The organism is Brevundimonas sp., assembly GCF_035561115.1.
Taxonomy (GTDB): Bacteria; Pseudomonadota; Alphaproteobacteria; order Caulobacterales; family Caulobacteraceae; genus Brevundimonas.
In genome coordinates this window covers 1-54,250 of the sequence record NZ_DATMYH010000050.1, presented here as the reverse complement: position 1 = coordinate 54,250, position 54,250 = coordinate 1, and the positions used below count along the sequence as shown (strand labels likewise).

Sequence of the window (54,250 nt, the reverse complement as noted above, 5' to 3'; positions counted from 1 at the left end):
GTGTCGGACAGGGGCGGGACGTTGACGACGCGGGCGAAGTTCGCGGTGGCGAGCGGGGACGCGCGGGTCGTCCCGGCCTGAGGTCAGGCGGCCGGCAGATAATCGTTGGCCTCGACCAGCCGGAAGCCTGGCGTGGTCTGGACGAACTGCCTCAGCCAGTAGCTGTGGCCTGATCCATAGACGACCACGATCCGGTCGCCCGGCTTCGCGGCCTGCATCAGGCGCGCGAAGATCAGGGCGTTGCGGGTGTACCAGCGGCCGTTGAGGACCGCGCCGGGCTGGGCGTCGCCCGCCCCGAAGGCGAGCATGGCGGTGTAGAAGGTCTGGTCCGAGGCCGCGCGCTCGGGGGTGTTCATCCACCGCAGCAGATCGGCGACCGTGTCCGTCCGCTGGCGGGTCTCCATGTCGGCGATCATCGCTCCGACCTGGGCGTGCATGGCGCCGAGGACATCCATGCGACCGTTGGCCTCGGCCCAGGCCTGTACGTCCTCGAAGGGGAAGTAGGAGGGCTGGTCGTCGCGATCCTGTTCGTCGATGGCGTAGACCCTCTCCAGCCCAAGGCGATGGGCGAGGCGATAGCCGACCTGGACCCGCTCGTCGGGGTCGGTCAGCAGGTCGGCGGGGGTGAAGGCCGGATAGCGGTGGTCCAGCATGGTCGACTGGTCGCGCGCCACCCGCTCGACCGCGATCGCCGTCGGCCGGAAGCGCGCCAGCGCCTCGGCGACGGCCTCGAGTTCGGCCTGCTTCCCCGGCGTGGTCACCGGATCGACCCGGGCGTTGTGCAGGTCCTGGCCCGGATTGCCCATGTGATAGGTCCCCAGCACCATGACCTCGACCGGGGCGGCGTCAGGGGTCTGCGCCATCGCGGCGGCCGGCAGGACGAGGGCCACGAGGGCGGCGAGAAGTCTCAGCATGGACGGGCTCCGAGGGTTTGGAGGCCAGAGGCTCCGAGCCGCCCGTTTGGATGCAGCCGCCCGCGATTAATTTCCGGCGGGCGCGCCGCGGCGGCAGGCGGCGAAGCACCAGATGGCGTAGCCCAGGGTCAGGACCATCGCCACGGCGACCGGGACCATGGAGACGGTGTCGGCGAACGGCAGGGGGGCGAAGGCCCAGAAGCCGGCGTAGGCGAGACCGGCGAGGGTCATGGACCAGCCCGCGACCCGAAGCGCGGCCTGGGACCGGGTCTCGGCCCCGGCGGATTTGCGCGGCCGGCCGAGTTGTTTGGGCATGAAATTGGCCCAGGCGGCCAGGCCGAGGCCGATCAGGGCCTGGACCGCGCGCCGGACGATGTCGTCGGCCACCATTCCCTCCGCCGCGGCGAAGCGCAGGCCGGCGGCGACGGCGAGAAAGACGGCGGCCAGGCCGAGGGCGAAGCCGAGGGGTTTGACGATCATCGGGTGGGTTCCTTGCGGGGCGCGGAGACGGGGTCCGCCTCCGCGCTGTTGTGCAGGGAGCCGAAGCCGAAGGTCCGGGCGAAGCCCAGCAGGGCGTCCTCCAGCACCGACAGCTTGAGCCGGTAGGTGATGGTCGTGCCCTGCTTGTATGCGTCCACCAGATCGGCCTCGCGGAGGACGTTGAAGTGGGCGGACATGGTCGGCTTCGACACGGGGAAATGCTCGCTGAGCTCGCCGGCCGTCATGGGCCGTCCGCGCAGAAGCTCAAGCACCCGACGGCGGGTTGGATCGGAAAGGGCCTTGAACACACTGCTCATAGATTGATGATTAGCTAATTATCGAACTAAAGTCAAGGGGCGCGTTGGCTGTGACGCGCGGAACGCTGTTCAGCCCGCCAGCCGGACCTCAGGCGCGTCGGCGACATCGGGCGAGTCGGGGACGTATTCGAGGATGTCGGCCGGAGCGCAGTCCAGATAGCGGCACAGCGCGTCCAGGGTGGCGAACCGCAAACCCCTCACCTTGCCGGACTTGAGCAGCGACAGATTGGTTTCGGAAATGCCGATGGCGCGCGCAAGCACGTTCGAGCGGACCTTGCGGCGCGCCATCATCACGTCGAGCCTGAGCACGATCGGCATCAGACGAACCTCGAAGCGTCGTCGTGGACCTCGGCGGCCCATGCCATGACCCGCGCCATGACGAACAGGACGAGACCCAGCCCCAGCGCCTGAAGGCTGTCCAACCGCAACCAGCCTCGGTCATCAAAGCCCGCCGCCGTGACGAGAAGGTGACCCAGCGTCGGGGCCACGGCGTAGGCGACCAGCCAGATCGCCATGAAGGTCAGGCAGCGTGCATTCTCGGCCGCCAGCACCACGCCCGCGCGATACAGGGCGAACAGCCGGCGCAGTTGCCACAGGATCGCCAACGCAGGCGTCAGCATGAGCGTCGCGGATCCGGCCAGGGCGAGCTTGCGCGTGAACGGCATGACCCCCAGCGTCGTCCAGCCCTGGATCAGCCGAGGCGTGCCCGGCTCGATGAAGATCTGCAGCCCGCCGGGCCGGACCTGCACCCGGGGCCCCTCGTAGAACAACACCGTCAGGACCGCGCCCAGAAGGATCACTGCACCGACCGCCAGGGCGGCGGTGAACAGCCACTGCAGGAGCCGGCTGACACCCGCAATGCGGTCGAGCGCCGCCGGGCGCGACGGAACGGGCGGGGGAAGCGTGGCTATCAGGGCCATAGAAGCCTTCCAGAATCATGATTGACAGCAATATTTTTATGTATTTCGATATGTGTTGTCAAAGCGGGAGGGAGAACCATAGTGCGAAACCTGAGCCATCTGGCGATAGCGGCCGTCTTGCTGGCGCTCGGAGCCTGCGCGACGCCGGCGACCCGCCACCCTCTGACCGTGGCTGACCTCGGCGCGCCTGCGTCGACCGGCCGGATGGAAGCCAGCTTGTCCCAACCGGGCGTGGTCGGCTTCGAACGCGTGCGTTTCGCGCAATGGACCGGAGGTCGGGGCGGCTTCATCGATCGGGACGATCCGCGCACCGCCTCGGTTCCGCAAGGGTTCGAGATCGCCGTCATCTACGCCTATGTCCTCGATCATCCGACGCGCGGCCGCTATCTGATCGACGCCGGGGTGTCGCGCGATCTGGAGGCGCGACTGGGCCCGCTGATGCGCAAGGGTCTGGCGGACATGTCCGTCCGGATCGACCGGGGGCTGGCCGAGTGGCTGACCGGTCGCCCGGCGCCGCAGGCCGTGTTTCTGACCCATCTGCATTTCGACCATGTCGGCGGCGTGCTCGATCTCGACCCCGCGGTCCCGATCTATCTCGGACCGGGTGACGCGCGCGAGACCCATCGGCTGAACGGACTGCTGGGCCATCCGATCGACGCCATTCTGACGGGGCGCGCGCCGCTGCGGGAGTGGGCCTTCGCGCCCGATCCGGACGGGCGATTCGCCGGCGTGCTGGACGTTTTCGGCGACGGCTCGGTCTGGGCCCTGCACACGCCCGGTCATTCGCCCGGTTCGACCGCCTATCTGATCAACACCCTCGACGGGCCCAAACTGATCGTCGGCGATGCGGTCCATACCCGGCTGGGCTGGGACGACGCGATGCCCCAGCCGGTTCCCGACAGGGCGAAGGCCGACGCCGAGCGGTCCGCAGACCGGCTGCGCCGCTTCGCCGCCGAACATCCGGCGATCGAAGTGTTCCTCGGCCACCAGTCCCGGGAAGGCCAGCCCGGCCGGGGGAACGAAGGACTACCCTGACCCGGCCGGGCGCGGGGGCGTATCCCGCCTGACCGTCAGAGGTCCGGCCGCTCCGCCAGCAGGGCGACGAGGCGGTCCGGCTTGCCGTCGAACAGCCGGTCCAGCAGATCCTGGACCTCGCCCTCGACCCAAGTCTGGCGGTCGATGACTGCGTGATAGCGCTGGCGGCCGTCGTCCTTCTGCGAACGCACCGCGCCCTTCTGCATCAGGCGATGCAGAAGGGTCTTGATGGTGGCGTCCGCCCAGGGCTGGCCAGCCTTCACCTCCTCGATCAGGGAGGCGAAGGACAACGGCCCTCGGGCCCAGAGCGCGGCGAGAACCGCGCTTTCCGCTTCGGTGACGTGCAGGCGCACCGCCCTCAGGACCCCAGGACGGTTCGATCGATGCGCGCCTCGATGATCCAGTGACAGATCACGCCAACCACGCCCGCCAGCAGTCCCAGAAGGAACAGCAGGGCCGCCTCGGCGAAGCCTGGCGCCAGCACCGCCATGGGGACCGGTTCTCCGGCATTGGCCATGCCGATGAAGCCCATCAGCAGCACGAACATCGCGCCCATCAGCCCCAGCAGCGGACCACCCAGCCTCAAGGCCGAGACATAGGCCGACCCGCCCGACAGCCGCCGCCCCGAAGCCAGCTTGAGCACTGTCACGATGACGGCGGCCAAGGCGCCGACGACAAGCAAAAGCATGATCAGTTTCACGCTGGGCGAGGCGTCGCCGAACACATTGCCCGGCGTTATGCCGGGCCCCGCCGCGAAAGCGACGCCGGGGGCCGCAAGCGCCGCCATAAGGACCGCCAAACCGGCGCGGGAAACTCGGGGATCAGACATGGACGAACTCCTTGGTGGAAAAGGGGAAGACGCGGACAGTCAAGTTTCCCGAACACGACTACAAATGTAATCCATAACGTTTACGTATGTAAACCCTTATGTCAGGCTCGCGGATCGACGGCTGCAGCCAAGGAAATCACCATGGAAGACTTTGGAGCGGCGAAACCCGCACGAGCCGGGCGGACCCGACGGCGGCGCATACGCGCCGAGAAGATCGAGACCGTGCTGATCGTGGCGCTGGCCGGGCTGGTGGTGATCAAGGGCGCGCCCGCCGTCGGCATGATCGCGCTTTGCATCGCCGAGATGATGATGGCGCTGATGAGGGCGTGAGGCCGGCGTCAATCAGGCCGGGACGGGTATCGTCTGGCTCAACCGCCCGCCGACGCGGATCGGTTCGACGCGCGTGGCCAGACCCGTCCGGTCGTCGGTCTCGACATAGACGCCGCAGATGGTGGCCGGGCCATGCGCCGGGACATAGCGGCCGCCCGACAGCCGGGTGGTGAAGCGCCGCAGGGGCTCTTCCTTCTCGTTGCCGATGACGCTGTCGTAGTCGCAGCAGCCGCCGGCGTCGGTCTGATAGGCCGTGCCGGACGGCAGGATCTGGCAGTCGGCGGTGGGGACGTGGGTATGGGTGCCCACCACCAGCGAGGCGCGGCCGTCGCAGAAGTGACCCATGGCCATCTTCTCGGAGGTCGCCTCGCAATGCATGTCGACGATGATGGCGTCGGCGGCCATGCCGAGAGGACAGGCGGCCAGCTCCTTCTCGACGGCGCTGAACGGGCAGTCCATCGGATCCATGTGGATCCGGCCCAGGACGTTCATGACCAGCACGGTCTTGCCGCTGTGGGTTTCGAACAGATTGGCCCCGGCGCCCGGGGCGTCCATCAGGCGCGGATAGTTGAGCGGCCGGATCAGGCGCGGCTCTCGCACGATATAGGTCAGGGCCTCGCGCTGGTCCCAGCTGTGATTGCCCAGCGTCAGACAGTCCGCGCCGGCCATGAACAGCTCACGCGCGGTGTTCTCGGTGATGCCGAAACCGCCGGCGGCGTTTTCCGCATTCACCACCACGAAATCGAGCTTCAGGTCGCGCTTCAGGCCGGGCAGGTGGTCGCTCAGGCCGTCGCGTCCGGACTTGCCGACGACATCACCGAAAAAAGCCAGTCTCATGCGAAGGCTCTATAGCCCGTCTCGGTCAGAACGCCATGCAGGCGGATGTCGTGCGCCTCGACCGGCAGCCGGTCGACCTCCTGCCCCGCGTAGGCGAAGCCGATCCGCACCGCATCCGGCAGGGCCGCGAAGGTGCGATCGTAGTAGCCGCCCCCCTGCCCGAGCCGCCCGCCATGGGGGTCGAAAGCCAGCAGCGGGGTCAGGATCAGCTCAGGCTCGACGACCTCGGCCAAGGGGAAGGGCGCAGGCACGCCGGCTTCGTCGAGTTCCAGCGGCTCACCCGGGGACCAGCGGCGGAAGATCATGGGCGCGTCCCGTTCGATGACCACCGGCAGGCACAGTTCCCGGCCCGCGCGGTCGAGCGCCAGAGACAGGGCGTCGACGTCCAGTTCCGAGCCGATGGCGCGATAGACGGCGACGATCCGCCCGGGCGGCAGGGCGCCGGCCTGTTCGGCGGCGCGGCCGGCGGCGCCCGCGTCCAGCCCCGCCAGACGCTTGCGCGTGGCCCGCATCGCGGCGCGAAGCTGATGCTTGTCGGTCATGGGAGAAACCCGCCCGGCCGCGTCGAACACGCCCGGCAGCCGTAGCGCGCGGACTCGTCGCGCTCAAGCAGGACCCTCCGGTCAAGCCGGAGGGTGACGACACCCGCGACCGCGCTCAAGCAGCGAGGCCCCCGCGGGGCGAGCGACAGGGCAAAAAGAGAGAAGGGTGGCGGCGCCGCAAGAACCGTGAAGGACGTTTAAATCCTCTCGACCTGGGTAGCCAGGTGGGCGCCGTGTGCCCAGGCCCACGAGCCTGGTCAGGGACAGCTCCCTTCGAGTGAATTAAGGTCGCAAGGAAATGTTGCCTTCGACGAGGGCCGCAGCAAGACCCGCCGTCGGGCAAGATAGTCCTTCCGGCCGGGCGGAACAATGGCCGCGCGCCTCAGTCCCTCGTGAAACGCGACGGCGCCGGCTCATCGATCCAATGCATCTCGAGCGCTTCGCCTGCCAGCCGCAGGCGCAGGCGGTCGTCATAACCTTCGGCCATGAACAGTCCCTCGGCGGTCATCGGGACCAGCGCGACCTTCTGGCCGTTGGCGCGGCGCCAAAACAGCTTTCCGTCCTCGAACAGGATGACCCGACCGCCGTAGGTTCCCGCCAGTGCGCGCAGACGGGCTGGCGCAATCGTCGCCGGATGCAGCCGGCTCTCGATTCCGGTTTCGGCCCATGCCCAATCAGCACGGTCGGCCGGATCGGCCCCGGCGCGGGCCAGAAGCGACTTCACCGCCAGCAATGCGGCCGTGTCCAGCGCGATCGCCGGATCGACGGCGACATCGGGACTGACGCCGACGGCCTCCCAGTTCGCGCCGGACACCGGGTGCACGGGCCGCCCGTAGGAGACGCTGAGCATGAAGGCGGGGGCCACGGGAAAGAAGGTGTTGTTGTTCGCCGCGCCCCCGGTGGTCGCACCGACCAGCGTTCCCAGCCGGAACTGCTGGACGTCATAGGCGAACGCCTCGGCCGCGGAACCGACCTGCCGGCTGATCAGGACATAGAGCGGCTTTCCGCGCAGCCGGCCCGCCGGAAGGTTGTCGAGCGTGCGCGACTGGATCGGATCCTTGCCCGCCTCCAGGAAGGTGATGTCGAGCTGGTCCGGCTCCATGAAATGGCTGAGCAGATAGCGCACCGCGGCATGATCCCCGCCCCCGTTGCCGCGCAGATCGATGACCAGGGCGTCGCCGTCGCGCATGAAGCGCATGGCGTCGTCATAGGCCTGCCCCGTGCGATCAGCGACCCAGTGGAAGCCACTGATGCGCAGGTAGCGAACATTGCCCGGCAGGATGCGCATCTCGGTCAGGCCGTTGTTGCTGCGCCGGGCGGCGGCGGCCCAGATGGCCTGGAGCGCCGGATTATCGTCGGCCTCCGCGTCCGAACCGGCGGCCGCCGCATACTGATCGGGCGCATGGTTCAGGTACATGTGCCCGTCGCCACTCGATTCCCGAAGATCGGCGGTCACGCGCTCCGCGAAGACGCCCGGGTCAGCGGTGTCGTAGCGTCCGCTGGCCAGCCCCTCGTTGAGCCGGTCCCGGATGGCCGGAACGCGATCCGGAAAGACGTATCGGCTCTCCACCGTCTGAATGATGGCGGCGATCGCGGCGGCCCGCTGTTCGACGCCCAACGGCGCCGCCGCTTCCGCGCGGGCGACCGCCGTCGGCGCGGCGCGCTGGGCCAGAGCCGGCGTTCCGGCAAGGCAGGCCAGAAGGCAGGCGGAAGCGATGAGGCGGGGGCGGTTCATCAATGGACTCCGGATTTGGGGGAAAGAGCCGCCGCAAGACGGTCGGCAAGCGGACGGCGCTCAAGGGCTTCGAGCGCCCGGATCAGGATATCGGCCAGCGACTGGCCGATATCCTCGTCCAGTGAGCGGGAGGCGGCCTCAGTGGCGGCCCAGCATCGTTCCAGCAGTGGCAGATGCTCCATCGCGAACGGCGTGAGAGTCACAATGCGTTCCCGGGCATCCGCGCCGGGCTCGAGCGAGACCCACTGGCGCGCCGCCATCTGGGTGATGGTCTGGCTGACCGCGGAATGGGTGACGCCCGTATGACCGGACAGGGCCCGGAGGGTCGCCGGACCGTGATTGAGCAGGGCGCGCAGGATGGGCGTGAAGCGGGGCCGGTAGTCCAGGCCGGCGTCGACATAGGCCTGCTCGACCGCCCCATCCAGATGGTCGACGAGACGACGGAGCAGGACGCCGTGGGTGCGGAGTGAAAAGGCCATAGGGGTAATGTATAAGCGCTAATACATTCCGCCAAATGACAAATCCGACAGGCTTCCGGCACAGAAGTGTCGGCGTCAGAGCCCTTGGGCGATCTTTTCCAGCCGGGCGGCGACGGCGTTGAGCGCCTCGGCTACGCCGTCGGTGGTCGCGGCCGCGGACGATGCAGGAACGACTCCGCCGCCGGCGCGCGCCTCATGCAGTTCGTCGGCCAGCATCAGACCGGCCATCAGGAACAGGCGGATGTCGCCGACATGACCCACTTCGCCCGCCACCTGACGCACATGACCGTCGAACTGGCTGGCCAAGGTGCGAACCCGCTCCTCCTGGCCGTCCGCGCAGCCGACGGCGTAGGGGCGCCCGTTGATCTCGACGGTCACCGTCGCCATCAGCGGCTCTCCTGTTCGGCCAGGCTGTCGCGGATGGCGTCGGCGGCGCGAGACAGGGCCTCGGCGGCGTCCCGGCCCGCGGCTTCCAGCTCGTGGATGCGCAGCCGGTCGGTCTCGGTCGAGGGTTCGGGCGCGAACAGATCATCATCGGGCACGCGACTGGACCCGGCCGCACGGCCCTTGAGATCCAGCAACCGGCGTTCCAGCAGCGCCAGAGCGCGGTCGACACGGTCCTTGGCGGCCGAAGCAGCATCCATTCGGGTCACATCCTCCAGAATCCGTATAGAACCCGCGCGCACGCCGGGGTAAAGCGGCGCGCTTCCTTTTTTCCGCCTCCCGACGAAAGGTCCTGCCCGTGACCGACCCTAAAAACGCATCTGAAAAGGCTACTCCCAGACAGATGGCGGACGCCATCCGGGTGCTGTCGATGGACGGGGTCGAGAAGGCGAAGAGCGGCCACCCCGGCATGCCGATGGGCATGGCCGATGTGGCCACGGTGCTGTTTTCCCGATTCCTGAAGTTCGACGCCAGCCGTCCCGACTGGGCCGACCGCGACCGCTTCATCCTGTCGGCCGGGCACGGGTCGATGCTGATCTACAGCCTGCTTCACCTGACCGGGTACAAGGCCGCGACAAAGGAAGAGCTGGCCAACTTCCGCCAGTGGGGCTCGAAGACGGCGGGCCACCCCGAGTACGGCCACATGCCCGGCGTGGAAACCACGACGGGGCCGCTGGGTCAGGGCCTGGCCAACAGCGTCGGCTTCGCCATGGCCGAGCGCCATCTGGCGGCCCGCTTCGGCGCCGACCTGGTCGACCACCGCACCTGGGTTATCGCGGGTGACGGCTGCCTGATGGAGGGCGTGTCGCAGGAGGCGATCGCACTGGCCGGACGCTATCGGCTGAACAAGCTGACGGTGCTGTGGGACGACAATTCGATCACCATCGACGGGGCCGTCTCCCTGTCGGACGCCACCGACCAGAAGGCGCGCTTCAAGGCCGCGGGATGGGCCGTGAAAGCCATCGACGGCCACGACATGAAGGCCATCAAGTCGGCGCTGCAGTGGGCGATCCGCCAGGACCGGCCGACCCTGATCGCCTGCAAGACGAAAATCGGCCGCGGCGCCGCCACCATGGAAGGCAGCCACAAGACGCACGGCGCGGCTCTCGGCGCGGCGGAGATCGCCGCGACCCGTCTGGGCCTGTCCTGGACGCATGAGCCCTTCGAACTGCCCGAAGCCGTCGACAAGGCCTGGAAAAAGGTCGGGCGTCGCGGAGCCAAGGAACGCAAGGCGTGGGAGGCCCGCCTGAACGCCTCGTCCCAGGCGATGGATTTCACGCGCGCCATGAAGGGGGACCTGCCCGCCGGCGCCTTCGACAAACTGCAGGCGAAGATCGCCGAACTTGTCGAGACGAAGCCGGCCCAGGCCACGCGCCAGTCGTCGGGCGCGGCGCTGGACGAGCTGTTCGCCGCCATTCCCGAACTGATCGGCGGCTCGGCCGACCTGACCGGCTCGAACAACACCTTCGTCAAGGGCACGCCGATCTTCGACGCACCCACCTATGAAGGCCGCTACGTCAATTGGGGCATCCGCGAGTTCGGCATGGCCGCGGCCATGAACGGCATGGCGCTGCACGGCGGGGTCATCCCGTACGGCGGCACCTTCATGGTGTTCTCGGACTACAGCCGTCCGGCGATCCGGCTGGGCGCCCTGATGGGCGTGCGGGCCATCCACGTCCTGACCCATGACTCCATCGGCCTCGGCGAGGACGGTCCGACGCACCAGCCGGTCGAGCATCTGGCCGCCCTGCGCGCCATTCCCAACCTGCTGGTTTTCCGTCCCGCCGACACGATCGAGGCCATGGAGTGCTGGCAGGCTGCGCTGGAGCACAAGGCCGCGCCTTCGGCCATGGCCCTGTCGCGGCAGAAGACGCCGGCGGTCCGCACGGTCGCGGCGTCGGAGAACCTGTCGGCCAAAGGCGCCTACGAAATCCGCGCCGCGAAGGGCGAGGCGAAGGTCACCCTGTTCGGCACCGGCACGGAACTGGCGCTGGCGTTGGCCGCCGCCGACGTGCTGGAGGCGGAAGGCGCGCCGACCCGCGTCGTCTCGGTCCCCTGCTTCGAGCTCTTCTTCCAGCAGGACGCCGCCTATCAGGCCTCGGTGATCGGTCGGGGCACGGTTCGCGTCGCCGTCGAGGCCGCGATCCAGCAGGGTTGGGAGCGGTTCATCGGCGAGGACGGCGCCTTCGTCGGCATGACCGGCTTCGGGGCAAGCGCACCGGCCGAGGTCCTGTACGAGAAGTTCGGGATCACGGCGGAGGCCGTGGCGGCGGCGGTCAGGGCGCGCCTCTGATGCGGGCGGCGGCGGGGCTGGCGATGGCGGCCCTCCTGGCCGGCTGCGGCGGACCCGATGTCCCCAAGGCGCAGTCCGCCCTGCGGTTTTCGCCCGATCTGGCGGAGAATTTCCAGGCCCTGCCCCGGGTCGCTCTGAAGACACCAGAGGCGCAGGCGGTGAACGCCGCGCTGGACCGCATCGACGCCCGGGACCGTGAAAGCCGCGAAGATTGCCTGAGCATGAAACCCCACAACGACAATGTGGAGTGGGGCCGAACGGTCGATGTCGCCATGAGCGGTCCGCGGTTCGTCAGCATCGTGATGACCCAGGGCGAGTACTGCGGAGGCGCGCACCCCAACTGGGACCGGCCGGCGCTTGTCTTCGATCTGCAGACCGGCCGGCTCATCGACTGGAGAGCGATCCTGCCTGCCGGGATGACGTCGGAGATGCACGATGAGGACGCGGACGAATGGGTCAGCGCCGCCCATCTGAAATCGCAGGAGCTGAAAGCGTGGTTCGCCGCGCGCGCCATGGCCGCGATGGACGAGTACGGGCGCAAGGAGTGCGCCGACATCTATGGCCAAGGCGGGCATGACGAGTGGGGACTGACCATCTGGCCGGACGCAAAAGCCGCCGGGCTGATCCTGCAATCGGCCGGGCTGGCCCACGCGGAGAAGGGCTGCTCTACAGAGGTGACGATGTCCTTGCGGGAACTGAAGCGGCGGGGGGTGCGGCGCGAGTTGACGGACGCGCTGGAGGCCGCGCACCGCTCGCATCTCTGGCGGGACGGCTATCGGGAACCGGAGGAAGGGCGATGATCCGGGGATTCGTCCTGTGTCTGGCGGCGCTGTGGCCGCTCGCGGCGCCGGCGGCGGCGCAGGTGGCGGTCGAGCCGACGCCGATCACCATCGGACAATCCTTCGCCCTGCCCTCGACGGTCATGGGCGGCGCGCGCGAAATCAACGTGTGGCTTCCACCGGGCTATGCCGCCGGGGAGATGCGCTATCCGGTGCTGTACCTGCTGGACGGAGGGCAGGCCCAGGACTTCCACCACATTTCGGGCATCGCCCAGTTGGGGACCATCGTCGGCACGACGCGGGACGTGATCGTGGTCGGTGTCGCATCCGTCGATCGCCGCAACGAGCTGGCGCTGCCCACCGACAATCCCGAACTGATCGCGCGCTATCCGACCCAAGGCCAGTCCGACCGGTTCCGGCGCTTTCTCGCCAAAGAGGTCCAGCCTTTCATCGACATCCGCTTCCGCACCAATGGCGAGACGGCGCTGATGGGTGAATCCCTGGCGGGGCTGTTCGTGGTCGAGACCTTCCTCAAGGAACCGCAGATGTTCGACGCCTGGGTCGCCGTCAGCCCCAGCCTCTGGTGGGACGACGGACGGCTGGCGCAGCAGTCCGGCGCCCATTTGAGGGATCATTCGAACGACCCGCGCACGCTGATCCTGACCCTGGGCGACGAGGGGGCAGAGGCTCGGGCGCTGATGGACACCCTGGTCGCCAACCTGCGGAACCACGCCCTGCCCGGAGTGACCTGGGAATTCCAGCCGCGGCCCGGCGAGACCCACGCGACCATCTATCACGGGGCGGCGCTGGACGCCTTCCGCCGGCTGTACGCGGTCCCGTCGGCGCCATGAGCCGCATAGGGGCCGTAAGCCTTCTGGTCCGCGACTATGACGAGGCCATTGCCTTCTATGTCGGCAAGCTGGGCTTCGACCTCAGCGAGGACACCGACATGGGCGGCGGCAAGCGCTGGGTGCGGGTGACGCCGAAGGGCGGCCAGACCTCCCTGCTGCTGGCGCGAGCCACGACGGAGGCGCAGCTAGCGCAGGTCGGCGATCAGGCCGGCGGCCGGGTCTGGCTGTTCCTCGAAACCGGTGATCTGGAAGGCGACCACGCGGCCTGGCGCGCGGCGGGGGTCACGTTCCGCGAAACGCCCCGTCATGAGCCCTACGGCAAGGTCGTCGTGTTCGAAGACCTCTATGGCAACGCCTGGGACCTGATTGAACCGTCCCGCTCCGGAGATTGAACCATGACCCGCCTCGGCACACCCCTCTCCGACAGCGCGGTCCGCGTCATGCTTCTCGGCGCTGGAGAGCTCGGCAAGGAGGTCGCCATCGAGCTGCAACGGCTGGGTGTCGAGGTCATCGCCGTCGACCGCTATCCCAACGCCCCCGCCATGCAGGTCGCGCACCGCAGCCACGTCATCCCGATGACGGACCCGCACATCCTCGCCGGAGTGATCGCGGCGGAAATGCCCCACATCATCGTGCCCGAGATAGAGGCCATCGCCACGGAGGTGTTGGCCGAGGTCGAGGCGGCGGGGCATGCCGTCGTCATCCCGACCGCCCGCGCCACACAGCTGACCATGAACCGCGAGGGCATCCGGCGACTGGCGGCGGAAGAGCTGGACGTGCCGACCTCGCCCTACGCCTTCGCCGCGTCCGCTGACGAACTGGCGGGGGCCGCGGAACGGATCGGTCTGCCGGTGTTCGTCAAGCCCGTGATGTCGTCCTCGGGCAAGGGGCAGTCCTTCGTGGAGTCCCTCGATCAGATCGCCGACGCCTGGGCCTACGCCCAGTCCGGCGGCCGCGTCGAAAGGGCCACGGTCATCGTCGAGGGTCGGATCGACTTCGATTTCGAGATCACCCTGCTGACGGTCCGCTCGGTGCGCGACGGCGCGGTGCGGACGGACTTCTGCGCCCCGATCGGCCACCGCCAGGTCAAGGGCGATTATGTCGAGAGCTGGCAACCACAGGCGATGACGGCCGCCGCCCTGGCTGCCGCGCAGAACATCGCCCGCAAGGTCACGGACTCGCTTGGCGGGCTCGGCGTCTTCGGGGTCGAGCTGTTCGTGAAGGAGAATCAGGTCTGGTTCTCGGAGGTGTCGCCCCGTCCGCACGACACGGGTCTGGTGACCATGGCCACCCAGACCATGAGCGAGTTCGCACTACACGCCCGCGCCATCCTGGGTCTGCCGGTCGACGTCAGCCAGCGCGACGTCGGCGCCAGCGCGGTGATCTATGGCGGCGTGGATGCGGCCGGCGTCGCCTTCGACGGCGTCGCCGAAGCTCTTTCGGTCCCGACGGCCGACCTTCGCCTGTTCGGCAAGCCCGAAAGCTATGAACGCCGCCGCATGGGCGTCGCGACGGCGCGCGGCGCGACGACCGACGAGGCGCGCGAGCGCGCGCGAGAGGCCGCTTCCAGAGTGCGGGTGATTCCCGCCTGAGGCCGTTTCAACGCCTCGACCGCGCGCTCCAGCACCGGATCCTCTCCGGACCTGAGATCCCTTTCGGAGGGCTCGACAAGCACATCCGGCGTCACGCCGACCCGTTCGAGCACAGTCCCCGCCCCCGTGCGGAAAGCGACGACGCCCACGCTCAGGCGGCCCCCGTCCGGCAGGGCGAAATGGCGCGATCCCACCACCGCTCCGGCCGTAGCGCCGCCGACGATGGGACCCCTTCCCTGTTCCTGCACGAAGGCGGCGAACAGCTCCGCTCCGCTCGCGGACTGGCGCGACGTCAGAACCGCCATGGGTCCCCTGAAGCGCACGGTTGCGGCCCGGGTTCTCAGGCGCCGGTCCGGCAACCAGCCGAACTCGGCGACACCGTATTCCAGACCGGCTTCAAAGAAGGGAGATAACAGCCGGCCGACCTCCGAATCGAGTCCGCCGCCATTGTCGCGCAGATCGATGACGATTGCGGCGGGGGGATCGGCCAACTCGGTTTCCAGCCGATCCAGCACGGCCTCCCGGCTCGCCCGGTCGAACTCGTCGAACTGGATGAAAAGAACCCCATCCGGCCGCCGAAAAATCCGGGGCATGGCCCGCGGCATCGGGCGGGCGACGAGAGTCAGATCATGGACGACGTCGTCTGCATCGGTGAAGCGCCACATGCCCGGCCCGTCGATGTAGGTGCGGCTGGCGTCGAACGCCGCCCCGTCCACCGTTTCCACCCGCCAGCCCGGTCGCACGCCCGCTTCCGCGGCCGGGCCGTCCGGACGAAGACGGGTGACGATGAACCTTTCTCCGGACCGCACAAGGGTCATGCCGAATTGCGGCCCCTCCGCCAGCCGGGCCTGCTGCCGACGCTGGTTGACGGACGGCGCGACGGCGTTGGTGTGCGGGTCGTCAAGCAGGGCGAGGGTCGTGTTGAGCGCCCGGTAAAAGCCGGTCTCGCCGGGTTCGCCGACGGCCGCTTCGCGCAGCCCGGCGGCTCGGGAGGGCCAGTCCACGCCGCCGAAGTCCCGGCGGTAGAACCTGCGGGTCACCAGGGCGATGGCTGCATCATAGACCGCCGCGTTGAGAGCGGCCCGTTCGGCGGATCCATCGGCGACCACGACAGGCGAGGGGATGGCGCGGTCGTCAGCATACGGAAGAGACTGGCAGCCGCAGAGGACGGCGATCAGGAAGACGGCGGCGGTCGTCCGGCGAAGGAATCTCATTCCCGACGCTAGAGGGGCGCCGCATCGATCGACAAGGCCCGCCCCCCAAAGCCCGCTTCGGCCAGGGCGGCCACGGCCGCCTCGAGGGCCGGATCGCGCCCGGCTCGCTGATCGTCAGCGGTCGCAGACGCGGCCACGTCGGGCTTCACCCCGTGTTTTTCCAGCCGAACGCCTCCCGAGGTTACGAAATCGGCGCGGCTCAGCGTCAAGCGGCCGCCATCGGGCAATCGCGTTTCCTGCGAGATCAGCACGGCGCCGGCCGTGGGCTCTCCGACGACCAGGGCGCGGCGGGCTTCCTGCAGGGCGGCCGGCGTCAGCTCGGCGGCGCTGCGGCTCTGGTTGTCGACGAGCACCGCCACATCATTGGCGACGGGTCCCGTCAGCTCGCCGCATCCGCCGGCCGTCCTCAGCTGAATCCGGCGACCGGTCCGCGATGTGCGGGTCGCCCAGGCCCGGTTCACGGGCAGAAAGCAGCTCAGCACCGCATCCGCCTCCATCAACCGTCCGCCGGGATTGCCCCGCAGGTCGAGGACCACGTCGGTGTCCGGCGTCAGACCGGCCAGTTGCTCGCCCATCCAGCGGCCCAGGCCCTGCTCGAATCCCTCCACCCTCAGAACCAGCACGCCGGGGCGGGTACGGTCCGCGACGAAGGCCGGGCGTGGCTCCATCACCCGGGGGTTGAGAATCGTCGGGCGCGCGGCGCCTTCGGCGTCGATCATGGTCAGGACCAGAGGTCGCCCCTCGACCACATCCTGTTCCGGCGTCCAGCCCGTCGCGCCATCGGTGATCAGCCGCCAGCCGACGCCGACGCCCGCCTCGGCCGCGGGCGATCCGTCACGGACCTGTTCCACCACATAGCTATCCTGATCGTTGGCCTCGGCCCGCAGGGACAGGCCAATGGCGGCGCGGCGTTCGCGCAGCCGATCCTGACGGCGCGCCACCGCGGGCGGGGCGGCGCCGGCGTGATCGTCATCCAGAAGGTTGAGCATCCCCCGCAGCGACCGGTACAGCGTCCGGTCGTCCGGGGCGGTCAGGGCCACAGGCCGCCACGTCCGCCGTGCGGCGTTCCAGTCCACGCCGTGCAGGTGCGGGTCGTAGTATTCGCGCCGCACCTCGTTCCAGACATGGTCGAAGACCCGCTGGTTCATCCGGACCCGTTCGCGGCCGGGCGCCGCAGGCGCGGCGGCCGGGGCCGGCGCGGCTGCCGCGATCGCAGGATCGTCCGCGAACGCCGGGGCCGCGAAGAGCGCAAGGCTCATCGCGGCTGACGCGGTCAGTCGGGCGATCAGGCGGCGGAAAACCATGACGCCATTAGACGGCGCCTTCGGCGACTTTCAAATCACGAAGTCGCTGAACGGATCAGTCGTCGCTGCCTTGTCGTGTTTCGATCCGATGGGTGAAGACCTGGATGTCGTGGCCCTGACCGCGTTCGCCCTCCTCGATGAAGCCCGAGTGGTCGGCGTCCATGCGGGTGAAGGCTTCGCGCAGGGGACCGGTGAACTCGGCCTCGCTGATCCGGCCGTCATTGTCGGCGTCCATCGCATGCTCGCCGTTCGGACCGCCGAGCTGGCGGACGATGATGTCGTGCCGACCGGCATGTTCGCCGCCGCGCGGCAGGTGGATGGCATGCCGCCCGCCCTCGCCGCGCCCCGCGAAGACCATGGCGTGCACGTCGTGCTCCGCATGGGCGCCAGGCGGTCTGGGGTGACCCATCCCCAGCCGGTGAGCGCCTGGACCGCTTTCGCCGCCCGGACCGCGCCGGATGAAGACGTGGTCGCCCGGACCGTCGTGGCCCGCCGCCATTTCCTCGGCCGACAGGCGTCCGTCGCTGTCCTTGTCCATGCGAGCGAAGTGGTCGTTCATCGGGGCCGAGAATTCCTCGCGCGAGATCTGGCCGTCGCCGTCCCTGTCCAGTCCGGCGGGACCATCGGCTCCCATGACCATCACACGCGTGTGGATTTCGGGCGGAGCCGGGGGCGCAGGCGGGACGGGCGGGTCCTGCATCAGGACGGCGGACAGGGCGATCAGGGTCAGCATGGGCATCGGTTCCCGTTTCTGGAGCGACACCGTTCGACCACGCCGCCCTGTCGCGCGTGTTTCAGAACCCCGGAGAAATGTTTCAATGCTGAAATGACGGCGAGCGCGCGGTTCGCCACAATGGCGGCATGCAAGCCGACGCCGCCCCCCGCATCCTCGTCGTCGACGACGATCCCGGCATCCGCGAGGTGCTGTGCGACTACCTCAGCCAACACGGCTATGACGTCGCCGGCGCCGCCTCGGCGGCCGAGATGGATCGGGCTGTCGCCCGGCGGGCGCCTGACCTGATCGTGCTGGACCTGATGATGCCGGGCGAGGACGGTTTGTCGGCCTGCCGCCGTCTTGCGGGCAAGGGCGGACCGCCGATCGTGATGCTGTCGGCCATGGGCGAAGACACCGACCGGATCATCGGACTGGAGCTGGGCGCGGACGACTATCTGGCCAAGCCCTGCAATCCCCGCGAACTGCTGGCCCGAATCCGCGCCGTGTTGCGGCGTCCGCGCGACGAAGCTGCATCCGACGGGCCGGCTCTGGCCTTCGCCGGATGGCGGCTGGACCTGTTGCGGCGGGAGTTGACGCGGCCCGACGGACGGGCGGTCGCCCTGTCGGCCGGGGAGTTCGCCCTGCTGCGAGCGTTCGTCGAGCGGCCGGGCCGGGTGCTGACCCGCGACCAGCTGCTGGAGCGGGCGCGAGGTGCGGACGCCGATGTGTTCGACCGGGCCATGGACGTACAGATCAGCCGACTGCGCAAGAAGCTCGACGACGGTTCGGGCCTGGAGATGATCCAGACCCTGCGCGGCGAAGGCTATATGTTCGACGTGAAGGTCGAGCGGCACGCCGGCTCGCGGGGCGCTGCGTGAGGCGCCCGTCATCCCTGCCGATGCTGGTCCAGGTCGCAGCGCTCGCCGCGCTGGCGGTCATCATGTCCCAGGCGGTGGCCCTCGGCGTCGTGGTGCTGGCGCCCGAACCCCGGCCCGCGGGTTTCAGTATCGAGGCCGCAGCCAATGCATTGAAGGGCCAGCCGGCGGAGACGTCAGACGGGCGCGCCCTGAAGCGCCGGCTGACGGATCGTCCGACAGCGCTCGACCCGGCCGAACAGCGCGATCCCATGGCCATGGCCATCACGGCGGGTCTGGCCCAGCGACTGGGGGTCGAGCCGGGAGCCGTGCGCGTCCGGGTCGATCACGACCGGCCGAGACGGCGGCGCGCCACGCCGTCCGACACCGCCATGCAGGATCATCTCAACTTCGTCTTCGTCGAGGGTCAGCGCCGCGCGCCGGCGCCGCCCCCGCCGCCGTCACCGGCTCCCTCGCCCACATCGCCGCCGACCGTCCCGCGAGAAGTCAGGGTGATGCGGCAGGGCGCCGAAATCCGCGCCCGGCTGAGCATGCGCCACGTGATGCCGCACGGGTCGAGCGGGGCCTTCATCGTCGACCGCGACACGCGCCAGTTCACGGTCCTGGCCGATCGCCTGACGTTCGCGCCCTTCGCCGCCTCCGTGCTTCAGCCGGATGGGCGCTGGGCCACGGTCGAGCCGCCGCGGGGCCTGCTGTCGCCGTGGCAGCAGCGGGTGTTGTTGGCCCTGGCGATCTCCATGTTGCTGCTGGCGCCCCTGGTCTGGTTCATGGCGCGCCGCCTGACCCGGCCGATTCGCGTCTTCGCCGAGGCCGCTGAACGCCTGGGCGCGGACCCCGACGCCGAACCGCTGACGCCATCCGGCCCAAGTGAGGTTCGCACAGCCATCCATGCCTTCAACGACATGCAGGCCTCCTTGCGCGACCACATGCGCAGGCGCAGCCAGACGGTCGCCGCCATCGCCCATGACCTGCGTACGCCCCTGACCCGACTGCGCTTCCGGGCCGAGCAGGCCCCCGCGGCCGTGCGCGACCGCATGGCCGCCGATATCGAGGAAATGGACGCCCTGATCGCGCAGGCCATGGCCTATGTGCGAGGCGAGGCGACGCCCGAACGGCGCGAGCGGTTCGATCTGGCGGCGCTGGCCGAGGACAGCGCCGCCGGCTTCTCCGAAACCGGCGCCGCCGTGACCTTCGCCAATGGCGACGCCTTGCCGGTCGAGGGCGACCCGGCAGCCCTGCGCCGCGCCCTCGCCAATCTGATCGTCAACGCCGTCAAGTTCGGCGGCGTCGCCCGGGTGACAGCCCTCGCCGAAGGCAGTCGCGCCGTGATCCTTGTCGAGGACGACGGCCCCGGCCTGGCCCAGAATGAGCTGGAGGCGGTGTTCGAACCCTTCCACCGCGCCGAGCGCTCGCGCAGCCGCGAAACGGGCGGCGCGGGTCTCGGCCTGACTGTCGCCCGGCAGGCCGCGCGGGCGGTCGGCGGCGACGTGACCCTGACCAACCGGCTCGGCGGAGGTCTGACGGCCCGGCTGAGCCTGCCTCTGAGGCGGAGTTCGACAGAGGCTTGATCCGCCTCCCGTCGTCCGTGTCGTGGTGGGCTGTGTCTTCCACGAATTCGCCCGGCGGCCTCACCACGCCGCCCGCCGCACCGACCCGCCCTGGCGTTACAGTTCATCACGTCTTGTTACGGGCGCGGGGTTGATCCTCGCGCCCGCGGGTTCCATTGAAGCGCCGACACCCAGCCTGCTCATTCGGAGACCGCCCCATGACCTTCCGCGTCGCCATCAATGGTTTCGGCCGCATCGGCCGCCTCGTCCTGCGCTCGATCGTCGAGCATGGCCGGCGCGACATCGAGGTGGTGGCGATCAACGATCTCGGCCCGGTCGAGACCAACGCCCACCTGCTGCGCTACGACTCGGTGCACGGCCGTTTCCCGGGCACGGTCGAGACGGGTCCGGACTGGATCGATGTCGGCCTCGGCAAGATCAAGGTCACGGCCGAACGCGACCCGTCCAAGCTCCCGCACAAGGAGCTGAACGTCGACATCGCCTTCGAATGCACCGGCCTGTTCACGACCAAGGAAAAGGCCTCGGCCCATCTGACCGCCGGCGCGAAGCGGGTGCTGGTCTCGGCCCCCTGCGACGGCGCCGACAAGACCATCGTCTACAAGGTCAACCATGACGTCCTGACCGCCGACGACATCGTCGTCTCCAACGGTTCGTGCACGACCAACGCCCTGGCTCCGGTGGCCAAGGTGCTGCACGACCTGTTCGGGATCGAGCGCGGCTATATGACCACCATCCACAGCTACACCGGCGACCAGCCGACGCTGGATACGATGCACAAGGACCTGTACCGCGGCCGCGCCGCCGCCCTGTCGATGATCCCGACCTCGACCGGCGCCGCCAAGGCCCTCGGTCTGGTCCTGCCGGCCCTGAAGGGCAAGCTGGACGGCTCGTCGATACGCGTCCCGACTCCGAACGTTTCGGTCGTGGACCTGAAGGTCGTGGCCGGCCGCGAGGTCACGGTGGACGAGATCAACGCCGCCATCCAGGCCGCCGCCGACGGCCCGATGAAGGGCGTGCTGGCGACCACTACCGAGCCGCTGGTCTCCACCGACCTGAACCACATCGCCGCGTCGAGCACCGCCGCACTGCCCCAGACCCAGGTCGTCGACGGCAAGCTGGCCCGCGTCCTGACCTGGTATGACAATGAGTGGGGCTTCGCGACGCGGATGGCCGACACGGCTCTGGTGATGAGCAAGCTGATCTAGTCGGTCATGCGTATTGCGCTGACCCTGCTCCTGGTGCTGTCGGCGCCGCTCGCGCTTTATTCGGGGCAGGTCATGTTCGACCTGCCCCGGTACCTGGGCAGCCAGTGGTCGGATCGAACCTTGTTCACCGGCGGAGGCCTTTGGAACCTGTTCCTCCGTCTTATCGCCCCGATCTGGCTGCTGTGCGCCATTCAGGTTGTCATGATCTGGCGACGTCCCCGGGAAACCGGCGCCAACACATCACGGTGGCCGGTTGTCGTCGTGGCGGCGCTTCTCTTCCTGCTGGTGCTGATCACCGCCCTTTTCGTTCTCGTCTTCTGGGCCTGGAGCCAGATGTAATCATGACCTTCCGCACCCTCGACGACGCTCCCGACCTCGCCGGCAAGACCGCCCTCGTCCGCGTGGATTTCAACGTCCCCATGGAGGACGGCAAGGTCACCGAGGACACCCGCCTGCGCGTCGCCCTGCCGACTATCAACAGGCTGCGCGACGCCGGCGCCAAGGTCGCCCTGCTGGCCCATTTCGATCGGCCCAAGGGCAAGATCGTGCCCTCGATGAGCCTGCAGCCCGTGGTCGACGATCTCGAGCACCTGCTCGGCGCCCCCGTCCGGTTCGCGACCGACTGCGTGGGCGATGAGGCCAGGGCCATGATCGCCGATCTGCCCCTCGGCGGCGTGGTCCTGCTCGAGAACGTCCGCTTCCACGCGGGCGAAGAAGCCAACGACCCGGCCTTCGCCCGACGGTTGGCCGAGCTCGGCGACATCTATGTCAACGACGCCTTCTCCGCCGCCCACCGCGCCCACGCCTCGACGGAAGGTCTGGCTCGCCTGCTTCCCGCCTACGCCGGCGAGTCGATGCGCCGCGAGCTGGATGCGCTCGACGCCGCCCTGGGCAAGCCGCAGAAACCGGTCATCGGCATCGTCGGCGGGGCCAAGGTTTCGACCAAGCTGGATCTGCTGAAGAACCTCGTCGGCAAGCTGGACCGCCTCGCCATCGGCGGCGGCATGGCTAACACCTTCCTGTTCGCCCAGGGCGTCGATATCGGCGGCTCGCTCGCCGAGAAGGATATGGCCGACACGGCCCGCGACATCCTCGCCGAGGCTGCGGCGAAGGGTTGCGAGATTCTGCTGCCGGTTGACCTCGTCGTCGCCACGGAAGTTAAGCCCGGCGCGGCCGCCCGCGCGGTCAAGGCGGGCGACGCCCTGTCCGCCGAGGACAAGATTCTCGACGCCGGCCCGGCCTCGGTCGCCCGCCTGACCGCCGCCATAGACGCCTCGAAGACCCTGATCTGGAACGGTCCGCTGGGCGTGTTCGAGGTCCCGCCCTTCGACGCCGCTACGGTTGCGGTCGCCCGCCATGTCGCGGACCGGGCCAAGAGTGGAAACCTCGTCGCGGTCGGCGGCGGCGGCGATACGGTCGCGGCCCTGCATCATGCCGGCGTGGCGGACGACATGACCTTCGTCTCGACCGCCGGCGGCGCCTTCCTGGAATGGATGGAGGGTAAGCCCCTGCCCGGCGTCGAGGCGTTGCGGGTCTGAGGTCACAGGTCGACGCGGACCGCTGCGAGCGTCTGTAACACTGCGTGACTTCGCCCCCTTCCGGCGCTAAAGCACCGCGCAAACAAGCTTGAGGAGGCGTTCATGGATCTGTCGGCGTTGAACAAGGTGGCCCAGGCGATGGTCGCGCCCGGCAAGGGCATTCTGGCGGCCGACGAGTCCACCGGGACCATCAAAAAGCGCTTCGACGCCATCGGGGTCGAGAACACCGAGGACAATCGCCGCGACTATCGCGAGTGCCTGTTCCGCGCCGAGCAGACCATGCGCGAGCACATCTCGGGCGTGATCCTGTTCGAGGAGACCCTGTATCAGGACGCCAAGGACGGCACGCCCCTGGTCGACATCATCACCGCGGCCGGCTCGATCCCGGGCATTAAGGTCGACAAGGGCGCGACTAAGATGGCGGGCTTCCCCGGCGAGACCGTCACCAAGGGTCTGGATGGCCTGTCCAAGCGCCTGCGCGCCCATTACGAGCGCGGCGCGCGGTTCGCCAAATGGCGCGCGGTCACCGACATCGCCGACGGCGTCCCGACCTGGGGCTGCGTCAAGGCCAACGCCCACGCCCTGGCCCGCTACGCCCGCATCTGCCAGCAGGAGCAGATCGTGCCGATCGTCGAGCCCGAAGTTCTGATGGACGGAGCCCACGACATCGCCCGCTGCGATGAGGTGACCCGCTGGGTGCTGCAGACCGTGTTCCAGGAACTCTATGAACAGCGCGTGGCGCTGGAAGGCATCATTCTCAAGCCGAACATGGTCATCTCGGGCAAGGGCAGCCTGCGGCAGGCGCCGGTCGAGGACGTCGCCGAACGCACCATCGCGGCGCTGAAGGCGACCGTCCCGTCGGCCGTGCCGGGCATCGCCTATCTCTCGGGCGGCCAGACCGACGAACAGGCCACCGCCCACCTGGACGCCATGAACCGCATCGGCGGCTTCCCGTGGAAGATGACCTTCTCCTACGGCCGCGCACTGCAGGCCTCGCCCCAGCGCGCCTGGTCAGGCAAGGCCGAGAACGCCGTCGCCTGTCAGTCCGCCTTCCATCACCGAGCCCGCATGAACGGCCTGGCTTCTCTGGGCCAGTGGGAGAAGAAGCTGGAAAAGAAGGCGGCGTGATGCGGCAGACTGGCCCGGCCGCGGCGCACCGCTTCAGCGGATGGCCGCCCCGGGCTTCGATGCGAGCCTGATCGAACCTCTGACCGTACCTACCAGCCGCCGTACTGGCTCTGGAAACGCCAGCGCACGTCCCTGACGTCGCGTTCGGCGTCATCGATCGCGTCCTGGGCGCGGCGCCATTCCCGCTCGGTGTCCGCGCGCTCGCGCCGGATCTCCTGAATGCGGTTACGGATCGTCTCGCGCTGCTGGTCAGTCAACCCTTCCGCCCGCGCCTCAGCCTGTTTGGCGGTGATCTTCTCGTCCAATTCCTCAAGCCGGTTCCCCAGCGAGTCCACGCGGTTGCGGGCGTCGGTCAGGGCCTGCTCAACCTGATGGACGATCTGGCCGTCGCGATAGGCCGGCACGAAATCCGCCTCCAGCCTGGACGGGCAGACTCCGCCATAGCTCGACCCCGTCCGGCCCTCACGGAACCCACGCTCGGGCGTGCAGTACTGCAACAGCCCCTGCTCGCGCCCTGCGCCATAAGCGGCCGCATCCGGCGTGACGCCGTGCTTGGCGCAGGCTTCGGCGTGGTCGTTCAGCCGGCTCATGGTCAGGCCCGCCGCGCCGTCGGAATAACCCTGGCCGGACCAATCGCCCGCCATGCATTGTTCCGCGCTCATGGTCGCGCAACTGCCCAAGGCCAGAGCCGCGCCGCCGGCCGCAGCCGCAAGAATCCAGAGACGCATGGTCATCACCCCTCCGTAAAGCCAAGCTTAACCATGACTCACCTTGAGCCGTCCGCCAAGGCGCGACTTGCGTGTCCGCTGGCCTGCCGTGCTAGATCGGCGGCCGCCCGGCCTTCCCGGAGGCGGTGGAGCGCCCCCGTGTCCGACGAACCTCTTCTGTCCGAAGACCTCCTGGCGGACGAGGACGCCGTCACGGTTCTGGAAGCGCGCCTGGAAGCCGGCGGCGCCCGTCTGGACAAGGCGCTGACCGACATCTTCCCCGCCCTTTCGCGTGCGCGACTGCAGGCTCTGCTGGCCGAAGGAGTGGTCACTCGCGATGGGGCGCCCGTTTCCATCGCCTCGGGCAAGGCCCTGCCCGGCGTCTACGCCATCGCCCTGCCGGCCGTCGTATCGGCGGTACCCCAGCCAGAAAAAATCCCCCTGACGGTCCTCTACGAGGACGCTCATCTGATCGTCGTCGACAAGCCGGCCGGCATGGCGGTCCATCCGGCGCCGGGCAGTGAAACCGGCACCCTGGTCAACGCCCTGCTTCATCACTGCGCGACATCCCTGTCCGGCATCGGCGGCGTCGCCCGCCCGGGCATCGTGCACCGGCTCGACAAACATACGTCCGGAGTAATGGTGGCCGCCAAGTCCGATGCGGCCCATGCCGGTCTCTCGGCCCTGTTCGCCGCCCATGACATCGAGCGCACCTACATCGCCCTGACCCGGGGCGCGCCCCATCCGGCAAGGGGCCGAATCATCTCGAACCTGGGCCGCTCGACCGGCGACCGCAAGAAGATGGCCGTGCTGAGATCCGGCGGCCGTGAGGCGATTACGGATTACGTCGTCGACGAGGTCTTCGGCGCCTTTCCGCCGAAGGGATCCCGACCCGGCCAGCCGCCCATGGCCGCCCGTGTCTCCTGCACCCTGCATACTGGCCGCACGCATCAGATCCGCGTTCACATGGCCTCAAAAGGCGCCCCGCTGCTGGGCGATCCCGTTTACGGCACAGCCAGCCCCTCCGCTCCCGTCCGCGCCGCGGTTGTCGAGGCGGGTCTGACGCGCCAGGCGCTCCATGCGGCCATTCTCGGCTTCGTCCATCCGGTCACCGGCGAGGCTCTGCGGTTCGAGACCTCTCCGCCCGAAGACATGCGTCGCCTCGAACAGGGGCTTGCCGCACTGTGAGGATCGCGGTCTGCTGGCTGCAGAAGACACCCGGAACATGCCGATGTGGTCCATCCAGCAAACCGCGACCTGCGGGATCTCCAGCGGCCGGCGAGCAGCGCGGCTTCTGGCCGGCCTGATGCTCGGCCTGTGCCTCGCGGCAAGCGCCCATGCGGCGGCCGCCGGCGGACAGCCCCTCCGGATTCTCTATCTCTCGCAATCGGTCGGATTCGTTCACGACACGGTTCGACGGCCGGACGGAGGTCTGGCCTCGTCGGAGATTGCGCTCCAGGCCATGGCCCGCGATAGCGGAGCCTTCAGCATCGAACTCAGTCAGGACGCGCGGGAGCTCACCGTCAACCGTCTGGCCGACATCGATGTTTTGATATTCAGCACCACAGGGGCCCTGCCCATTGACCGCGAGACCTGGACCGCGATCGTCGCCTGGGTTGAAAGCGGTCGGGGCGGATTCGTCGGAATCCATAGTGCTGCCGACACAGCACTGGATTTCGAGGGCGGTGAGGAGGCCTGGACTTCCTTTCTCGGCGGACGTTTCGACGGTCATCCCTGGACACAGGGCGCGGCGATCCGCCTGGCGAACCTGGAGCCGTCTCATCCGCTCGCCGCCATGTGGCCGGACGGAACGGCCTATGCCGAAGAAATCTACCAGTACGTCGGCTTCGATCCGGATCGGGTCCGGGTGCTCCAGACGCTGGATATGTCTGCCGGTCCGTTGCGCCGGCCCTACCCCGTGCCCGTCACCTGGATCCGTCAGATGGGCCAAGGCCGGCTGTTCTACACAAACCTGGGCCACACTCCATCCACATGGGAGGATCCACGCTTCCGCGATCAAATCGTCCGCGCGATTACCTGGACGGGCGGCCGGACCGACGTTCCCGCATCGCCGAACCCCGAGGTCCAGGACATCGCCGCCATCGCCGCCTTCGTCGCCGCGGAAGGGCTCACGCCATCCCGCACTCCTGCGGATTCAGCAACGATCGCGGATGAAATCCGCCCTCTCCAGTCCATTCATCCAGAGAAGCAAGATGGCGATTCTTCTGCCTGGGACGCCGCCCGGGCGCGGGTTCGGGCCGTGCTCCAGAAGTAAGTCTTGATTAAGGACTGACTATCCGCTATATCGCCAGCCATTCGGTGCCGTGGCGCCGGGGCAACGGTCACGCCTTGGTGTGACGATCCGCCTCTGACAAAGGCGGAAACCCGACCCTATTTCATCGGTTGAGGGGTGAGGCGACGGCGCACATCGGGTGGCCGCTTCCGAAGAACCCGCTCGTTTGACGGTCGGAGGGACCATATGGCTGTAGCTAGATCACTCGCGGTGATGTCGCCTGAACAGGGCCTTTCGCGATACCTGACTGAGATCCGCAAATTTCCGATGCTGGCGAAGGACGAAGAGTTCATGCTCGCCAAGCGCTGGACCGAGCACCAGGATCCCGAAGCCGCCCATCGGCTGGTGACGTCGCACCTTCGCCTCGTGGCCAAGATCGCCATGGGTTATCGCGGCTACGGCCTGCCGATCGGCGAGGTGATTTCCGAAGGCAACGTAGGCCTCATGCAGGCCGTCAAGAAATTCGATCCCGACAAGGGTTTCCGCCTGGCGACCTACGCCATGTGGTGGATTCGCGCCTCGATCCAGGAATACATCCTGCGCAGCTGGTCGCTCGTGAAGATGGGCACCACGGCCGCGCAGAAGAAGCTGTTCTTCAACCTGCGCAAGGCCAAGAGTCAGATCTCCGCCTTCGAGGAAGGCGACTTGCGTCCGGAGCACCTCTCGGCGATCGCCACCAAGCTGGGCGTGTCCGAGGAAGAGGTCACCAATATGAACCGCCGCCTCGGCGGCGACTCCTCGTTGAACGCTCCGATCCGGTCTGACGGCGAAAGCGAGTGGCAGGACTGGCTGGCCGACGACACGGCGGTGTCCCAGGAAACCGCCCTGGCCGAGAGCGAAGAGAAATCCATCCGCATGGGTCTGCTTGAAGAAGCGATGCAGGAACTGACCGATCGCGAGAAGCATATCCTCACCGAACGCCGTCTCAAGGACGATCCGGTGACGCTGGAAGAGCTGGCCGGTCAGTACGGCGTGTCGCGCGAGCGCGTCCGCCAGATCGAAGTCCGCGCGTTCGAGAAGCTGCAAAAGGCCATGCGCGCCGCAGCTGATGAGCGGAATCTGGTCGACGCCTGACCCGATTTGCCTCTCCGCTCACGCGGGGAGGCGCTCAGGTCTCCATCAATGTAGCGGCCTGCCAGCCAAGATGGCCGAGTGCCGTTCAGCCCGTCCGCTGCATCGCCTCTACAGGCGCCATGGCCAGCAGCGTCCCGATCGGGGCCGCCAGGGTTTCCTTGGTCACGGGACCGGACGCCAGGGTGACCTCCAGAGCGCCGACGGCCACCACCAGGCGCGAGTCGGACGCCTTCATGGCCAGCGCCTTGAGCTGGGATGCCTGCTCCCGCACGGCGCGGACCGCCTGCAGCGGATCACTGTCGAACTGGTTCAGCGCCGCCGCCAGAATGCGCATGGCCTGATCCTTGGCCGCGGCGTTTGCCTCGCCTCCGGAAGCCGGCTTGTCGGCCTTGCGCTTGCGAGGGCCGGAAAATTCGCCGGAATTGAACCGGCGCCGGTCTGGTCCGACGTAGCCGACCGCCTCGACCCAATCGCGTGGCTTGAGCGCGACGTTCTCGACCCGCTTGAACAGGTCGGCGCTGGTGAAGGGCTTGCGCAGGAATTCGTGCACCCCGGCATCGCGCGCACCCAGGATAGTAGTGGCCGTAGCCTCGGCCGTCACCATGATGATCGGCGCACGGCGACATCCGAGATGCGACCGTCTCAGCTTTCGCGCCAGCACTTCCCCGTCCAGTTTGTCGCCGGTCCGCTCGGTGAAGACGATTCCGGGTTCCAGCTCGGCCGCTCTCTGAAGCGCCCGATCCCCGGTCGGCTCGATGACGATTTGCGCCGCGCCCATTCCTTTGATGATCTCGCTCAGCATGCGCGCGGAATGCGGATTCGGATCGACGATCAGAACCCGCGTCAGCATCGGAGCCATTCTGGCCAGGACGCGGCGATCGGCAGCAAACAAGACTCATCCTCCACACTGGGATGGTCATACTTAACGGGCGCCGGTTAAGGCCGGTTGAATAGCGCCGGCTATGGTTCAGCCCCGGAAGGGGTCGTGCATCATGATGGTGTCGTCGCGTTCAGGGCTCGTCGACAGCAAGGCCACCGGCGCGCCGATCAACTCCTCGATCCGGCGGACATATTTGACCGCGTTCGCGTTCAGGTCGCGGAAACTGCGAGCGCCGGCGGTGCTTTCGCTCCAGCCTTCCAATTCCTCGAACACCGGCTCGGCCGCGGCCTGGGCCTTCAGGCTGGACGGCAGATAATCCAGCACCTCGCCGTCGATGCGGTAGCCGGTGCAGATCTTTAGCGTCTTCAGTCCGTCCAGCACGTCCAGCTTGGTCAGGGCGATGCCGTCAATCCCGTTGATGGCCACCGACTGCCGTACCAGCACCGCATCAAACCAGCCGCAACGTCGGGCCCGCCCGGTGTTGACCCCCACCTCGCGCCCCACCGTCGCCAGATGGCTCCCGACCGCGTCGTTCAGTTCACAGGCAAATGGCCCCTCGCCGACCCGGGTGGTGTAGGCCTTGACGATCCCCAGTACATAGCCGACCCCGCGCGGTCCGATGCCTGACCCCGCCGCCGCCTGCCCGGCGACTGTGTTCGAGCTGGTCACATAGGGATAGGTGCCGTGGTCCACGTCCAGGAAGGCGCCCTGCGCCCCTTCGAACAGCACCCGTTTGCCGTCCCGGCGGGCCTGGTCCAGCACCCGCCACGCCGGCTGCACATAGGGAAGGATCTTCGGCGCAATCTCCAGCAGTTGGGCCAGCAGCGCCTTCGGGTCGATCGGCTCCAGCCCCAGTCCCGCCCGCAGCGGATCGTGGTGCGAGCGCAGGCGGTCGATCTTGATCTTGAGGTCGTCCACATTGGCCAGATCGCAGACGCGGATGGCGCGCCGACCGACCTTGTCCTCATAGGCCGGGCCGATGCCGCGCCCCGTCGTGCCGATCCGCGCGCCAGGCGCGCTCGCCGCCGCCTCGCGCGCCACGTCCAGCGCCGGATGGATAGGCAGGATCAGGCAGGCGTTGTCGGCGACGATCAGGACATCGGGGCTGATCTTGATCCCCTGCGCCTCGATCTTGCCGATCTCCCCGACCAGATGCCAGGGATCGACGACCACGCCATTGCCGATGATCGAGGGCTTGCCCTGCACCACGCCTGACGGCAGCAGAGCCAGCTTGTAGACCTTGCCGTCCACCACCAGGGTATGGCCGGCGTTGTGCCCGCCCTGGAACCGCACGACCATATCGGCCCGGTTCGACAGCCAGTCGACGATCTTACCCTTGCCCTCGTCGCCCCACTGGGCGCCGACCACCGCGACGTTCGCCAAGACTGTTCTCCGCTGTCCGGGATTTCGGAATGCGGGCGCAGCCTATAGCCGGGGAATCGGCGGGTGTCCCGTCGCCGGACGATTATTCCGCCAACGCCGTCTCGAACGCCCAGTCCAGCCACGGCGTAAGCGTTTCGATATCAGCGACCTCGACAGTGCAGCCGCACCAGATGCGCAGGCCCGCCGGCGCATTGCGGTGGCTCTCGACATCAAACGCCGCGCCCTCATCCTCCACCAACGTCTTCATCCGCCGGACCAGCGCCTGCCGCGATTCTTCGACCATCGCCGTCACGCGCGGATCGACGATCGCCAGGCACACCGAAGTCGTCGACCGCGTCGCCGGATCGCGGGCCAGATAGTCGATCCATTCCGTGCGCCCGACCCATTCGTCCAGCGCCGCCGCATTCGCGCGGGTCCGCGCGATCAGGGCGTCCAGGCCCCCAACGGACAGGCCCCATTCGACGCCGTCGATCCAGTCCTCGAGGGTCCAGACCGAGAAGGTGTTGATCATCGACCCCGACGCCAGCATCCGGTCGAAACCCTTGGCGTCGCGCAGGCGCAGTACCTTGGGCACGGGCCGCGGCGGCGCATAGCGGTCCAGCCGCTCGATCGCGCGCGGCGACAGCGCCGCGACGCCCAGTCCCGCCTCACCACCCAGCGCCTTCTGGAAGCTGAACGTTACCACATCCAGCCTGTCCCACGGTAAGGGCATGGCGAAGGCGGCAGAGGTCGCGTCGCAGATCACCACGCCCTCGCGGTCCCCGGCGATGAAATCCCCGTTCGGCGCGCACACCCCCGACGTCGTCCCGTTCCAGGGAAACACCAGATCCTTCTTAGGATCGACCGTCGAGGTATCGGGCCATTCGCCCCAAGGCGCCGTGATCACCTCCGGAGCCAGCTTTAGATGCTCGACCGCATCGGTCGCCCACACCTTGCCGAAATTCTCGAACGCCAGAACCTGCACCGGTCGCTCGCCCAGCATCGACCACATGGCCGCCTCGACCGCGGCGGTGTCGGACCCCGGCACATAGACCAGCACCCAGTCCGGTGGCACCTGCAGAAGTTCGCGCGTCAGCCTCAGGCCATGGGCGAACCGTTCCACCACCTCGGGCGCGCGGATGCCCCGGCCAAGCAGTTCATGCGGGATCGCCTGCGACGACCACCCCGGCCGTTTCGCCGTCGGCCCGGACGAGAACCATGGCCGGGCCGGTTTCACATTCGGTCGATTCGCCATCATTCACGCCAAGGCTTGTAGGGACCCGCGTCCCGGATGGCCTGCGCCACCTTGGTCAGCGCTCCATTCTCTTCCTCGGGCAGCATGACCATCAGCTTGGCCAGCAGGTCGCCGCGCTTTCCGTCTGCGAACGCGCCGCGCCCTTTCAGCCGCAAAACCTTTCCCGAGCTCGACCCTTTCGGAATGGTCATCGAGACCGTCCCCTCCGGTGTTCGCACCGGAATCTTTCCTCCCAACACGGCGTCGGGCAGCGACACCGGAAGGTCCATCATGAGGTCCGCCCCCTCGCGCGTGAAGACAGGATGTCGCGCGATCTTCAGCGTGATCAGGGCGTCGCCTGCCTCGCTTCGACCTGAGGCCCCGGGGGCTCCCTGCCCTCGCAAGCGGATGGTCTGGCCGTCCGCGGCCCCCTTGGGGATGGTCACATCCAGCGTGCGCCCGTCCGAGAACTGGATCCGACGGGTCGCGCCGGAGATCGAATCCTCAAGGCTGATCTCCAGCGTCGCCTTGACGTCCGCGCCCCGGCCCAGGCCCGCATTGGCGAAGCCGCCCCGCGCCCCGCCAGGTCTGGCTCCGCCGCCGAACATGCCGCCGAACAGTTCGTCCAGATCGATGTTTTCGAAGCCCTGCTGACGCGCTCCGCCCTGGCCGAAGGGATTGCCCCCCGGACTGCCGCGCGTTTGTCCGCTCCCGCCGAATCCGCGGAACTGTTCCCTCCCGTCAGCGTCGATTTCGCCACGGTCGAATCTGGCGCGCTTCTCCTTGTCGCCCAGCAGGTCGAAGGCGGCGGTGATCCGTTTGAACCGCTCGTCGGCTACGGTGTTGCCGGGGTTCTTGTCAGGGTGCAGCTCCTTGGCGAGCTTGCGAAACGCCTTCTTGATCTCGTCCGCGCTCGCGCCCTTCGAAACGCCCAGTTCCTTATAGGGATCGCCCGCCACGTTCGAAATCGCTCCTGCGCCCGGGCTCAAGCAGCGCAAAGCGCTTCAGCCCATCAAATGTCGAATGGATCAGTTAGGCTATCGTGAGGATTCCGGAAAGGCGCGCTATCGAAATCTGACGCGGCTAACCGAATGCCGCCGTGGCCTCCATACCCCAGCCATACCCCTCGCCCCACTGCGCCACGGCGACAGTCGCTTCGGAATCTGCTCCGCCCGGAAAGTCGGCCATGACATCCGCCGCCGGGTAGGTCGCCGTGGTGCCTTCGACTTCATAAGTCCTGAGCGTCGCCATTCCCGCAAGGATCCTGATACGGAACCGCATTGGATCGACCAAAGCCGGTTCGACATCCCAACGGTCTCCGTCCATCCGCAACCGCGCCAGCCAGCATAGGTCGAACCCTCCGTCGCCGCGCGCCGCCGTCCGCAGATGCGCTGGCGACCAGGGCCGGCCGTGAATGCCCGTCGGCGTATAACTCACTTCGCTTATTGCAATACCGCCGGCTGGTCCGCCCGCCGGCCCCGCGCGCCAGATCAGCGGCAGCCCTCGCTCGGCCCGCTGAGACTCCGTCCGCGGCGGCGGCGCGTCCAGCAGGACCACGACCGCCCCCGCCCCCGAGCCCGCCACCATAGCTCCCTCGGTTCCCTGCTGTCCGCGCAACAGCCCGCCCAAGCGCCAGACCTCCTCGCCGACCAGCTCGGCTGTTCGGAACTGCAGCAGCTCCCAGCCATCCCCCGTCTCGACCGCGGCCGCATTGGCGCCCGCCAATACTGCGATATCCGAACTGCTTTCCGGGGCTGCCCCCTCGATCCTCACCGTCAGTGTATTGACCGTATCCCAGCGATGCCTCGGTCCGGCCGCCAAAGGCTCCGTCAGCACGCCAACGGTCGCTGGCCGCCGGACCTCTCCCCGCACCGTCAGCGCATCCGTCGACGCCCCGGCGAAAACGCGCATCGATCGCCACGGCTCCGCCGCGACCACCGCGATTGGACGCGCCTCCGCCTCATCGCCGACCAGCGGCGGCAGTTCGATCATCCGGAAGAAGGGCGCCGCGGCCACGGCGCTCGCGTCGTCCGCAGTCGGCTCGCCATCTTCAGCGCCGATGACTATCGAGGACAGCCGCTCCAGCACAGCCGACGGCGCCTCGTCCATATCCAGGCGCATGATACGCCAGTCGCCGTCGCAGCCCTCGACTGAAACTCCGTCCCCCGGCTCCAGCCGCATCGCCGCCAAGGGTCCCAGCATCGCCGTCAGCCGCTCGTTCGCCGCGCCTTCCAGCGCCCGCTCCGCCGCCGCCCGCGCCAAGGACGCCGAACAGACCGCCGGCAGATCCAGATCGACACCACCGCCCTCGCCCACCCTTCGTACGACCGCCGATCCGGTCTGATAATCCGCATCGCCGTCGATGAAGCGCACCCGCGCTATCCGCGGCGTCTGTTCCAGCGTCCGCTCCGCCCGGACGCTGGCCCCGTTTTCCGGCAGGACCAAGGCCTCCAGCGTCAACGCTGTCTCCGTCGACTCCTCCCCGATCACGGCGATCTTGCCGCCCCGCTCGGCCGCGACCAGTCCCAGCGCGGCCAGCAACGGCCCCAGCGCATCGCGCGTTCGCATCGGTCGGTCGATGACATAGCCCTGCACGGCCCCGTTCACCGTCCCGACCGCGAAATCGTCTCCAGCCAGCCCGCCGCGTTCCAGCACCGCCGCGATCAGGCTCCGCGTCTCGCCGCCCAGCCGACCGTTCAGCCAGTGCCCGGTCCGCCACGCACCCGCATCGGCCCACGCGTCGGCTCGCCCCGGGAACGCCGGCCAGGGCCGCGCATCCCAGCACCAGGCGTCCGCCCCCTCCAGCATCGGTCCCCCATAGACCGCCGACACTGGATTGTTCCGGGGCTCCGCATAGTACCCCAGCACCGCCTCCAGCGCTCGCCGCTGCATCCGATCGTCGCGCGCGCCGTCCGAGAAGGGCGGCAGACCACTTTCAGCGCTCTTTGAATCCTGGAAAAGATTCGGCGCATTGCCGCCCCGGTCCACCGCCGCGCAGCCGAACTCCGTCAGCCGGATCGGCTTCATTCCCGGAACCCAGGCCGTCGGCGTCGAATTCCGAACGCCGCCGGGCCGGTCATGGTGCAGACTGCCCCACCAGCCCTTCAGGTCCTTGGGCCGGAACACCCAGTGCTCGTCATGCGCCGTGTCGGCGATCGCCGTGCGCTCCTGCGCCTCCCGTTCGGCGTCCGAGGCGTAGAACCAGTCGAACCCCTCCCCCCCGGCGACCTGGGTCGCCAGATAATCGGGATCGTCCGGCCCGGAGAAAGTCTCTCCGTCCACGCCGCCGTCGCCGGCCCGCCAGTCGCCCAGCGGCGGGTACCAGTCGATCCCTACGTAGTCGATGTCCGCATCGGCCCACAGCGGGTCCAGATGGAAGACGACCTCGCTCCCGTCATGTCGCCCGAAATATTCGGACCAGTCCGCCGCATAGCTGATCGCCACCCCCGGTCCGGCTATCGCCCTGCACTCGGCCGCGAGGGCCCTGAACTGATCGACGGCCGGAAACCCGCCGCCGGCGTCGCGCGTCCAGGTCAGCCCGCGCATCTCCGACCCGATCAGCAGCCCATGGGCCCCCGTCTCCGCCGCCAGCGCCGCATAGTGAAGCGCCAATCGGCGCAGGCCCCAGCCGTCCGCTCTCCCAAACATCCCCGCGATGTCCGCCGCCGCCTGATCGCCGTTGCGCCCTTTGACGCGCCCGCGCCACGGATAGGCCGCCTGTTCCGTCCCGCCATAAGGGTCGGGCAGGCCATTCCCCGCCGGCAGGTCCATAAACACGAAGGGGTACAACGTCACCTGCAGGCCCCGCGCCTTCAGTTCGGCCACGGCCTGCCGAACGCTCTCGTCCGACGGCGTGCCGCCATAAGCTGGCCCTCCGCCGCTCTCCGAGATCACGTGCGCATCTCCCCGCCCCACCCCTGCGACCGACCACGCCAGCGGCTCAGTCGCCTTCAGGACCCGCTCGACGCCGGGCCGGACCGCGCATTGCGCCGCGCGCAGATCGGTCCCGAACCAGCCTATAACGAGGCTGACCCGCTTCAACGCGGGAGCCTGGGCCAACAGCTGGTCCAGCGAGACGATCAGGTTCGTCCGCCCGTCCCCGCCATGAACATTCTCCGCCGCCGTCCGCGTCAGCCCCTCGCGGCGGGTGACGACTTCAGTCGCCAGCACGAACTCCCCCGCGCCGGGGATCAGGCACACGCCTTCCAGCCGATCTTCGAGCGCCGTTCCGCCGAATCCCGCCCTCCGGAAAACCTCGAAGGCCAGCTGCGGCGGCCGGTTTCCGAACGGGCCAAGAGGCAGGTCCTCGAACACCGCATACGCCGTTCCCCGATAGGCTGGCGACGTCCCCTCCACCGCTTCGATCAGCGGGTCGGGCGTCTGCTCGGCGCCACCGCGATGCACCCGCATTGTCACGCCCGACAGGTTCATTGGCCGGCCATCCGCCCAGACCCGGCCGACTCCATCGATTTCGCCCTCGCACAGGGCGACGGCGAAACTCAGGGAATAGTCGTACTCGACCGTTCTCGGTCCGCCCTTGCCGCCGGAGGACGTATTTCGCCCCTCCTGGAACCGCTCCGCCCAGATCATCTGACCCGTGACTCGCGCCCGTCCGAACACGGCCGCCATAGGCGCGCCCTCGGCCGTGCCCTGGACCTTCAACGTCTCCAGACGAGGACCCTTCTGCCGCGCCGGCTCCAGGCCGGAAATGACACGTTGGTCGATCGCCCGCCCCAGGGTCGAGCCTATGACCGCCCCGACTGGCCCGCCTACGGCCTGACCCACGCTGCTCAGGATGACCTGCGCCATTCAACCGTCCCCGTCTTTCCCGATCGGCCAGCCGAACACCGCGACCAGCCGCCGACGCCACCACGTCCCCACCCAGCTCTCCACCACCGCCCGGCCCCAGTAGGCATGGATCATCCGTGGTTCGGCCCCCTCCGTATTACTCAGGATCGCGCAGTGTTTGACCGGACACCCCGCCGCCATGCGGAACATCAGCACATCCCCGAGCGCCGCGTCCGCGACGGGCTTCTCCACCAGCCACCGCCGCGCCGCCGCCAGCAGGGTCTCCTCGCCCCCGACCTCGGCCCAGTCGGCCCGGTAGGCCGGCGGGGTTTCGGGTTCGCGTCCGACCAGCTCGCGCCAGACGCCGCGGACCAGTCCCAGACAGTCCGCACCCTCGCTCCGCACACTGGCCTGATGTCGGTACGGCGTCCCCAGCCAGGTTCTCGCGACCGCCGCGGCCAGGCCGGTCATCGACGGCTTCCCCCTTCATTGCGCCCGCCCTCGAGGGGAGTGGCGGTCAGAAAGTCGTCGCCCGGAATGTCAGGAAAACCCTGGAAATTGATCCCGTTGGCGAATGTCCCAACGCAGCTTTCCCAGCGCTTGTCGCACTCGACGCCGGGGAAGGCCGCCAGATCGACCCGACACCGCTGGTCGCCGAGCAGGGCGTCGCAAGACCGTCCATAGGTGCGCCCGACGACCCGCTCCAGCCGGGCCAGCGGCCCCTCGAGTTCGGCGACGAAACCCGGACCATCGCGGCGGATCCGCGCCAGCGTCGCTGTCCACAACAGCACTCGCAGGTCCGGTTGCGTCCAGTCCACCCGCCACAGCGCCACCGACGCTCCGTCGTACAGCCCCGCCTCGACATCCGCGTCCGAGATCGCTGCATCATCCAGTGCGCCGGCCACCACCGCGGATCCCGCGGCCAGACCTGTGGCGCTGTCCGCCGCCCCGGCGGTCCATCCGCTCGCCGCCCGGCAGGGGACTCCGCCAACGGCGAGGTCGCGGTCATGGTCAGTGAACCCCGCCTCAGTCCCGTCTGCTCGCCGCAGCACCCAGGCATGGCACAGGGTCGCCGCTCCGCTCTCGATGCGGGCGGCCATCTCTTCCGGTATGGCGCGCATGGCTAGACCCGCACCTCGATCAGCGGTGCAGCGGCCATCCGCCCGGCGTCGAAGCTCTCCAGCGTCACTTCGATCCGGTCGGTGTCGAACCGCACGGGCGTGTCGAACTCGAAACCCGCCGTGACCACCTCCCCGGCGGCTGGCGGCGTGCCCAATGTGACCAGCCCCGCCGCGTGATCGACTGCGAACGCCCCGTTCGCCTGTTCAACACCGCTCACCGCCACCCGAACCGTGCCCTCGACAGGCTTGGCGATCCGCCGCTCCGCCGCTGTCTCGCCGTCGCCATACCGCTTCGACAGGACGAACATCGTCCGCACACCGTCTCCTTGGCCCAGCGCCTGATCCGCCGCGCTCACGGCCGCGCCCGGCGGGCCGGATTTGAAGTCGGCGAAATCCCGAAAGCGAAATCCGTACAGCCGTCCTCGACGCGCTTCGAAGAAGGCTGTCAGCGTCGCCATGTCGTCCAGCGATCTCAGACCGGCCCCGATAAGGTAGCGCCGGCGCCCCTGCGCCCACGGCGTCGATCGCCGCTCGAACCCGGAACCCAGCGTCACGATCTCGGTGCGCCGTTCCACGCCGCCAGTCGACCCGAACGCCAGCCGCGCTGGCAGCCTTATCTCATGAAAGGCCATTCATCCCCTCCTGTCCGGTTTCTTTCCGGCCGCGCTTCGCATGTCGAGCGAGCGCCGGCGCCATCCTCCTCCGACCGGATGTGGGTCCGGATCGCGCGGGGTGGCGATGGTCGGCCTCTCGGGCTTCACTCTTTCGGTCGGCCTGGAACGCGAGGACCAGGATCGGCTCCGGGCCTGTTCGTCCTGATCGGCTTGGTCAATCCTGGCTTCCTGCTTTGGATCGGCATCACCGACAGCCAGCCAGGCGACAACCGCTTCGGACCGAATCCCAAAGGCCTCTGACGCTGTCGACGCTCTCAGAACTTGCGCGCGCCCAATGATACGGCGCGCGCAAGCATCTGGGCGATCTGGGCTTCCGACCGCAACAGGCCCTGCGCACCGCCGTCGATGCGGACGTTGACGGTCACGCCGGAGCCGCCGACCGGCTCGATGGTCCCTGCCCCCGAGGGACGGAACACCTCGGGCCCCCGCTCGCCGACCAGATAGCCGCCGCCGCCCGCGACGGGCCCGCCGTCCGCGCGCGTGCCTGAAAAGATCGTCCGCACCGCTTGGGCGATGGCGTCAGACAGCCCGCCCCCGCCGCCGCCCGATCCGGCCGCTGCGTTCACCGCCGCCAGCATCGCCCGCGCCAGTTCGGCCAGCGTCACCTCCCCGTCGGCCGCCGCCCGCGCCAGGGACCGGGTCAGGCTCTCCCCCGCCCGACCGAAGGCATCCTCGATCGAGGCGGCCGCCCGCTCGGCCGGCTCACGCAACCCTTCAAGCGCCGCAGCCGCCTCGGCGGCCTTGATCGGCACCGCGTCCAGACCGGCCGGTTCGAAACTGTCACTCATCCGGCCACGCCTCCGTCATCCGCATAAGATCGCCGCGATCGATCGGCCCCGCGTTCGCGGGCCGATCGGTCAGCATGCGCCATTCCTTTAGTGACAGCCGCCAGAACGCATCGGGGGCGACACCCAGCCTCGCCGCGGTCCGAGCCATCTCGCTCCATGGCGTCTTCACGCCGCTGCCGCGAAGGCCTTGGCCACCGCCTCCGCCGCTTCGCGCGGGTCGATAGCCGCCCGGTCCAGGTCTGCCGCGAGCGCCCACTCGCCGCCGCCGCGCAGCAAGGCCGCCAGCACCGCCGCCAGATCCCGCCCGGACAGCGCCCGCATCCGGTCAGCCAGCGCGTTGACGGACTCCAGTCCCAGCGCCGTTTCGATCTCCGCCAGCGCCCCCAGCGTCAGGCACAGCCGCCGCCCGGCTCCAGCCAGTTCGGCAACGACCTCGCCTCTGGCTGCGTTCACGCCCCGTCCGCCGTAACGAGTATCCGCCATGGTTCGTGTCTCCGTCGCTGTTTCGCTTTTGGCCGTGGCCGCCTGCGCCGCGCCGCCTACCGACGGTTCGGCGCCTGGCCCGACGCAGGGAGCCGCCCTGGAGCCCGCACTCTTCACCCTCGCCCAGCTCGATTCCGCGTCCGCCCCCGCGCAGGCGCGTCGGGCGCGGGCCGCCGGCGAGCATCGCCTCTATGCTGTCCTGGGCTATGCGTTGATCTTCCCCCGCGCGAGCGGCGCGGACGCCGACCGCCTCGGCTACCGCATCATCGCCGGGACATCCGATCACTATCGGTCCGATCACGAACGCGCCTTCAACGAGGCCGCTCACGCCTACGCAGCCGCCTGGAACGTCGAGATGCTGCGGTCCGGGCGCTAGAGCGCCGCGAAGGTTATTTCTCCCGCGCTGGCCAGACTGACCGCGAAGGTCGCCTCGCCTTCATGCTCGCCGGCGTATTCCAGCGCGGCCACCAGGAACGCTCCCTCCAGCACGCCGAAATCCGGCACGATCAGCCTCCAGATCCGCGCGGTCTGGTTGAAGAAGGCTTCACGGATCAGGGTGTCCGACGCCGCGTCGCGAAAAATGCCCTGGCCCGCCACCGCCGCCGACCTGACTCCCGCGCCGCCCAGCAGCTCGCGCCACCGCCCTGCGCTGTCGCCGTCAGTCGCGTCAACGGTACGGGCGTTCAGGCTGATCGTCCGCGCCCTCAATCCCGCCACCGTCGTGAATACGCCAGGCGCGCCCTCGATCTTCAGCAGGATGTCCTTGCCCCGTTGCGCCGCCATGTTCAGATCTCCTCTGTGACGGCGCGCACGCGCAGCACCGCGAATGTCCGCGCGCCGTCGGCGCCGGGAAATACGTCCGCGAACGAGACCCGCAGGGCCGTCGTCCGCACCCCGTCTGCCTCGACTGCGGCGTCGGCCAGCCGAAGCCGCACCGCCGCCAGCACGGCCTTGGCCTCCTCCGTCCCGCGAAACCGCGACACGATCGTCAGCGTCAGGGCGTGCTCGACGCCACCGCCGTCCGCCCGCACCGGACGACTTTCACTGCGGCCGATCAGCAGGTGCGGAAACGCCGGCCGATCCGGCGGCGCATCCCAGATCCGCGCCGGTGCGCCCAGCAGCGCCTGTACCGCCGCAGCCCCTTGAAGATGCGCGATCAGCGCCTTCTGCAGCGCCATTTCATGCGCGCTCATCGCATCCGCTCCAGATTGAGGATCGCTTGACCGCCAACGGTTTCGCCCGAGAGGATCCGCCAGTCGCCGCCGCCGAACCTGAGCATCCGACCCGCCGTCAGCCGCGCGTCCGACCGTGTCTCGGCCGTCGTCGTTTCGACGGTCCGCGTTCCGCCGGGCTCCGCCTTTTCGCGCCGCCGCCGGGCGCCCAGCTTCAGCCAGGCCGACCCCATAGGCTCCCAACTGACCGCCCGCCCGCCATAAGGCGTCTCGGTCTCCAGCGGCTCGAACAGGTCCGCCAGCGCCCTCACAGCCGCACCACGCGATACGGCGCGATCCAGGCCTCGACCGGCGAGACCGGCATCTCCCGGTCACCGCGTTCATAGGCCCGCAGGGTCAACATCAGGATGGCCAGCCTCAGCGGCGCGGGACTGGTCGACAGCAGGGTCACCCCCGCTTCGCCCTCGACCCGCGCCCGGGCTGCATCGATCAGCGCCTGGATCAGCGCATCCTCCGCATCATGCTCGACGCGCAGGAACAGCTTCGCCTCCGCCAGGGCGACGGGTTCGGTCATGGATAACCTCATTTTCTGAAAGGAAGGCAACAGGCACGGTGAACAGACGGCAGGATCCCGTCCGTGCTCACTGTTGCCTGCTGCCTGTTGCCCTGAGGGCTAGCTCACCGCGAACTTCATCACCTTGATGGCGTCGAAATTCTGCACCCCGCCGCCGACCCGCTTGGTCGTGTAGAACAGGACATAGGGCTTGGCCGAATAGGGGTCTCTCAGCACCCGGACGCCGGCCCGGTCGACGATCAGATAGCCGCGCTGGAAGTCGCCGAACGCGATGGCCGCGCTGTTGGCTGCGATGTCCGGCATGGTTTCGATCTCTGTCACGCGATAACCGAGCAGACTCGCCGTCTCCCCCGCCCGCTGCGCCGGCTGCCAGATGTAGTTGCCGTCGGCGTCCTTGAATTTGCGCACCGCCGAGACCGTCTTGCGGTTCATCACGAACCGCCCGTTCGGCCGATACTGGGCCTTCGGCGCATAGACCAGGTCGATCAGCCGATCAGACGGACTGCCCGAGACGAAGGCGCCGGCCGCGCCCGACGCCACATAGCCGATCTCGCCCCACGCGACGCCGGCGTCGGCCACGATCGGATAACTCAGAAACCCCCTGGGCTTGTTGATCCCGTCGCCATTGACGAAAGCCGCGGTCTCCTGCGCTGCGAACGCATCCTCGACCTCGGCCGCCAGCCATTCGTCCAGGTCGATCAGGGCGTCGTCCAGCAGTGACTGGGTCGCCGCGGGATTGGCGTAAAGATCAGCCGACGGGAACTCCAGCAGCGCCAGGGTAGCCGGATCCGTCTCCGGTCTCGCCGCTGTCTCGGCCACCCAGCCCGCGGCCACGCCTGCCGTCGAAACCGGCTTGCGGAACACGCCTGCGCCCACAGTGCGCACCGTGGCGATCTCGCGCATCGGCGACCCCGCCATCAGTCGCCGGTCGATGGCCCGCTCGGTCTGTTCGGGCACGACATAGCCGGCCGAGTTGGACGCTGTGCTCAACCCGGCCTTCAGCTCCAGTCCGAACGAGGCGCCCGTCTTCAGATACCCGTCAAACGCCGCCTTCTCCTCCAATCCTTCCTCGTTGGAGGAGGCGGGGAAGCGAATGGAAGAGGTCAGTCCCAGCTCCGGTCGTCGGCCTTCCGACACCACCCGATCCAGCCGCGCCTGGGCGCTCGACACCGCCTGGTCGATCCGCGCCACCTTCTCCTCCAGCAGGGAGTCGGCCGAGGCCTTCCTTTCGATCTCGTCCAGTCGGGCGTCATTGGCCCCTTTGAACGCCTCGAACGCCGCCATCATTTCATGCATGGCGGCGCGCGCCTCCGGCGTGGCCGGGGCCTGTTTGGTCTCTTTCATAATATCTCCGGTTGAAGAACCGCGGGTTGCGGTTAGGTTCGAGGCGTGGACCGCCTTCTTGGAAAATTGTCGTCGTTGCCGGCTCTGCGGTCATGGGTCGAGCCGTCGCGAGACAGCGGGTGAGCCCCCGCTTCACTCCGCTCGAAAGCGCTGTCGTTGACGCCCTCGTCTGGGAGCTGGGCGACACCGCGCCCGACCTCGCCGGCCAGTTCGCCGAAAGTCTGCCCGGCCAACGACGCAACACCGGCTCGGGCCTGTTCACGGAGGTGATCGTCGATCGGACCCGCCCCGCGCCATTGACCACCCCGACGGGCCGGTTCGGCACGGTCCACGCCATGGTCGGCGATCTGCCCGATCCCGTCGCCTTCCAGGTCGAACTGCGCGCCGGCCGGCTGCTCTATCTGTTCGGCGACGCCTACGGTCAGGACACCCGCGACATCGACTTCGCCACTGTTCCTTTCGACCAGGTCTTCACCGTGGATGCGCACGGCGAGTCGGTCGCTTTCGACCCCGCCGCCCTCATGCCGCCCGGCCCGTCGCCGGACCCGCAAATCCATGCCGACCCCGTCCCGGCGGCGACGTTCGAGCCATCTTTCGTCAACCTTGACGCCCCCCGGGGCGTCCAGAACGCCTCGCCGCCAGACCCGGTGGAAAATCTCTTCCCGGTTCGAACGACCGACGCGGCGCCCGCTGACGCAGAGGAATCCCGAACCTCGCTGTTGGTCGGCGTCTGGGTCGTTATCGCAATCGTCGCGTTGGTTGCGTCCCTGGTGTTTCGTCTGCCTTTGGCCCTCGCCGTCTTTGGCGCCGTCATACTGGCCCGCTGGGTTCAGAAACCTGCGGTCCTCTCGACGATCCAGCGTCTCGTCGACACCCGGCGAAACCGCGAGCTCAATCCGCCGCAATCCTGACCACGCCCATCCCCTCGTTCACCGTGAACCGCGCTCCCGGCAGCATCGGGAAGGTCACCAGCGACACCTCCCACAGCTCTACCTCGACCAGCACCCGCAGCCGCCCCTCGCGCCGCGCGCGGTTGCTGCGGAACCCGATCGACAACCCGTCCAGCGCACCCGCCTTCGACAACGCGCCGGCGAACCGCGCGTCGGGCGACCAGTCCATGATCCGGCCGCGGACGAACAGACCTTGCTCGTCCTCGGCCATCTCGTCCCAAACTCCGACGACCGCCCGGCTTTCGTGCTGGTGCAGCATCCTCACCGCCCGAGCCCCGGTCTTCCTCAGACTGGCCGCGAAGGCGCCCTTGGCCAGCACGTCGCCGTTGAGATCCGCTACGCCCCACAGCGAAGCATAACCCGCAATCCTCAGGCCCGCTCCAGCCCCGTCGGCCGCCGTCATCCCCAGCCCTCCAGCCTTTCCTCGATCCGCTCCACCGCCGTGCGCGTCGCCACGCTCTGTTCTTCCAGCCGCGCCAGCCGCTCGGCCACCAGCCGCTGCTCCGCGACCCGTTCTTCCAGCGTTGCGATCCGCGCCGCCGCTCCGCCCGCCCAGACCAGGCCGCCGATCGTCTGCACCGCCAGGGTCGCGATCAGCGCCACGGGAATCCTCTTGAAGCCTTCCATCAATCGCCCACTCCCGCCATGCGCCGCCGCTCGTCATCGGTCAGGAAACTTGCCGCGCTCAGCCGAGCCCACAGCGCATCACGCTCGGGCTGGAGGGCCGGCAGCGCTTCCAGATCGGCCTCGATACGACAGCCCTGAAACTTTGGTTGCAACCAGTTGGTCAACGCCGCCGCCGTCTTCCTGACGAGCGGAACTATGGTCTCCCGCCAGAAGGCTGCATTGGCCTCCCGATAGTTGGCGTAGGTCGCGTCCCCGGGAATTCCCAGCAACTGCGGCGGCGTCCCGAACGCCAGGGCGATCTCGCGCGCCGCCGCATGCTTGCCGGCGATGAAGTCCATATCGGAGGGCGTCCAGCTCATGGGCTTCCAGTCCAGCCCGCCTTCCAGGATCATGGGCCGTCCGGCGTTCATGGTCCCCGAATGACTCTCGCTGACCTGCGCCCGCAGACTTTCGAACTGCTCGGCGGTCAGCCGCTCCCCATCCTTGGCCCCGTAAACCAGGGCGCCGGACGGGCGCGCAGCATTGTCCAGCAGCGCCTTGTTCCAGGCCCCCGACGCATTGTGCACATCGATCGCCGATGCCGCCGCCTCCAGTGGTGAAAACCCGTAGTGATCGTCCGTCGGATGAAACAGCTTCAGCTGCATCACCGGCATCCAGCCGTCCGCCGCCCGTCCGATCCTTATCGAGCGTCCGTCCACGGAATAGTCGTACGCCTCGGCCCATCCCGACCGGCCGGGCGCCACCTTCACCCGGTCAGGGCGCAAGGTCCAAAGTTCCTCCGGCCGGGCGTCGCCGACCGCTTCGACATAGGCGTTGCCCGCCGTCTGCAAGGCCCCGTACAGCGCCTCCAGCCACTCCGTCCCCGACTGTTCGGGATTGGGCCGCGCCAGGAGCCGGGCCAGCGGATGGTCTGCTGTCCTCGCGCCATCCGCGAACACCAGGAGCGGCGTCGAAGCCGCCGCCTCGGCGATCATTCGCACGCAGCGATAGGCCACCGCGTTCTTTCCAAACCCTTCGACCGCCAGATGGGCGTAGTCGCGCGGGGTCCATCTGGCGCGCCCCCCGCTGGTCAGAGCGATCAGCGGCCCAGCGCGGCTGTCCTTGATTTCGGGCGCGGCTTCACGCCCGCGGCGGCTCATCGGCCAGCGCAGCTTTTGCATCCTCGTCCTTCCCGAAAGTTTCGTCTCAGAGCGTCCGTGCGCTCCGTCGGGCCCGATTTCCCGTCATGCCAAAACAATACCGGACCAGCGCACCAAGGCTGGCAGACGGAATCGAGAAAAGCACATCTCGTTGTTTCAACAGGATATTATTTTCTGAATCCGACTATAGATTCGCGAACTGTCAGCACAGCTTCACGCTGCGGCCTCATCCGCTTCTGACTCTGCGCCGTCACGGGCGGCTTGCATGGCGCGATTCATGGCGGTCAGCAGTTCCGCCAGCTGAATGGGCTTGCCGACATGCCCGTTCATCCCCGCCGCCAGGCAACGCTCCACATGGTCGGGTTGGACATTCGCGGTCAGGGCCACGATCGGCGTCCGCGCCACAGCGCCGCCCATGCCCCGGATGGCCCGCGTCGCCGCCAGTCCGTCCATAACCGGCATGTGGACGTCCATCAGGATCAGGTCGTAGTCGCCCGACCGGGCGGCTTCCACCGCTTCCGCTCCGTTGCACACCGTGTCCAGATCCACGCCGAGCCCGCCCATGATCGCAGCGACCAGTTCCCGGTTCGCCGAGGCGTCGTCCGCCAGCAACACCCGCAGCCCCGCCGGGTCAGCCATCTCCGTCGGGTCGGCCTGCATTTCCGTCGTCGTCGCGGAACGCATGGGAATCCTGAACCAGAAGGTCGAGCCCTCTCCCGGCGTGCTATCGGCCCCGATCTCTCCGCCCATCATCTCGATCAGACGGTGCGAAATCGCCAGGCCCAGGCCGGTTCCCCCGTAGACCCGGGTGGTCGATGCGTCGGCCTGGGTGAACCGGTCGAACAACTGGCTGATCTTTTCCGGAGCGATGCCGATGCCGCTGTCGCTCACCGCCACCCTCAGCTGCCCGGAATCCTCGGCGACCGTCAGCCGGATATCCCCGGTCGAGGTGAATTTCACCGCGTTGGACAGGAAGTTCAGCGTCACCTGGCGCAGCCGCCCCTCGTCGCCCATCAGCGCGGCGGGCAGGCCAGCCGCGACATCGACGGTCAGGGTCAGGCCCCGGGCCAGGCATTGCGATTCCACGATCGCCGCGGCGCCCTCCGCCATGGCGCGGGGATCGAACGGCTGCGGATCCAGGTCGACTGCGTCCGCTTCCAGCTTGGAATAATCCAGGATGTCGTTGATCACGCCCAGCAGCGCATCGCTCGCCGTTGCGATCCGGTTGGCCCACATGCGCTCGGCCGGGGGCAGGTTCGCACTCGCCTCCAGCAATCCCGAGAAGCCGATCACGCTGGTCAGCGGCGTCCGCAACTCGTGGCTCATATTGGCCAGAAATTCCGATTTGGCCTGCGCCCCGGCCTCGGCCCGGTCTCGGGCCTCGATCAGCGCCTCCTCCAGACGCTTGGTGTCGGTGACGTCGCGGACCACATCCTGGAATTCGATCACCCGGCCGTTATCGTCGCGGATGATGGAGGTCCGCGCCTCGAACCAGCGCACCTCACCGTCGCGCGGCAAGCCGCGATATGTCACGCCCCGCTGCGAGTATTCGGGCGGCGCCTTGACGAATTCCCGGAAGCTTTCGGTCAGGGCGGGAATGTCGTCAGGATGGATGAGCGAGGTGGCCGGCCGCCCCATCAGCGCCTCGGGCGGGTAGCCGGTCGCGGCCTCAAGCGACGGCGACACATAGGTGACCAGGCCGTCCACGCCGTAGGTGACGATCACATCCGTCACCCGGGAGGCCAGCAGCCGGTAGCGACGCTCGCTTTCGGTAATTCGCAGCACCGCCTGTTCCGCCTCGGTCACGTCCTGGAACACGCCGATCATCGCCTTGACGCGTCCGTCGGGGCCCCGCTCGGTCTTGGCGTGCGTCTCGACCAGCCGCTCCAGGCCGTCAGCCCGGATCAGGCGGGCTCGCGTCCGAAAGCCCTCGCCGGTCTGCAAGCCGCGTATGACGGCCTCCTGGACCCTCGCCCGGTCCTCGGGGTGGAAGAATGCGATCGCGTCGTCGAGGCCGGGATCGAAGGTCTCCGGCGTCACGCCATAGATGGCGTAGACCCGGTCCGACCAGGTCGATTTGAACGTCTCGGCGTCCATCCGCCAGCGCCCGACGCCGGCCATCTGCTCCGTCAGACGGAGTAATTCCAGCTGCTCCTCCTGTTGCCGGGCGGCCTCCGCCCGGTCGAGGATTTCACCCGCCATGCGAGCAAGCAATTTCAGGTTCTCGATCTCGGCGTCGCTCGGCCGCGAGCGGGCCCGCGTGTCCATCACGCCGATGGCGCCCACGCTCTCGCCGACGGCGTTGACGACGCCGACGCCGGCGAAGAACCGCAGGTGAGGTTTCCCCGCCACCATCGGGTGGTTGCGGACCCGTTCGTCCGCCAGGGCGTCCTCGATCACCAACACCGCGCCCGGGCCCAGGCTGGCCACCATGTTGGTCGCCGTCAGACCGCGAGGCATCTCGCTCTGACCCAGGCCGACGTTCGCTCGAAATACGGTCCGGTCGCCGTCGCAAACGCCGATCATGGCGTGGGGCATGTCGAACATGGCGCAGGCCAGCGCCGTCAGCCGATCGAACGGGCTTTCCAGGTCCAGTCGGCTCGCCGCCGCTTTCCGCAGCGTTTTCGAACGCTTCGCTCCCATACAGGCAGTTTGCGCTCGAACAACGAAGTTTCGGTTAGCGGTTCCGGTCGCCGCCGCGCTCGGCCATCCACTCCGGCGCCTCGAAGTCCAAAGCGTCCTCCGCCGCGTTCAGCGCCAGTTCCGAAACTGTCTGTCCCCGCACCGAAACGCCGGCTGAATGCACGCTCTCAGGGTCCCCCGACACGAGGGGATGCCAATCCGCCAAACCCCGGCCCTCGTTGATGCGGCGGTACCCGCAGGACAACGGCATCCACCTCAGGGCCTCGATGTTCCATGGCGTCAGCTTGATGCAGTCCGGCACATGCTCGCGGCGATTGGCGTAGTCGGTGCAGGTGCAGCGCTCTGCATCGAACAGCTTGCAGTGAACCCGCGTCGGTACGACTTCGCCGGTGTCCTCGTCCTCGAACCGCACTAGGCAGCACAGGCCGCAACCGTCGCACAGGCTTTCCCACTCCTCGCGGGTCATCTGCTCCAGTCGCTTGGTTTGCCAGAAGGGCCGTTCCATCGGCGGCCTGTTAAACCCTTCGGGTCGGCCTGTCTCGCACAAGACGCCGCCTGTCGGTGGTCATGAAGGCCGGCACGCCCTATATGGCCGCCTTCGACCGCGCGACCTCCTCGCCGCCCCCCAACCTCGTCCGCGTGTCCAGGGTTTCCATGGCTCCCCGTCCTCCTCTCGTCGCCCTCAAGAACGTCCGCCTCCAGGATGGCCAGCGCCCGCTGTTCGACGGCGTCGACATCGCCGTCGAGCCGCGCACCCGCGCCGCCCTCGTCGGCCGCAACGGGGCCGGCAAGTCGACCCTGATGAAGATGGTCATGGGCCTGATCGAGCCCGACGCCGGCGACCGCTCGGTCCAGGCCGGCACCCGCTTCGCCTATGTGCCCCAGGAGCCGGTCATCGCCGGCGATACCCTGCTGGACTACGCCGCCTCCGAAGGCGCCGAACGCTGGACGGCCGAGGCCTGGCTGACCACCTTCGGCCTTGATCCGGAAAAGCCCGCCGTGAACCTGTCCGGCGGCGAAACCCGCCGCGCCGCCCTGGCCAAGGCCTTCGCCGAAGAACCCGACCTCCTGCTGCTGGACGAGCCGACCAACCACCTGGACATCCTCGCCATCGAACTGCTTGAGGAGGAACTGCTCCAGGCCCGCTTCTCGGTCCTGGTCGTCAGCCACGACCGCGCCTTCCTGAACCGCGTCACACAGTCCTGCCACTGGCTGGAAGGCCGCCGCGTCCGCACCCTCAACAAGGGCTTCGCCGCCTTCGACGAATGGGCCGACAAGGTTCTCGAAGAGGAAGCGGAGTCCCTGCGCCGCCTGAACAAGGCCATCGAGCGCGAGACCTACACCTTCTACCGCTCCATCACCGCCCAGCGCACCCGCAACGAGGGACGCGCCCGCGCCCTCAACGCCATGCGCGAGGATCGCGCCGAGCGGGTCAAGGACATCCCCCGCGAACTGAACCTCGGCGTCGATTCCGGCGCCCTGTCCGGCAAGCTGGTGGCCGAGCTCAAGGGCGTGACGAAATCATTCGGCGATCGCCCCGTCATCAAGCCCTTCAGCACCCGCGTCATCCGCGGCGACCGGTTGGCCATCGTCGGCCCCAACGGCGCCGGCAAGACCACCCTGGTCAAGATCCTGCTGGGCCAGCTCAAGCCCGACGCCGGGACGGTCCGCCTGGGCGCCAATCTGGAGCCCGTCTATCTAGACCAGTCGCGCGAAGGCCTGCGCAGCGACATGACCCTGTGGGACGCCCTGACCCCCGGCGGCGGCGACAGCGTGCTGGTGCGCGGTGTGTCCAAACACGTCGCGGCCTACGCCAAGGACTTCCTGTTTCAGGAGGGCCAGTTGCGCCAGCCGATCTCGACCTTGTCGGGCGGCGAGCGCAACCGCCTGCTGCTGGCCCGCGCCTTGGCCAGGCCCGCCAACATGCTGGTCCTCGACGAGCCGACCAACGACCTGGATATGGACACGCTCGACAAGCTGGAAGAGCTGCTCGAGTCCTATGACGGCACCCTGATCCTGGTCAGCCACGACCGCGACTTCGTCGACCGTCTGGCCACCTCGACCATCGCCATGAACGGTCGCGGCGACATCGTCGAAACGCCCGGCGGCTGGACCGACTTCATCCGCCAGAACCCCGGCTTCCTCCAGCCCGGGGCCAATCCGCGCCCGCAGGACAAGGACGCCGCCCAACGCGCCGCCGCCGCTCCGGCGCCCGCCTCGGTCGCCGCCGCGCCGAAAAAGCCCGGCAAGCTGACGTTCAAGGACGCCCATCGCCTGAAAGAGCTGGAAGGCCTTCTCGCCTCCCTGCCCGAGGACATCGCCCGCCACGAGGCGACCCTCGCCGACCCCGGGCTCTACGCCCGGGATCGTAAGGCTTTCGACCGCGCCACCGCCAACGCCGACCGCGCCCGATCGCTTCTGGCTGCGGCGGAGGAGGAGTGGCTGGAGCTCGAGGCGAAGCGCGAGGCCCTGGCCGGCGCCTGATTTCGGCTCCGAGTCATCGCGCGACGCACGAATTTTCGCCGCTTCGCGCGGATCTGTGCAGAAGTCACAAGACCTTCACGCGCAACAGAAAATTGCCCAATCCGCACAGCGCCGTCCCCGCCCTGCAAACTTTATCCCCAACACAGTCCACAGGCGGCCATTCCGGACCGCTTGCCACATCCGCGGATCGGAGCGAGCTTGATCAGGCCGAGGGACACGGCGGCGCGGAAATCCGGGGAGACCCGGGGATCAAAGCGGACCGGCCCGGCTCTCTGATCGAACGCACCGGGGGGTTTCGACCTTAACGGACGGGAGACAGGATCAAGGCCCAAAGGACTTTTCAAAGGCTTCGGCCGGAGAAAACCCCGAGGGAACCGGATCGGGATCGATGGACGGCGCGGGGCTCGACCTCGTGGAACGCCGGAGACCAGGAGCGCGACAGGATACAGCCGACCATCGTCGGGGTTCGCCCCGCTGATGCAAGGCCAGGGTCTTGAACCTCAATGGCCAAGTCCAACCCGGACTTGGCGAGGGGACGAGGGAAGCCGGTTCGCCGGGGACCTTCGTCCCCTCGCTCAATTCCGGATCTGGCGCGCTCTGGAATACGCTGTCCGCGCCATCGTGCACCAGGACATTCCGGGCGACACAACCGCGACAAGTCGGCGGTGACATACGGGACAAGTCGCGACTTCCGGGACATTTCGCGCGTCCCGTGCCCGGCGCCCCTCGCGGCAGCCTGACGCGCCATAGACCGCCCCTTTCCCTTCTCCCGGCGGGGCCGTAAACCAAGGCCATGACCTTGCGTGGGAATCGCCGTTTCCGGCCTGACCGCCGCGCCGTGATCGCGGGCGCCGGCGCCCTGGCGGCTGCGGCGGCCGTCTCGGCCTGCCAGCGCGCCGAGGCGCCCGTCGACGAGGAGGGCCGCGTCCGCCTGCGTTTCGCCACCGACTGGCGCGCCCAGGCCGAGCACGGCGGCTTCTACCAGGCCCTCGCCTCAGGGGCCTACGCCAAGAGGGGCCTGAACGTCCAGATCATCCAGGGCGGCCCGGGCGTGAACGTGCCCCAGCTGCTGGCGTCGGGCGCTGTCGAACTGGGCATGGGCTCCAACAGCTTCATCCCGATGAATCTTGTCGCCGAGGGCGCGCCGGTGAAGGCCGTCGCCGCCTTCTTCCAGAAGGACCCCCAGGTCCTGATCGCCCACCCCGACCCGGCGCTGGAATCGATCGCTGACCTTCAGGGCCGGCCCTTCCTGCTGTCGGACGCCTCGGTCACCGCCTTCTGGGTCTGGCTGAAAGCCAAATACGGCTTCACCGACGATCAGGTGCGCAAATACACCTTCAACCTGGCCCCCTTCCTCGCCGACGAGCGGGCGGTGCAGCAGGGCTATCTGACCTCGGAACCCTATACGATCGAGAAGACCGCCGGATTCACACCCAAGGTCTTCCTGCTGGCCGACGAGGGCTATCCCTCCTACGCCACCATGGTCCTCGCCCCCGACGCCTTCGCCCGTGACAATGCGGCGGCCCTGCGCAGCTTCATCGCCGGCTCGGCCGAAGGCTGGCGCGATTACATCCAGGGCGACGGCCAGGCCGCCGACGCCCTGATCCGCAAGGACAACCCGGAGATGACCCAGGACGTCCTCGATCAGGCCCGGGCCAAGCTGAAGTCCAACGGCATTGTCGATGGCGGCGACGCGGCCCTGTATGGTCTCGGCGCCATGACCGCCGAACGCTGGCAGGCCTTCTTCGACGTGACCTCGGGCGCCGGTGTCTATCCGGCCGGTCTGGACTGGCGCAAGGCCTTCACCACCCAGTACCTGCCCGGCCGTGGCTGAGGCGACGGCTGCGCTTTCGGGCGCTGTCGTCCGCTATCCCGGCCGGCCGCCGATTGGGCCCATAGACCTGTCCATCGCCCCGGGCGAGATCGTGGCCCTTGTCGGAGCGTCGGGCGCGGGAAAGTCCACCATCCTGCGCTTGCTGGCCGGTCTGGAGCCGCCGTCCGAGGGGCGGGTCGATCGCGCCGCCGCGCCCGGCCGCACCGGCTTCGTCTTCCAGGCCGCCACCCTGATGCCCTGGGCCGACGCGCGGACCAACGTCGCCCTGCCGCTGGAATTGGCCGGCGTCGCCGCCTCCGACGCCCGCCGCCGCGCGGATGAGGCGCTGGCCACGGTCGGCCTTGGCGATCGTCTGACCGCCCGTCCGCGTCAATTGTCCGGCGGCATGGCCATGCGGGTTTCCCTGGCCCGCGCGCTGGTCACCGAGCCCGACTTGCTGCTGCTGGACGAGCCCTTTGCGGCGCTCGACAGCGTCACCCGTCGCCGCCTGATCGAGGACCTGCACAGGCTGTGGGGCGCCGGGTCGCCCCGACCCGCCATCGTCTTCGTCACCCACGACGTGGAGGAGGCCGTCTACCTCGCTGGCCGCGCCCTGGTTCTGGACACGGCGACCGGGCAGGTCGCGGCGGCGCGAACCTTGCCCGGCCCGCTGCCCCGCCCCGAGGGCTGGCGCATGGACGGAGCCTATCGCGCGGCTGTCGAGGGATTGGCCCACGACCTCGCCGATGCGATGACGGCCTCGTCGCGCGAGGCCGCATGACGCGTCTCTTCCCGCCCCTCCTGCTGACCGCCCTGCTGCTGGCTGTATGGGAGGTCGCTTGCCGGGCGCTGCATGTCCCCGGCTATTTCCTGCCCCCGCCCAGCGCGGTCGCCATCGCCCTTGTCGATCGGGCGCCGGTGCTCGCCGGCTCGGCCGCCGCCACGTTCTGGATGGCGATTCAGGCCCTGATCGTCGCCGCCCTTCTCGGCGGCGGCCTGGCGCTGACAGTGTCGCTGAGTCGCTCCGCTGAACAGGCCGTACGGCCGCTGGCCGTGGCCCTGCAGGTGACGCCGGTCGTCGCCATTGCCCCGCTCGTGCTGATCTGGACCGGGCTGGATCACGCCGACAGGGCCGTCGTCGCCCTGGCGGCGGCGGTCGCCTTCTTCCCCCTGTTCTCGGGCGTCCTTACCGGACTCAAGGCCGCCGATCCGGACCTGGAGCGATTGTTCGACCTCTACGGCGCCACGCCCCTGCAACGCCTGATCCGCCTGCGCCTGCCCGCCGCCCTGCCCTTCATGCTCGAAGGGCTGCGGGTCGCCTCCGGTCTGGCGGTGATCGGGGCGGTCGTGGCCGAATTCGTCTCGGGCTCAGGCGCCACCCAAGGGCTGGCGTGGCGCCTGCTCGAGGCCGGCAATCGCCTGCGCACCGCCGACATGCTCGCGGCGCTGGCGCTGTTGATGGTGATGGGTCTGACGCTCAACGCCCTGGTCGGGGCGCTGGAAGGCGCCGTTCGGCGGCGGACGTAAATTTCCGTTTCGCTCCTGTGCCCGGGAGGGGCCGCGTTAGCCCCCCCTTAAGGCCCTGACGACTAGCGTGGACGTCCAGTCCTTGCGTCCGGAGCCGCCCCTTGCGCCGCGCCCACAGCCTCCCGATCGCACTCCTCGCCGCCACGACGCTGGCCGGCGCGGCCGTGGCCCAGACGTCGCCGCCGACCGTCCGGCAGGATCTGCGCCAGCTCTCCTGGTCTGGCCGGACCATGACCGCGACGCCGCCCGGCGCGCCCGCCACAGCCCGCGGCGATCTGCGCCGCCCCAATCTCGTCATTCCCCACGGCGGCTTCGGCGCCGTCGAACCCGTCCCGGCCCGCGCCGCGGCCGCGCCCGCGCCGCGCCGGACACTGACCCCCGCCAACGCCTGGCTGCAACCGGCTCCGCCGCCCGCTCCCGCTCCGGTGATGGCCGCCCCGGCGCCTGCTCCCGCCCGCGCCGCGCCGCAACCTCGTCCGGCCTCGACGCCGGAATATCTCCCTGACCAGGGCGGAAGCGGTCAGCCCGTTCCCGCCGACATCGCCTATCCGTCCGCGCCCTCCACGGCAGAGCCGGTGCGGAACGACCCGCCCGATCCCATGGCCCCGCGACGCGACGCGCCGATCTTCCGCCTGCAACGGCCGGAGCC

The 54,250-nt window shown here is 68.6% G+C and carries 61 protein-coding genes, 1 other RNA gene and 1 pseudogene (1 of these 63 cut by a window edge); 24 read left to right on the top strand and 39 right to left on the bottom strand.

The window, feature by feature from the left end; all coding sequences use genetic code 11:
- Positions 1-81, top strand: partial view of an alkaline phosphatase D family protein gene (locus VN378_RS06480; RefSeq protein ID WP_325742085.1) — the final stretch only. The gene continues 1,488 nt to the left of window position 1, outside the view; only the last 81 of its 1,569 coding nucleotides appear in the window; its start codon lies beyond the left edge, outside the window; it ends in the stop codon at positions 79-81.
- Between the two features lie 2 nt (positions 82-83).
- Here the strand turns inward: VN378_RS06480 and VN378_RS06475 are convergent, their stop codons facing one another.
- The 5 genes from VN378_RS06475 to VN378_RS06455 form a co-directional block, all read right to left on the bottom strand.
- Positions 84-914, bottom strand: a complete 831-nt coding sequence (locus tag VN378_RS06475) for a DUF5694 domain-containing protein (protein ID WP_325742083.1) — start codon at positions 912-914, stop codon at positions 84-86.
- Positions 915-980: 66 nt separating this feature from the next.
- The gene (locus VN378_RS06470; RefSeq protein ID WP_325742081.1) at positions 981-1,394 is read right to left on the bottom strand and encodes a hypothetical protein; all 414 of its coding nucleotides are present in this window, start codon (positions 1,392-1,394) and stop codon (positions 981-983) included.
- Positions 1,391-1,711, bottom strand: coding sequence for an autorepressor SdpR family transcription factor (locus tag VN378_RS06465; RefSeq protein ID WP_325742079.1), 321 nt, complete (start codon positions 1,709-1,711; stop codon positions 1,391-1,393). Before VN378_RS06465 ends, VN378_RS06470 begins: the two co-directional genes overlap by 4 nt.
- Positions 1,712-1,780: 69 nt before the next feature.
- Positions 1,781-2,029: a helix-turn-helix transcriptional regulator gene (locus VN378_RS06460; RefSeq protein WP_325742077.1), complete on the bottom strand. Its 249-nt coding sequence runs from the start codon at positions 2,027-2,029 to the stop codon at positions 1,781-1,783.
- Positions 2,029-2,631 carry a DUF2975 domain-containing protein gene (locus tag VN378_RS06455; protein WP_325742075.1) on the bottom strand — a complete coding sequence of 201 codons (603 nt, stop codon included), beginning with the start codon at positions 2,629-2,631 and terminating at the stop codon, positions 2,029-2,031. The genes VN378_RS06460 and VN378_RS06455 overlap by 1 nt, the downstream gene beginning before the upstream one ends.
- Positions 2,632-2,712: 81 nt before the next feature.
- On the opposite strand from VN378_RS06455, the gene VN378_RS06450 reads away from it, so the two are divergent.
- Positions 2,713-3,666, top strand: a complete 954-nt coding sequence (locus VN378_RS06450; protein ID WP_325742073.1) for an MBL fold metallo-hydrolase — start codon at positions 2,713-2,715, stop codon at positions 3,664-3,666.
- 35 nt (positions 3,667-3,701) lie between these two features.
- Here VN378_RS06450 and VN378_RS06445 read toward each other — a convergent pair whose 3' ends face one another.
- Positions 3,702-4,019 (bottom strand): BlaI/MecI/CopY family transcriptional regulator, encoded by a 318-nt coding sequence (locus VN378_RS06445; RefSeq protein ID WP_325742071.1) that lies wholly within the window; start codon positions 4,017-4,019, stop codon positions 3,702-3,704.
- 5 nt (positions 4,020-4,024) lie between these two features.
- Positions 4,025-4,495 (bottom strand): MotA/TolQ/ExbB proton channel family protein, encoded by a 471-nt coding sequence (locus VN378_RS06440; protein ID WP_325742070.1) that lies wholly within the window; start codon positions 4,493-4,495, stop codon positions 4,025-4,027.
- 141 nt (positions 4,496-4,636) lie between these two features.
- On the opposite strand from VN378_RS06440, the gene VN378_RS06435 reads away from it, so the two are divergent.
- The gene (locus VN378_RS06435; RefSeq protein ID WP_325742069.1) at positions 4,637-4,825 is read left to right on the top strand and encodes a hypothetical protein; all 189 of its coding nucleotides are present in this window, start codon (positions 4,637-4,639) and stop codon (positions 4,823-4,825) included.
- A gap of 12 nt (positions 4,826-4,837) precedes the next feature.
- On the opposite strand, the gene VN378_RS06430 is transcribed toward VN378_RS06435, so the two are convergent.
- From VN378_RS06430 to VN378_RS06400, 7 genes are all read right to left on the bottom strand, one after another.
- Positions 4,838-5,662 (bottom strand): TIGR00282 family metallophosphoesterase, encoded by an 825-nt coding sequence (locus VN378_RS06430; RefSeq protein WP_325742068.1) that lies wholly within the window; start codon positions 5,660-5,662, stop codon positions 4,838-4,840.
- Positions 5,659-6,204, bottom strand: a complete 546-nt coding sequence (locus tag VN378_RS06425) for a 5-formyltetrahydrofolate cyclo-ligase (protein WP_325742066.1) — start codon at positions 6,202-6,204, stop codon at positions 5,659-5,661. The genes VN378_RS06430 and VN378_RS06425 overlap by 4 nt, the downstream gene beginning before the upstream one ends.
- Before the next feature lie 168 nt (positions 6,205-6,372).
- A non-coding RNA gene (ssrS, locus tag VN378_RS06420) (6S RNA) lies at positions 6,373-6,533 on the bottom strand.
- 53 nt (positions 6,534-6,586) lie between these two features.
- The gene (locus tag VN378_RS06415; RefSeq protein ID WP_325742064.1) at positions 6,587-7,939 is read right to left on the bottom strand and encodes a S41 family peptidase; all 1,353 of its coding nucleotides are present in this window, start codon (positions 7,937-7,939) and stop codon (positions 6,587-6,589) included.
- Entirely contained in the window at positions 7,939-8,418 is a 480-nt protein-coding gene (locus tag VN378_RS06410; protein ID WP_325742063.1) for a MarR family winged helix-turn-helix transcriptional regulator, read from the bottom strand. Before VN378_RS06410 ends, VN378_RS06415 begins: the two co-directional genes overlap by 1 nt.
- A gap of 75 nt (positions 8,419-8,493) precedes the next feature.
- Entirely contained in the window at positions 8,494-8,805 is a 312-nt protein-coding gene (locus tag VN378_RS06405; RefSeq protein WP_325742061.1) for a cell division protein ZapA, read from the bottom strand.
- A complete protein-coding gene (locus VN378_RS06400; RefSeq protein ID WP_325742059.1) occupies positions 8,805-9,062 on the bottom strand; it encodes a hypothetical protein in 258 nt (85 codons plus the stop codon). The genes VN378_RS06405 and VN378_RS06400 overlap by 1 nt, the downstream gene beginning before the upstream one ends.
- 143 nt (positions 9,063-9,205) lie before the next feature.
- Between VN378_RS06400 and tkt the strand changes: the two genes are divergently transcribed.
- From tkt to purT, 5 genes are read left to right on the top strand one after another with little or no spacing between them, the layout of a single operon-like run.
- Complete coding sequence (tkt, locus tag VN378_RS06395; RefSeq protein ID WP_325742057.1) at positions 9,206-11,155, top strand: transketolase; 1,950 nt, start codon at positions 9,206-9,208, stop codon at positions 11,153-11,155.
- A 23-nt stretch (positions 11,156-11,178) separates the two neighbouring features.
- Positions 11,179-11,955 carry a hypothetical protein gene (locus VN378_RS06390; protein WP_325742055.1) on the top strand — a complete coding sequence of 259 codons (777 nt, stop codon included), beginning with the start codon at positions 11,179-11,181 and terminating at the stop codon, positions 11,953-11,955.
- Positions 11,952-12,785 (top strand): alpha/beta hydrolase, encoded by an 834-nt coding sequence (locus VN378_RS06385; RefSeq protein ID WP_325742053.1) that lies wholly within the window; start codon positions 11,952-11,954, stop codon positions 12,783-12,785. Before VN378_RS06390 ends, VN378_RS06385 begins: the two co-directional genes overlap by 4 nt.
- On the top strand, positions 12,782-13,177 hold the full coding sequence (locus VN378_RS06380) for a VOC family protein (protein WP_325742051.1): 396 nt from the start codon (positions 12,782-12,784) through the stop codon (positions 13,175-13,177). Before VN378_RS06385 ends, VN378_RS06380 begins: the two co-directional genes overlap by 4 nt.
- 3 nt (positions 13,178-13,180) lie before the next feature.
- A complete protein-coding gene (gene purT, locus VN378_RS06375; protein WP_325742049.1) occupies positions 13,181-14,377 on the top strand; it encodes a formate-dependent phosphoribosylglycinamide formyltransferase in 1,197 nt (398 codons plus the stop codon).
- Here the strand turns inward: purT and VN378_RS06370 are convergent.
- The 3 genes from VN378_RS06370 to VN378_RS06360 are packed head-to-tail and all read right to left on the bottom strand — an operon-like array spanning position 14,269 to position 17,634.
- On the bottom strand, positions 14,269-15,591 hold the full coding sequence (locus tag VN378_RS06370; RefSeq protein WP_325742047.1) for a S41 family peptidase: 1,323 nt from the start codon (positions 15,589-15,591) through the stop codon (positions 14,269-14,271). The genes purT and VN378_RS06370 overlap by 109 nt on opposite strands.
- A gap of 8 nt (positions 15,592-15,599) precedes the next feature.
- Positions 15,600-16,895 carry a S41 family peptidase gene (locus tag VN378_RS06365; RefSeq protein WP_325742046.1) on the bottom strand — a complete coding sequence of 432 codons (1,296 nt, stop codon included), beginning with the start codon at positions 16,893-16,895 and terminating at the stop codon, positions 15,600-15,602.
- A gap of 55 nt (positions 16,896-16,950) precedes the next feature.
- Positions 16,951-17,634 carry an EF-hand domain-containing protein gene (locus tag VN378_RS06360; protein ID WP_325742045.1) on the bottom strand — a complete coding sequence of 228 codons (684 nt, stop codon included), beginning with the start codon at positions 17,632-17,634 and terminating at the stop codon, positions 16,951-16,953.
- A 122-nt stretch (positions 17,635-17,756) separates the two neighbouring features.
- Here VN378_RS06360 and VN378_RS06355 point away from each other — a divergent pair, with 122 nt between their 5' ends.
- The 6 genes from VN378_RS06355 to VN378_RS06330 all read left to right on the top strand — a co-directional run bounded on the left by VN378_RS06355 (position 17,757) and on the right by VN378_RS06330 (position 23,924).
- Positions 17,757-18,488 (top strand): response regulator, encoded by a 732-nt coding sequence (locus VN378_RS06355; RefSeq protein WP_325742044.1) that lies wholly within the window; start codon positions 17,757-17,759, stop codon positions 18,486-18,488.
- The gene (locus VN378_RS06350; RefSeq protein WP_325742042.1) at positions 18,485-20,053 is read left to right on the top strand and encodes an ATP-binding protein; all 1,569 of its coding nucleotides are present in this window, start codon (positions 18,485-18,487) and stop codon (positions 20,051-20,053) included. Before VN378_RS06355 ends, VN378_RS06350 begins: the two co-directional genes overlap by 4 nt.
- 197 nt (positions 20,054-20,250) lie before the next feature.
- Positions 20,251-21,258, top strand: a complete 1,008-nt coding sequence (gene gap, locus VN378_RS06345) for a type I glyceraldehyde-3-phosphate dehydrogenase (protein ID WP_325742040.1) — start codon at positions 20,251-20,253, stop codon at positions 21,256-21,258.
- Positions 21,259-21,264: 6 nt separating this feature from the next.
- Complete coding sequence (locus VN378_RS06340; RefSeq protein ID WP_325742038.1) at positions 21,265-21,597, top strand: hypothetical protein; 333 nt, start codon at positions 21,265-21,267, stop codon at positions 21,595-21,597.
- Between the two features lie 2 nt (positions 21,598-21,599).
- On the top strand, positions 21,600-22,796 hold the full coding sequence (locus VN378_RS06335) for a phosphoglycerate kinase (protein WP_325742037.1): 1,197 nt from the start codon (positions 21,600-21,602) through the stop codon (positions 22,794-22,796).
- 102 nt (positions 22,797-22,898) lie between these two features.
- On the top strand, positions 22,899-23,924 hold the full coding sequence (locus tag VN378_RS06330) for a class I fructose-bisphosphate aldolase (protein WP_325742035.1): 1,026 nt from the start codon (positions 22,899-22,901) through the stop codon (positions 23,922-23,924).
- A gap of 89 nt (positions 23,925-24,013) precedes the next feature.
- On the opposite strand, the gene VN378_RS06325 is transcribed toward VN378_RS06330, so the two are convergent.
- Positions 24,014-24,658, bottom strand: a complete 645-nt coding sequence (locus VN378_RS06325; RefSeq protein WP_325742033.1) for a DUF2799 domain-containing protein — start codon at positions 24,656-24,658, stop codon at positions 24,014-24,016.
- A 132-nt stretch (positions 24,659-24,790) separates the two neighbouring features.
- On the opposite strand from VN378_RS06325, the gene VN378_RS06320 reads away from it, so the two are divergent.
- The 3 genes from VN378_RS06320 to rpoH all read left to right on the top strand — a co-directional run bounded on the left by VN378_RS06320 (position 24,791) and on the right by rpoH (position 27,998).
- Entirely contained in the window at positions 24,791-25,819 is a 1,029-nt protein-coding gene (locus tag VN378_RS06320) for an RluA family pseudouridine synthase (RefSeq protein ID WP_414642220.1), read from the top strand.
- 37 nt (positions 25,820-25,856) lie between these two features.
- Positions 25,857-26,906: a ThuA domain-containing protein gene (locus tag VN378_RS06315; protein ID WP_325742031.1), complete on the top strand. Its 1,050-nt coding sequence runs from the start codon at positions 25,857-25,859 to the stop codon at positions 26,904-26,906.
- Positions 26,907-27,110: 204 nt separating this feature from the next.
- The gene (gene rpoH / locus VN378_RS06310) at positions 27,111-27,998 is read left to right on the top strand and encodes an RNA polymerase sigma factor RpoH (protein ID WP_055828299.1); all 888 of its coding nucleotides are present in this window, start codon (positions 27,111-27,113) and stop codon (positions 27,996-27,998) included.
- 85 nt (positions 27,999-28,083) lie between these two features.
- Here rpoH and VN378_RS06305 read toward each other — a convergent pair whose 3' ends face one another.
- The 11 genes from VN378_RS06305 to VN378_RS06255 form a co-directional block, all read right to left on the bottom strand.
- On the bottom strand, positions 28,084-28,848 hold the full coding sequence (locus tag VN378_RS06305) for a response regulator (protein WP_325742028.1): 765 nt from the start codon (positions 28,846-28,848) through the stop codon (positions 28,084-28,086).
- A 117-nt stretch (positions 28,849-28,965) separates the two neighbouring features.
- Entirely contained in the window at positions 28,966-30,261 is a 1,296-nt protein-coding gene (locus VN378_RS06300) for an adenylosuccinate synthase (RefSeq protein WP_325742026.1), read from the bottom strand.
- Between the two features lie 82 nt (positions 30,262-30,343).
- A complete protein-coding gene (locus tag VN378_RS06295) occupies positions 30,344-31,495 on the bottom strand; it encodes a phosphoserine transaminase (protein WP_325742024.1) in 1,152 nt (383 codons plus the stop codon).
- The gene (locus tag VN378_RS06290) at positions 31,495-32,433 is read right to left on the bottom strand and encodes a J domain-containing protein (protein WP_325742022.1); all 939 of its coding nucleotides are present in this window, start codon (positions 32,431-32,433) and stop codon (positions 31,495-31,497) included. The genes VN378_RS06295 and VN378_RS06290 overlap by 1 nt, the downstream gene beginning before the upstream one ends.
- Positions 32,434-32,557: 124 nt before the next feature.
- Positions 32,558-36,283 carry a baseplate multidomain protein megatron gene (locus VN378_RS06285; RefSeq protein WP_325742020.1) on the bottom strand — a complete coding sequence of 1,242 codons (3,726 nt, stop codon included), beginning with the start codon at positions 36,281-36,283 and terminating at the stop codon, positions 32,558-32,560.
- Positions 36,284-36,733: an NlpC/P60 family protein gene (locus VN378_RS06280; protein ID WP_325742018.1), complete on the bottom strand. Its 450-nt coding sequence runs from the start codon at positions 36,731-36,733 to the stop codon at positions 36,284-36,286.
- Complete coding sequence (locus VN378_RS06275; protein ID WP_325742017.1) at positions 36,730-37,383, bottom strand: baseplate hub protein; 654 nt, start codon at positions 37,381-37,383, stop codon at positions 36,730-36,732. The genes VN378_RS06280 and VN378_RS06275 overlap by 4 nt, the downstream gene beginning before the upstream one ends.
- 2 nt (positions 37,384-37,385) lie before the next feature.
- Positions 37,386-38,015: a DUF2460 domain-containing protein gene (locus VN378_RS06270; RefSeq protein WP_325742015.1), complete on the bottom strand. Its 630-nt coding sequence runs from the start codon at positions 38,013-38,015 to the stop codon at positions 37,386-37,388.
- Between the two features lie 296 nt (positions 38,016-38,311).
- Entirely contained in the window at positions 38,312-38,845 is a 534-nt protein-coding gene (locus VN378_RS06265) for a phage tail tape measure protein (protein WP_325742013.1), read from the bottom strand.
- On the bottom strand, positions 38,838-38,993 hold the full coding sequence (locus tag VN378_RS06260; RefSeq protein WP_325742011.1) for a phage tail assembly chaperone: 156 nt from the start codon (positions 38,991-38,993) through the stop codon (positions 38,838-38,840). Before VN378_RS06260 ends, VN378_RS06265 begins: the two co-directional genes overlap by 8 nt.
- Before the next feature lie 17 nt (positions 38,994-39,010).
- Positions 39,011-39,328: a GTA-gp10 family protein gene (locus tag VN378_RS06255; RefSeq protein WP_325742009.1), complete on the bottom strand. Its 318-nt coding sequence runs from the start codon at positions 39,326-39,328 to the stop codon at positions 39,011-39,013.
- Here VN378_RS06255 and VN378_RS06250 point away from each other — a divergent pair.
- Positions 39,327-39,704, top strand: coding sequence for a hypothetical protein (locus VN378_RS06250; RefSeq protein ID WP_325742007.1), 378 nt, complete (start codon positions 39,327-39,329; stop codon positions 39,702-39,704). The genes VN378_RS06255 and VN378_RS06250 overlap by 2 nt on opposite strands.
- On the opposite strand, the gene VN378_RS06245 is transcribed toward VN378_RS06250, so the two are convergent.
- From VN378_RS06245 to VN378_RS06225, 5 genes are all read right to left on the bottom strand, one after another.
- Complete coding sequence (locus VN378_RS06245; RefSeq protein ID WP_325742005.1) at positions 39,701-40,111, bottom strand: phage major tail protein, TP901-1 family; 411 nt, start codon at positions 40,109-40,111, stop codon at positions 39,701-39,703. The genes VN378_RS06250 and VN378_RS06245 overlap by 4 nt on opposite strands.
- Positions 40,112-40,113: 2 nt before the next feature.
- A complete protein-coding gene (locus tag VN378_RS06240; protein WP_325742003.1) occupies positions 40,114-40,521 on the bottom strand; it encodes a DUF3168 domain-containing protein in 408 nt (135 codons plus the stop codon).
- Positions 40,518-40,811 (bottom strand): head-tail adaptor protein, encoded by a 294-nt coding sequence (locus VN378_RS06235; RefSeq protein WP_325742001.1) that lies wholly within the window; start codon positions 40,809-40,811, stop codon positions 40,518-40,520. Before VN378_RS06235 ends, VN378_RS06240 begins: the two co-directional genes overlap by 4 nt.
- Positions 40,808-41,074, bottom strand: coding sequence for a head-tail connector protein (locus VN378_RS06230; protein WP_325741999.1), 267 nt, complete (start codon positions 41,072-41,074; stop codon positions 40,808-40,810). Before VN378_RS06230 ends, VN378_RS06235 begins: the two co-directional genes overlap by 4 nt.
- A 99-nt stretch (positions 41,075-41,173) precedes the next feature.
- The gene (locus VN378_RS06225) at positions 41,174-42,418 is read right to left on the bottom strand and encodes a phage major capsid protein (RefSeq protein WP_325741997.1); all 1,245 of its coding nucleotides are present in this window, start codon (positions 42,416-42,418) and stop codon (positions 41,174-41,176) included.
- 119 nt (positions 42,419-42,537) lie between these two features.
- Between VN378_RS06225 and VN378_RS06220 the strand changes: the two genes are divergently transcribed.
- Positions 42,538-43,329, top strand: coding sequence for a hypothetical protein (locus VN378_RS06220; protein WP_325741995.1), 792 nt, complete (start codon positions 42,538-42,540; stop codon positions 43,327-43,329).
- Here VN378_RS06220 and VN378_RS06215 read toward each other — a convergent pair.
- The 5 genes from VN378_RS06215 to VN378_RS06195 form a co-directional block, all read right to left on the bottom strand.
- Positions 43,310-43,771 (bottom strand): HK97 family phage prohead protease, encoded by a 462-nt coding sequence (locus tag VN378_RS06215; RefSeq protein ID WP_325741993.1) that lies wholly within the window; start codon positions 43,769-43,771, stop codon positions 43,310-43,312. The two genes, VN378_RS06220 and VN378_RS06215, sit on opposite strands and share 20 nt — an antisense overlap.
- The gene (locus VN378_RS06210; RefSeq protein ID WP_325741991.1) at positions 43,768-43,971 is read right to left on the bottom strand and encodes a hypothetical protein; all 204 of its coding nucleotides are present in this window, start codon (positions 43,969-43,971) and stop codon (positions 43,768-43,770) included. Before VN378_RS06210 ends, VN378_RS06215 begins: the two co-directional genes overlap by 4 nt.
- Before the next feature lie 23 nt (positions 43,972-43,994).
- Positions 43,995-45,155 carry a phage portal protein gene (locus VN378_RS06205; protein WP_325741989.1) on the bottom strand — a complete coding sequence of 387 codons (1,161 nt, stop codon included), beginning with the start codon at positions 45,153-45,155 and terminating at the stop codon, positions 43,995-43,997.
- 192 nt (positions 45,156-45,347) lie between these two features.
- Complete coding sequence (locus tag VN378_RS06200; protein WP_325741987.1) at positions 45,348-47,777, bottom strand: PAS domain-containing protein; 2,430 nt, start codon at positions 47,775-47,777, stop codon at positions 45,348-45,350.
- A gap of 34 nt (positions 47,778-47,811) precedes the next feature.
- Complete coding sequence (locus tag VN378_RS06195) at positions 47,812-48,282, bottom strand: YcgN family cysteine cluster protein (RefSeq protein WP_325741985.1); 471 nt, start codon at positions 48,280-48,282, stop codon at positions 47,812-47,814.
- A 149-nt stretch (positions 48,283-48,431) separates the two neighbouring features.
- Here VN378_RS06195 and VN378_RS06190 point away from each other — a divergent pair, with 149 nt between their 5' ends.
- The 5 genes and pseudogenes from VN378_RS06190 to VN378_RS06170 form a co-directional block, all read left to right on the top strand.
- Positions 48,432-50,261 carry an ABC-F family ATP-binding cassette domain-containing protein gene (locus tag VN378_RS06190; RefSeq protein ID WP_325742118.1) on the top strand — a complete coding sequence of 610 codons (1,830 nt, stop codon included), beginning with the start codon at positions 48,432-48,434 and terminating at the stop codon, positions 50,259-50,261.
- Positions 50,262-51,054: 793 nt separating this feature from the next.
- Positions 51,055-52,095 carry an ABC transporter substrate-binding protein gene (locus VN378_RS06185; protein WP_325741984.1) on the top strand — a complete coding sequence of 347 codons (1,041 nt, stop codon included), beginning with the start codon at positions 51,055-51,057 and terminating at the stop codon, positions 52,093-52,095.
- Entirely contained in the window at positions 52,088-52,855 is a 768-nt protein-coding gene (locus VN378_RS06180; protein ID WP_325741983.1) for an ABC transporter ATP-binding protein, read from the top strand. The genes VN378_RS06185 and VN378_RS06180 overlap by 8 nt, the downstream gene beginning before the upstream one ends.
- Positions 52,852-53,601: an ABC transporter permease gene (locus VN378_RS06175; protein ID WP_325741982.1), complete on the top strand. Its 750-nt coding sequence runs from the start codon at positions 52,852-52,854 to the stop codon at positions 53,599-53,601. The genes VN378_RS06180 and VN378_RS06175 overlap by 4 nt, the downstream gene beginning before the upstream one ends.
- A gap of 101 nt (positions 53,602-53,702) precedes the next feature.
- Positions 53,703-54,250, top strand: a pseudogene (locus VN378_RS06170) (hypothetical protein); the annotation flags it as partial.

Excerpts from the sequence above, each read along its gene's own strand:
- VN378_RS06475 (WP_325742083.1), bottom strand. The coding sequence starts at position 914 with ATGCTGAGACTTCTCGCCGCCCTCGTGGCCCTCGTCCTGCCGGCCGCC.
- VN378_RS06470 (WP_325742081.1), bottom strand. The coding sequence starts at position 1,394 with ATGATCGTCAAACCCCTCGGCTTCGCCCTCGGCCTGGCCGCCGTCTTT.
- VN378_RS06465 (WP_325742079.1), bottom strand. The coding sequence starts at position 1,711 with ATGAGCAGTGTGTTCAAGGCCCTTTCCGATCCAACCCGCCGTCGGGTG.
- VN378_RS06460 (WP_325742077.1), bottom strand. The coding sequence starts at position 2,029 with ATGCCGATCGTGCTCAGGCTCGACGTGATGATGGCGCGCCGCAAGGTC.
- VN378_RS06455 (WP_325742075.1), bottom strand. The coding sequence starts at position 2,631 with ATGGCCCTGATAGCCACGCTTCCCCCGCCCGTTCCGTCGCGCCCGGCG.
- VN378_RS06440 (WP_325742070.1), bottom strand. The coding sequence starts at position 4,495 with ATGTCTGATCCCCGAGTTTCCCGCGCCGGTTTGGCGGTCCTTATGGCG.
- VN378_RS06435 (WP_325742069.1), top strand. The coding sequence starts at position 4,637 with ATGGAAGACTTTGGAGCGGCGAAACCCGCACGAGCCGGGCGGACCCGA.
- VN378_RS06430 (WP_325742068.1), bottom strand. The coding sequence starts at position 5,662 with ATGAGACTGGCTTTTTTCGGTGATGTCGTCGGCAAGTCCGGACGCGAC.
- VN378_RS06425 (WP_325742066.1), bottom strand. The coding sequence starts at position 6,204 with ATGACCGACAAGCATCAGCTTCGCGCCGCGATGCGGGCCACGCGCAAG.
- VN378_RS06415 (WP_325742064.1), bottom strand. The coding sequence starts at position 7,939 with ATGAACCGCCCCCGCCTCATCGCTTCCGCCTGCCTTCTGGCCTGCCTT.
- VN378_RS06410 (WP_325742063.1), bottom strand. The coding sequence starts at position 8,418 with ATGGCCTTTTCACTCCGCACCCACGGCGTCCTGCTCCGTCGTCTCGTC.
- VN378_RS06405 (WP_325742061.1), bottom strand. The coding sequence starts at position 8,805 with ATGGCGACGGTGACCGTCGAGATCAACGGGCGCCCCTACGCCGTCGGC.
- VN378_RS06400 (WP_325742059.1), bottom strand. The coding sequence starts at position 9,062 with ATGGATGCTGCTTCGGCCGCCAAGGACCGTGTCGACCGCGCTCTGGCG.
- tkt (WP_325742057.1), top strand. The coding sequence starts at position 9,206 with ATGGCGGACGCCATCCGGGTGCTGTCGATGGACGGGGTCGAGAAGGCG.
- VN378_RS06390 (WP_325742055.1), top strand. The coding sequence starts at position 11,179 with ATGGCGGCCCTCCTGGCCGGCTGCGGCGGACCCGATGTCCCCAAGGCG.
- VN378_RS06385 (WP_325742053.1), top strand. The coding sequence starts at position 11,952 with ATGATCCGGGGATTCGTCCTGTGTCTGGCGGCGCTGTGGCCGCTCGCG.
- VN378_RS06380 (WP_325742051.1), top strand. The coding sequence starts at position 12,782 with ATGAGCCGCATAGGGGCCGTAAGCCTTCTGGTCCGCGACTATGACGAG.
- purT (WP_325742049.1), top strand. The coding sequence starts at position 13,181 with ATGACCCGCCTCGGCACACCCCTCTCCGACAGCGCGGTCCGCGTCATG.
- VN378_RS06370 (WP_325742047.1), bottom strand. The coding sequence starts at position 15,591 with ATGAGATTCCTTCGCCGGACGACCGCCGCCGTCTTCCTGATCGCCGTC.
- VN378_RS06365 (WP_325742046.1), bottom strand. The coding sequence starts at position 16,895 with ATGGTTTTCCGCCGCCTGATCGCCCGACTGACCGCGTCAGCCGCGATG.
- VN378_RS06360 (WP_325742045.1), bottom strand. The coding sequence starts at position 17,634 with ATGCCCATGCTGACCCTGATCGCCCTGTCCGCCGTCCTGATGCAGGAC.
- VN378_RS06355 (WP_325742044.1), top strand. The coding sequence starts at position 17,757 with ATGCAAGCCGACGCCGCCCCCCGCATCCTCGTCGTCGACGACGATCCC.
- gap (WP_325742040.1), top strand. The coding sequence starts at position 20,251 with ATGACCTTCCGCGTCGCCATCAATGGTTTCGGCCGCATCGGCCGCCTC.
- VN378_RS06340 (WP_325742038.1), top strand. The coding sequence starts at position 21,265 with ATGCGTATTGCGCTGACCCTGCTCCTGGTGCTGTCGGCGCCGCTCGCG.
- VN378_RS06335 (WP_325742037.1), top strand. The coding sequence starts at position 21,600 with ATGACCTTCCGCACCCTCGACGACGCTCCCGACCTCGCCGGCAAGACC.
- VN378_RS06330 (WP_325742035.1), top strand. The coding sequence starts at position 22,899 with ATGGATCTGTCGGCGTTGAACAAGGTGGCCCAGGCGATGGTCGCGCCC.
- VN378_RS06325 (WP_325742033.1), bottom strand. The coding sequence starts at position 24,658 with ATGACCATGCGTCTCTGGATTCTTGCGGCTGCGGCCGGCGGCGCGGCT.
- VN378_RS06315 (WP_325742031.1), top strand. The coding sequence starts at position 25,857 with ATGCCGATGTGGTCCATCCAGCAAACCGCGACCTGCGGGATCTCCAGC.
- rpoH (WP_055828299.1), top strand. The coding sequence starts at position 27,111 with ATGGCTGTAGCTAGATCACTCGCGGTGATGTCGCCTGAACAGGGCCTT.
- VN378_RS06305 (WP_325742028.1), bottom strand. The coding sequence starts at position 28,848 with ATGCTGACGCGGGTTCTGATCGTCGATCCGAATCCGCATTCCGCGCGC.
- VN378_RS06295 (WP_325742024.1), bottom strand. The coding sequence starts at position 31,495 with ATGGCGAATCGACCGAATGTGAAACCGGCCCGGCCATGGTTCTCGTCC.
- VN378_RS06285 (WP_325742020.1), bottom strand. The coding sequence starts at position 36,283 with ATGGCGCAGGTCATCCTGAGCAGCGTGGGTCAGGCCGTAGGCGGGCCA.
- VN378_RS06280 (WP_325742018.1), bottom strand. The coding sequence starts at position 36,733 with ATGACCGGCCTGGCCGCGGCGGTCGCGAGAACCTGGCTGGGGACGCCG.
- VN378_RS06275 (WP_325742017.1), bottom strand. The coding sequence starts at position 37,383 with ATGCGCGCCATACCGGAAGAGATGGCCGCCCGCATCGAGAGCGGAGCG.
- VN378_RS06270 (WP_325742015.1), bottom strand. The coding sequence starts at position 38,015 with ATGGCCTTTCATGAGATAAGGCTGCCAGCGCGGCTGGCGTTCGGGTCG.
- VN378_RS06265 (WP_325742013.1), bottom strand. The coding sequence starts at position 38,845 with ATGAGTGACAGTTTCGAACCGGCCGGTCTGGACGCGGTGCCGATCAAG.
- VN378_RS06260 (WP_325742011.1), bottom strand. The coding sequence starts at position 38,993 with ATGGCTCGGACCGCGGCGAGGCTGGGTGTCGCCCCCGATGCGTTCTGG.
- VN378_RS06250 (WP_325742007.1), top strand. The coding sequence starts at position 39,327 with ATGGTTCGTGTCTCCGTCGCTGTTTCGCTTTTGGCCGTGGCCGCCTGC.
- VN378_RS06255 (WP_325742009.1), bottom strand. The coding sequence starts at position 39,328 with ATGGCGGATACTCGTTACGGCGGACGGGGCGTGAACGCAGCCAGAGGC.
- VN378_RS06245 (WP_325742005.1), bottom strand. The coding sequence starts at position 40,111 with ATGGCGGCGCAACGGGGCAAGGACATCCTGCTGAAGATCGAGGGCGCG.
- VN378_RS06240 (WP_325742003.1), bottom strand. The coding sequence starts at position 40,521 with ATGAGCGCGCATGAAATGGCGCTGCAGAAGGCGCTGATCGCGCATCTT.
- VN378_RS06230 (WP_325741999.1), bottom strand. The coding sequence starts at position 41,074 with ATGACCGAACCCGTCGCCCTGGCGGAGGCGAAGCTGTTCCTGCGCGTC.
- VN378_RS06225 (WP_325741997.1), bottom strand. The coding sequence starts at position 42,418 with ATGAAAGAGACCAAACAGGCCCCGGCCACGCCGGAGGCGCGCGCCGCC.
- VN378_RS06215 (WP_325741993.1), bottom strand. The coding sequence starts at position 43,771 with ATGACGGCGGCCGACGGGGCTGGAGCGGGCCTGAGGATTGCGGGTTAT.
- VN378_RS06205 (WP_325741989.1), bottom strand. The coding sequence starts at position 45,155 with ATGCAAAAGCTGCGCTGGCCGATGAGCCGCCGCGGGCGTGAAGCCGCG.
- VN378_RS06200 (WP_325741987.1), bottom strand. The coding sequence starts at position 47,777 with ATGGGAGCGAAGCGTTCGAAAACGCTGCGGAAAGCGGCGGCGAGCCGA.
- VN378_RS06195 (WP_325741985.1), bottom strand. The coding sequence starts at position 48,282 with ATGGAACGGCCCTTCTGGCAAACCAAGCGACTGGAGCAGATGACCCGC.
- VN378_RS06190 (WP_325742118.1), top strand. The coding sequence starts at position 48,432 with ATGGCTCCCCGTCCTCCTCTCGTCGCCCTCAAGAACGTCCGCCTCCAG.
- VN378_RS06185 (WP_325741984.1), top strand. The coding sequence starts at position 51,055 with ATGACCTTGCGTGGGAATCGCCGTTTCCGGCCTGACCGCCGCGCCGTG.
- VN378_RS06175 (WP_325741982.1), top strand. The coding sequence starts at position 52,852 with ATGACGCGTCTCTTCCCGCCCCTCCTGCTGACCGCCCTGCTGCTGGCT.